Origin of the sequence: Pseudahrensia aquimaris (genome assembly GCF_042676045.1) — a bacterium.
Lineage (GTDB): Bacteria > Pseudomonadota > Alphaproteobacteria > Rhizobiales > Rhizobiaceae > Pseudahrensia > Pseudahrensia aquimaris.
This window is the reverse complement of record NZ_JBHTJV010000012.1, coordinates 1-57,671: the sequence shown is the minus strand read 5'-3', so window position 1 is coordinate 57,671 and position 57,671 is coordinate 1. Positions and strand designations below refer to the sequence as shown.

Sequence of the window (57,671 nt, the reverse complement as noted above, 5' to 3'; positions counted from 1 at the left end):
AGATGGCATGACCTATCTAGACCGTATTGAAACGGACTGGCTGTTTCGAATCGAACTGCCCATCGGTTCCCGTGTGCCGTTCTATTGCACTGCGAGTGGCAAGTGCTATCTCGCAAGCCTGAGCGGCAAAGACCGCGAGCGGACGCTCAAAACCATTCGTTTCGAACCGCGCACCATAAACACCCATATGAGCACGGCGAGCCTTGCTGCCGAATTGGAACAAATCGAGAAGCAGGGCTATGCCATCGACAACGAAGAACTGTTCGATGGGATGATCGCACTTGCGGTGCCAGTGACTGATGCGTCTGGCCGTTTTATTGCTGCTCTCGCATTTCATGGCCCCACACAACGGCTTGACCGCGATGGTTTGCTGCAACATCTCGATTTGCTGCGCGATGGAGCGAGACAGCTAGCCGAATTGTGAGTTAAGTTTTGAGCGAAACCCAAGCCGAGACCGTAGCAATGGCCCATCCCGATTTTCAGCCCATTTCCGGCTTCGACCTACCGCGCTTCGCAGGTGTCCCTACTTTTATGCGGCTGCCACATCTGACGCCGACCGATACTTTATACGACGCCGTTGATATTGGCTTCGTGGGCGTTCCTTGGGATGGTGGAACAACCAACCGCCCCGGCGCACGCCATGGCCCCCGTCAGTTGCGCGATCTGTCCACCATGATCCGAGCCGTTCATCCTGTCTCGCACATCAATCCGTATGAACTCGTCAATTGTGCCGATCTGGGAGACGTTGCGCCAAACCCGGCTGATCTGATGGCGACGTTAGACCGGGTCACCGCTCACTATTCCGATTTGCACGGTAGGGGTATCACGCCCTTTACCGCTGGTGGCGACCATCTGATTTCCCTGCCCATCCTGCGGGGTTTGGCTAAAGACGCTCCGTTGGGCATGGTTCACTTTGATGCGCACACAGACCTTTACAACGAATATTTTGGCGGCACACGCTACACCCACGGCACCCCATTCCGTCGCGCCATTGAAGAAGGCTTGTTAGACCCAAAACGCGTCGTTCAAATTGGCATACGCGGCACGATGTATGACGGCGAGGATATCGAGTTTGGCCGTTCCGTCGGCGTTACCATCATCACCATTGAAGAATTTAAAGCCCGCGGACCTGCTGATGTCATGGCGCAGGCGCGTGAGATTGTGGGCAGCGAGCCGACCTATTGCTCATTCGATATTGATTTCATTGATCCGGCCTTTGCTCCAGGAACCGGAACGCCGGAAATCGGTGGGCCGGATACCTTCACCGCGCAATATTGCGTGCGCGAAATGCGCGGGCTTAATCTCGTTGGCTGTGATCTGGTGGAAGTTTCACCGCCATTCGACCCATCGGGAAACACAGCATGGGTTGGCGTTTCGATGATGTTCGAGATGTTGTGCGTTTTGTCTGAAGCGGTTGCCAAGCGCAAAAAGTAGGGCAGCGCGACAATTTCGCCGCGATGTGGCCCCATTTTCCCTGTTTGGACGTGCAGTCCGCAATTTTCGGCATGTAATCATCATCAAACCCCTGCGTTAAGGCTTCATTTACCCAGTTTCTTGAGCCGCCCTTAACGGAATATTGGTTATCAAAAGATCACCGCGTTGTTTGCAATTGTCCCGAAAAAGGAATTTGCGTCAGCGCCCAATCGACACCATCGAGAAGGAGACGGGCAATGCGCCTGACACTTCAAACAGCCAACGCCACGCGCGCCGCTACAATCGCCACCCTAGTTGCGCTTGCCGCCGTCGCCGGCTGCACCAAGAAACAAACGTTGCCGAACAATTCGGCGCAGCTTGGCCTTAACAGCAGCAACAGTGCTGGCGCTGCTACGCCCGGCTCGACGCAAGACTTCACAGTCAATGTGGGTGATCGCGTCCTCTTTCAGACCGATTCAAGTGCGCTCACCGCAGAGGCTCGCCAAACGCTCGACAAACAAGCGACGTGGCTAAACCAATACGCCCAGTACCGCATAACCATCGAAGGCCACGCTGACGAACGCGGCACCCGCGAATACAACATCGCACTCGGTGCCCGCCGCGCGGCGGCAACACGCGACTATCTGGTTGCCCGCGGTGTGCCCCGCACACGGTTGCGCACCATTTCCTTCGGCAAAGAACGTCCGGTCGCCACATGCGATGACATTTCGTGCTGGTCGCAAAACCGCCGTGCCGTCACCGTTCTTGGCGGTGGCAGCGGCTCTTAAATCTGAATTCCAGTTTCCACTACAGCAAATGCGGCTGCATCTTCCTGCAAATATCAGGACGTGCAGCCGTTTCGCTTTGTAAGCCAACAAATTTTGGTCAGGCTTTTCCAGTGTGATATTGAAGATGCGGGAACCGAGCGGTTCCACAATCTCACAACGGCCCAATAACGCGGAGACCCGCCAGACATGAACCGAAACCTTTTCAATGCCGTGGCTCGCCTTGCCACCACCTTGCCCCTCGTCGCTCTGTTTTGCGCACCCTCTCAAGCCACAGACTTCAAGCGTCCCGCCATGCCTCTCGGTCAAGTTGCTGCACAGCCCCCCGTTATTTTGGCGCAAAGCGGCGATGCGGTCTTTCGGGTGAATGAGTTGGAAGAACAGGTCCGCGGCCTGAACGGCAAAGTCGAAGAACTGACATTCCAATTGCTGCAATTGCAGGAAGAACTCCGCCGTATGCAGCAAGATAACGAACTGCGCTTTCAAGAACTGGAAGAACGCCGAGGTGATGCCGGGAGCAGCACAGATAAAGACGTGGCTCAGTCGGGAGACGACAGCCTGGGAAAGTCTGAAACGTCCGCAGCGCAAAGCACGGACGTAAAGCCTGAAGAGCCTGCGAGCACTCAGCCGCAGGACACCAACCAGAATATAGCGATTGCGCCGCAGACTAGCGACGCGCCTCCCGTCAAACAAGACGAGGCTCCCAAAACGCTGGGTACGCTCACATTTGATGACAACGGCAACGTTATCGATGCCGGTCGACCTGAACACTCCAGCCCCGGCGAGAAATTGCCAGGCGTGTTCAGCGACGGCGTTGATGGCGGCGTTGAAGCGGCAGAATTTGGCCCCACGCCCAACGCGGTTTTTGAAGCGGGCACCATTGCTTTGAAAAACAAGCGTTACAAACGCGCCGAGCAGGCCATGCGTGCCTTCGTAAAAGCATGGCCCAAAGACCCCAAAGAGGGCGAGGCGCTTTACACACTGGCACAAGCGCTTTTCTGGCAGCGTCAATATCTGGAAGCAGCAAACACCCATCTCGACACCCACAACGCTTACCCCGATGCCTCAACGGCGCCAGAAAATCTGCTCGGCCTTGGGCTGGCCCTTGCGGGTTTGAACCAGCGCGAGGTTGCCTGCGTGACGTATAGCGAAGTTCTGAAGCAATACCCTGAAGCCGTGAACCGCCTTGCAGACCGCGTGCAAGCAGAGCAGGCTGCCGCCAAGTGCTCCTGAAGCCAAGCGGAAAAGTTCTGGTCGCCATTTCAGGCGGTAGCGACTCAACCGCGCTTTTGCACATGTTGCGTGAAACAATCGCCCCTGCTGACTTGTTTGCCGCCACCGTAGACCATGGCCTGCGCCCGACCGCGAAAGACGAGGCCAAACAGGTATCGCGCTGGTGCGCTGATCTTGGCGTCCCGCATGAAACTCTGACTTGGCGTCCCAAGGGAAACCGCAACGGGGAATCCGCCCGCTTGGCCCGCTACGCTCTTTTGGCCGATCACGCCCGCAAATGCGGAGTGAAGACAATCGCAGTCGGCCACACACTAGACGATCAGGCCGAAACAGTATTCATGCGCGCACTGCGCTCCCGGACTGAAAGCGGCACAATAGGCCTTTCCGGAATGTCTGAACATACGGCTTACGACGAGTTGACGATCTGGAGGCCTTTGATAGGCCAACGCCGTGCAGCCCTGCGGGCTTTTCTGCAGGCAGAAGGAATCGGCTGGCTCGACGATCCGACCAACCGTGAAATCATGCAAGAGCGCATCCGTATCCGGCACACTTTAGGGCATTCGCCGGACAATCTTGCCGAGAAGATCGCTCGAATGGCTGAACTGGGACAACGGGATCGGCTGTGGCTGAGTGAACGAGTTGCAGAAGTTTTGATCCGCTGCGCACAACTGAAGGAAGACGGCTCGCTTGAATTGACTGTTGAACCAGATATGCCCCGCCGCCTCCTGCGGGAAGCCTTCTCCCTGCTGATTATGTCAGCGGGTGGCAGCAACCACCGCCCGGCACTGTCAAAATTTGGCGATTGCGTCGATTGCGCGGTCTCTCAAGGGCGGATGGCCAAAACTGTGGCGCGGGTTCTCGTGACGGTTTCAGGGCGCAAAGCCCGATTTGAACGTGAGGCAAGGCACTTGGGAACGGGCAGTGTTTGGCCCAAAGTTCCCTTCCAACGTTTCCGGGGCGCGAGCGATGACCCAGTTTTTGCCGTTTTGAGCGAGCTAATTGGACAAACCCGTTCAACATAACGGGAGGAATTGACGCAGAAGGCCACTCGCGGCTTGGCACGGGCCCTTCTGGCTCCTATCTTACCGTGGACGGTGGTGTAGATTGTTACGCCGCTAAACTTTTGGGACAGTTCGCATGAACAATAATTTCAGAAACATCGCTCTTTGGGGACTGATCGCAGTTCTTTTGATCGCCCTTTTCCAGATGTTCCAGTCGCCCTCTGACCAACGCGCGACCACCGAAGTGGCCTATTCGCAGTTTGTCGAAGCGGTTGAGAAAGGCCGTGTTAAATCGGTCACCATCCAAGGAGAGCGCATCAGCGGCGAATATTCTGATTCCGCCACTGGCTTCCGCACTTTCGCGCCTTACGATCCTGAGCTGGTCAAGCGACTGCAAGATCAGAATGTAGAGATCACCGCAACGCCCCGCACCGATGGCCGTACGACCTTTACCGGCATGCTGTTGAATTGGTTGCCACTTTTGCTGATCGTTGGCGTGTGGATTTTCATCATGCGCCAGATGCAGTCTGGTCAAGGCAAAGCGATGGGCTTCGGTAAATCGAAGGCGAAGTTGCTGACCGAAGCGCATGGCCGTGTGACATTCGCAGACGTTGCCGGCGTTGACGAAGCCAAAGAAGACTTGGTGGAGATTGTCGACTTCCTGCGCGATCCGCAAAAGTTTCAGCGTCTTGGTGGTAAGATGCCTCACGGCGTCCTGCTCGTCGGCCCTCCCGGAACTGGCAAAACACTGACCGCCCGTGCCGTTGCTGGCGAAGCAGAAGTGCCGTTCTTCACAATTTCGGGTTCTGATTTTGTCGAGATGTTCGTCGGCGTTGGCGCAAGCCGCGTGCGCGATATGTTTGAGCAAGCCAAGAAAAATGCCCCGTGCATCATCTTCATTGACGAAATTGATGCTGTTGGCCGCCATCGCGGTGCCGGTCTTGGCGGTGGCAATGATGAGCGTGAGCAAACGCTCAACCAATTGCTTGTTGAGATGGATGGCTTTGAAACCAACGAAGGTATCATTTTGATTGCAGCCACCAACCGCCCCGACGTTCTTGACCCCGCGCTGTTGCGCCCCGGTCGTTTTGACCGTCAGGTTGTCGTGTCAAATCCGGATATCATTGGCCGTGAAGCAATCTTGAAGGTTCACGTTCGCAACGTGCCGCTCGCACCGAATGTTGATTTGAAGGTTGTTGCCCGTGGCACCCCCGGCTTCTCTGGCGCTGATTTGATGAACCTCGTTAACGAAGCAGCTTTGCTTGCAGCCCGCCGCGAAAAACGGTTGGTCACGGCGGCTGAATTCGAAGACGCCAAAGACAAGGTCATGATGGGTGCAGAGCGCCGCACGATGGTCATGTCTGAGGAAGAGAAGCGCAATACAGCCTACCATGAGGCCGGCCACGCGCTGGTCGCAATCACGGTGCCGTCTTCGCATCCCGTGCACAAAGCAACCATCATTCCACGGGGCCGAGCGCTTGGCATGGTGATGCAACTGCCAGAACGCGACCAGATTTCCATGTCGTTTGAAGAAATGACGTCGCGCCTCGCCGTTATGATGGCTGGTCGGGTTGCAGAAGAGCTGATCTTCGGCAAAAAGAACGTCACTTCTGGCGCACAGTCGGATATCGACCAAGCCACCCGCTTGGCCCGTGCAATGGTGACCCAGTGGGGTTTTTCCGACAAGCTCGGTAAGGTCTCTTACGGTGAAAACCAACAAGAGGTCTTCCTCGGTCACTCCGTTGCGCAATCCAAGAATGTGTCGGAAGAAACTGCCCAGATTATTGACGAGGAAGTGCGTCGTCTCGTTGATGATGGCTGGAAGGAAGCCAAGCGCATCCTGACCAAGCGCAAAAAAGACCTCGAAACATTGGCTCAGGGTCTTCTTGAATACGAGACACTGTCTGGCAGCGAAATTGATGATCTGCTTGATGGAAAACCACCATCGCGCGATCTGGGCGACGACACACCGCCTTCGCGTGGTAGCGCAGTGCCAAAGTCCGGCTCGTCCAAGCCCAAAAAAGGCGATGCCCCTGATGCCGGTGGAATGGAGCCCTTGCCAACGTAAGGCTTGGCCCGCTCCCGTATTTAACCAAGAACACGAAAACCCCGTCGATTTGGCGGGGTTTTTTGTTTATTAACAACGGGAACGCATAATGCTGCGAGCAGCAATTGAAACAATTCGTCACAATTCTTGAAGCGGACTGTAAACGATATCTGTTAGACGTTCTCCAACCGTTGGGCATTTGTTGTGCCGGGGAACAACGCTAAAAACACCGCGATGGTTAGTTTTGGGGGAGTCTCCCTTAGCTTATTGACTGGAAGCAGCCAGTTCTGCGTCTAAACTCTGTCGGCATGTTGGCGCGGATCGCCACAAAGGAAATGGGCAATAGTATGAGTGATCGGAAATATTTCGGGACCGATGGAATTCGGGGATACGCGAACAAGTCACCGATGACTGCTGAAGTCGCCATGAAGGTGGCGATGGCAGCTGGCCTCACCTTCAAGCGTGGCAGCCATCGCCACCGCGTCGTTATCGGTAAGGATACGAGGCTCTCCGGCTATATGATCGAAAACGCTCTTGTTGCCGGTTTCACAGCCGCAGGCATGGATGTTTTCCAGCTTGGCCCTGTGCCGACCCCGGCTGTTGCGATGCTCACCCGTTCGTTGCGGGCAGATATTGGCGTTATGATTTCCGCTTCTCACAACGCCTATCATGACAACGGAATCAAACTTTTTGGTCCAGATGGCTTCAAACTTTCCGACGAGATTGAACGCAAAATCGAAGCGCTCATTGATGCTGATATGACCGACAGTCTCGCGCACAGCGACAAAATCGGCCGCGCCAGCCGCGTTGATGGCGCGGATGAGCGTTACATTGAGTTCGCCAAACGCACCTTGCCGCGAGCAATGACCTTAGACGGCCTGCGCGTGGTTGTTGATTGCGCCAATGGTGCCGCTTACAAATGCGCGCCAGCTGCCCTTTGGGAACTTGGCGCTGAAGTCGTTACAATTGGCAATCAGCCCAATGGCGTGAACATCAATGCCGAATGCGGCTCTACCCATACGGCAAATCTTGCCCGCAAGGTGAACGAAGTTCGCGCCGATATTGGCATCGCGCTTGATGGCGACGCTGATCGGGTGATTATCGTCGACGAGAAGTCTAATGTGGTGGACGGCGATCAATTGATGGCCGTCGTCGCACAAAACTGGAAAGAGCGCGAACGTCTTTCAGGCCCGGGCATCGTGGCAACAATCATGTCCAATCTCGGTCTTGAGCGTTTCTTGCAAGACCAGAAACTGTCGCTCGCCCGCACGCCAGTGGGAGACCGCTATGTTGTTGAACGTATGCGCAAAGACGGTTGGAATGTTGGTGGTGAGCAGTCTGGCCACATCGTTTTGTCAGACTATGCTACGACGGGCGACGGTCTTGTCGCCGCACTGCAACTGCTGTGCGTGGTCAAGACCTGGGACAAACCGGTTAGCGATGTTTGCCGCCGTTTTGAGCCCGTGCCGCAGGTTTTGAAAAACGTGCGGTATTCCAGCGGTGACCCGCTCGAAACATCCACGGTTAAAGAGGCTATTGCTGATGCCCAATCGCAATTGGCAAACGCTGGCCGCCTTGTCATCCGCAAATCAGGCACGGAGCCGCTGATACGCGTCATGGCCGAGGGGGATGACAGCAAGTTGGTTGAGACTGTGGTCAACGATATCGTCGGAAGCCTGCGGAAAGCCGCCGCCTGATCGCTGTTTCAGATGCTCGAATTAACTCGTCGCTAACCCTGTTAGACGAATTGAGGCTGCCCATGCCCCTGCACGCCTACGGTTTCCTTGCGTCAATCTAATGTAAAGAAACTCTCTTTACTTTAACCGATAGGGATATGGGAAACACTTACAGGCAGGGAAAATGTTCAAGCCATCTGTTCGCCCGCGTGGGCTGAATGCGGTCAATGCAAAAGTGGTGAAAGAGCCAAAGCAGCGCGCTGAGCGTCGCGAGGTCATTCGCTCTGCCAAGATCAGTGTCGATGGTGACAACGATATAATGGATTGCACGATCCGTGATATTTCAACGGGCGGTGCCCGTATTTCCGTCGCCCGCCCGGCGGACCTTCCGAATTCGTTCATGCTGATTTGCCGCGCAGACGATATGGTTGCGCGTTGTCAGGTTGCATGGCGCCGTGGCCACGAAATGGGTCTTCGTTTCGTGCGCAAAGGTATGTTGTATCAGGAAGCGGATTTTCGCCGTGATCAAGCCCATACCAACCGGATGGAAGCTGCCAACCGCGAGCGGGCTTCTCAGACCCAGAACGCTTTCGTAGCAAGCGCCGAAGCTGAAGCAATGGCCGCAAACTACCGCATCATGCAGTTAGATCCGACATTGAGCTACAATGCTGAGCAGTTGAAGCATCGCTTCCGCACACTCGCAATGCGCGCCCATCCCGATCAAGGCGGCAGCGTTGCTGACTTCCAGCGTTTGACGAAGGCCTATAACGCCATTGTCGCCGGTATCATCCACTAAATTTTAGTGTCGAACGCTAGCTGCCCTGCCGCCGCGCCATAAAGGCAAGGCGCTCGAACAGGTGCACATCTTGCTCGTTTTTCAGCAGTGCTCCGTGTAGCTTTGGCAGGGCGTTGGTCGCTTTTTCGCGCAGCGTTTCCGGCTCGACATCGTCCGCAACCAGCAGCCGTATCCAATCCAGCGCTTCCGACGTTGAAGGTTTTTTCTTCAAGCCGGGTGTTTCGCGCACTTCATAAAACTGCGTCAACGCCTCGCGCACCAACCGTTGTTTGATGCCGGGATAGTGGACGTCGACAATTTTTTCCAGAACATCGGCTTCCGGGAACGAGATATAATGGAAAAAACAGCGGCGCAGAAAAGCGTCCGGTAATTCTTTCTCGTTGTTTGAGGTAATGATCACGATAGGGCGGTTTTTCGCCTTCACCGTCTCGTCCAACTCGTAGCAATAGAACTCCATTTTATCGAGTTCTTGCAGCAGGTCGTTTGGAAATTCGATGTCTGCTTTGTCAATCTCGTCGATCAGCAGCACAACCTTTTCATCGGTTTCAAACGCTTCCCACAGCTTGCCCTTCTTGATGTAGTTGCGAATGTCTTCAACTTTTTTGTCACCAAGCTGAGAATCACGCAGACGCGAAACTGCATCGTATTCATAAAGCCCTTGTTGGGCCTTCGTGGTGGATTTCACGTTCCATTCCAGCATTCGCAAACCGAGTGAAGAGGCGATTTGTAAGGCAAGCTCGGTCTTTCCAGTGCCGGGCTCGCCTTTCACCAAAAGCGGACGCTCAAGCGTAATGGCTGCGTTGACAGCGGTGGTTAGGTCTTCGCCTGCAACATAGTCTTTGGTGCCGGAAAATTTCATGGAGTTGATCTCAAGGATTATCGGTGTTTGCAGTGTTTATGGCGCAGCGATATGCACCATGCAACGTGTCAAAGCTGCCCGCTAAACGGAGACTGTCTCAAAGCGCTGGGCTATCCGCTCCACGAGCTTTGCTGCGACGTCTTCTTTGCTCATTTTCGGCCAAGCCTCGTCATCATGAGCCGAGATCAGCCGCACTGTATTGGCATCGCCGCCAAATACATTGTTCTCCTCCGATACATCATTGGCAACAATCCAGTCCGCACCCTTTTTCGCCAATTTGGCGCGTGCGTGATCAACCACATTTTCCGTCTCAGCCGCAAAGCCGACAACGAGAGCAGGGCGTTTTTTGCCGTTGCCCACACCGGCTAGAATGTCTGGGTTCTCTATCATTGAAAGCGCGGGCGGTTTTCCGCTTTTGTCTTTCTTGATTTTCTCGCTCGCTTGGCTGTCGACCCGCCAGTCCGCAACCGCCGCCACGAAAACCGCAATGTCCGCGGGCAGGGCGCGATCAACGGCCTGCTGCATATCAACTGCGCAGATGACGTTGACCACGGTTACATCGTGTGGATCGGGAATGGATACCGGGCCAGAAACCAACAGAACTTCGGCTCCCGCTTGTGCCAGCGCCGCCGCGATTGCGTGGCCCTGTTTGCCGGAAGAATGGTTGGAAATATAGCGCACGGGGTCGATATCTTCCCGCGTTGGGCCAGAAGTGACGATAGCCCGTTTGCCCGCCAGTGGCTTGGGCGTGTTGTCGAGCAAGTCTTCTGCTGCGCGAAGAATTTCCATCGGTTCTGCCATGCGACCCGCGCCAGCTTCGCCACTTTCGGCCATCTCGCCCTCATTCGGACCGACGAAGTGCTTACCATCGAGCGAAAGTGTTTCAACATTGCGTTGCGTGGCTGGGTTGTCCCACATGGCGGGGTTCATCGCAGGCGCGACCAAGACAGGCGCGGTGGTGGCAAGCAGAACAGCTGTTGCCAGATCGTTCGCCAAGCCGTTCGCCATCTTCGCCATCAAATCGGCAGTTGCAGGGGCAACGATGATGAGATCAGCTTCGCGCGCCAGCCGGATATGGCCGATATCTTGCTCCGCCTCACGGTCCCAAATATCGGTGAAAACCGTGCCACCGGAAATTGCACCAACGCTCATCGGCGTTACGAATTGTTGGGCCGCTTCGCTCATCACCACCCGCACATCCGCCCCGCGCTCGCGAAGGCGACGGATCAGGTCGAGACACTTGTAGGCAGCAATTCCGCCGCCGATGACGAGAAGGATGGATCGCTGGGAGAGTGTCTGCTTCATGGTGACAGCTTTACACGAACTGTTTCCAAACCAAAGCAGCTAGACTTGCTGCAATCACCCAAAGTGCCACACGGCCGGAGCGTGAGTGGCGGGCTTCAGCTTTGCCGATGGCTTCGATTGTGGGCTTGTCCAGCCGCACACCATTGGCGGCCATGGCGTCAATTTCCTGCGAAAGTGCTTCCGCACGCTTGGCAAAGATCGGTGCTTGGCGCGCCAGTTGCTCAACGGCCTTGAACCCGTCTCGAGCCTCGTCCAGCCGCCCAAGAGGGCCGATCAGACGCGTAACATAGGGCACAACTACGGGACCAGCAGAAGTCCACATATTGAAATTCGGGTCTAGCTTTCGAGCAACGCCTTCGACGACAACCATCGTTTTTTGAAGCAAGATCAATTGCGGCTGCGTGCGCATTTCGAACAATTCAGTGATTTCGAACAACAGCGCCAACAGCGCCGAGATGGAAATATCTTCTGCGGTACGACCATAGATCGGCTCACCAACGGCACGCAGCGCTTGGGCGAAAGAATCCACATCCTTGCCGCGTGGCACGTAACCAGCCTCGAAATGAACTTCTGCCACGCGGCGATAGTCGCGTTGAATAAAACCGTAGAGGATTTCCCCGAGGAACCGTCGCTCCGGTTTGCTCAATCGTCCCGCAATGCCCATATCCACAGCCACAATGTCACCGTCGGGCGCGAGGAACAGATTGCCGGGATGCATGTCGGCATGGAAAAATCCGTCGCGCATGGCATGGCGCAAAAAGCTCTGGTTGAGATTGTTGGCGACAGTTGCAAGGTCGTGGCCCGACGCCCGCAAAGCCTCCATATTATTCATCTTGATACCGTCGACCCATTCCATCGTCAGGCAATCGCGCCCCGTGCGCTCCCAGTCGATTTCCGGCACTCGAAATCCGGGGTCGTTTTTCACGTTGTCAGCCATTTCCGAAAAAGCCGCAGCTTCGACCCGCAATTCCATTTCCAGCTTGGCGGATTCAGCCAAAATATCGACGCTCTGCACAAGCATCAGCCGCCGTGCGGCAGGGAACCAACGGGTTATGAAATGGGCGGCGGTGTAGAATGTTTCCAAATCCCAGTTGAAGCGCTCGCGCACACCAGGTCGGATAATCTTGATCGCCACATCGCGTTCAATGCCGTCTTTATCCCGCACCCTTGCTTTGTGGACTTGAGCAATGGAGGCGGCAGCAACAGGCGTGCCGAAATCGACAAACAGAGTATCCACATCGCGATTCAATGTGGCCTCAACCGTGCGACGGGCGTACTTGATGTCGAACGGCTCCATCCGGTCTTGCAACATTTCCAAATCGCGTGAAATGCTCTCGCCCACAATGTCAGGACGGGTGGCGAGAAACTGTCCAAGCTTCACCCAGCTTGGCCCCAGCCTGTTGAGTGCATTGGCGAGAATCTTGGTTTGGGGCGCGTCCACTGCCCGTCTTCTGCGCACAACCTTTGCGATGGATTTGGCCAAGCGCACAGGTGGCGGTGCGCCTTCTTCCGGCAGGGCCGTCACCACGCCTTCGCGCATCAGCACCCATGCTGCGCGCGCCAGCGAAAACCATGATCGAATACCGGCCATATGAAACGCTTAAACTTTCCAGCCTGTGTGGAGAGCGGCAATTCCGCCCGTCATGTTGCGATAGTCTACGCGTGAAAAACCCGCCTCGCTAATGAAAGACGCAAACCGCTTTTGATTGGGGAATTTGCGGATCGATTCTACCAGATACTGATAGCTCTCCGCATCGCCGGTGACCATTTTGCCGATGGGTGGAATAGCCCTAAACGACCACTCTTCGTAAAAGCGCTCTAGAAACGGCACATCCACTTCCGAAAATTCAAGGCACAGAAACTGCCCGCCCGGTTTCAAAACGCGATAGGCCTCAGACAATGCATGGTCCATACGCGGTACGTTGCGGATGCCGAAAGCGATTGTATAGGCGTCGAACGAATTGTCCTCAAATGGCAATTCTTCCGCATTGGCTTCAACAAAATCGCAATTGTCGATCAGCCCGTTCTTGTGTGCCCGTTCTTCGCCCTCGGCCAACATGGAACTGTTAATGTCGGAGACAGTGACGTGCGCATTGCGGTGGGAAGCCTCGATGATGCGGAACGCGATGTCGCCGGTGCCGCCTGCCATATCCAGCGATTTCCAGCCGGGGCGTTTTGGTGGATTGACCTTCGACACCATGGCCGTTTTCCAAATTCGGTGAACGCCCATCGACATCAGATCGTTCATTATGTCGTAGCGACGCGCGACTGAATGGAAAACGTCGTTCACCTTCTCTTGCTTCTCGCCTTCGCCCACACGGGTGAAGCCGTAGGCTGTGCTCATATCTTCCGGCGCTGTGGCGCGGTTTGTATCGCTGGGAGAGGTCATATCGGCAAACTCGAACTGCATTATTGCCGATCATATAGGCCGGAAAGCTTCGAAGTTCCATGCGGCATGTGGGAGATTGGTGAACGCGATGGGAGCCAGACAAGAAAAAGGGGAGATCATTTCTGATCTCCCCAGTTTGGGCCGCGCGATAGGGGCTTACGGGCGACCGATTTTGTAGGCATTATCCAATAACGGCACCATCATCGCGACGGATTGCGACCACTGCAGAACGCGGAACGGTATCGCCACCGTTCGGCCAATGGGAATTACCGCGTTCGCCCGGATGCTGCACGCCGACAAACAGTGTTTTGCGGTCCGGCGACCATGCCATGCCAGTGATTTCGGCCTCATTCGGACCCACAAGGAAGCGGCGGATTTCGCCCGTCGCCGGGTCGCCCACCAACATCTGGTTGTTTCCCATTCCAGCAAAATCATCCTTGTTGGAGTAATTGCCGTCGGTCTGGATCCACAACAGTCCTTTTTGGTCAAACATCAGTCCATCGGGCGAGTTGAACATATTGCCAGCATTCAGGTTTTCCGAGCCTGCATTGGCATCGCTGTGAACCGTTGGATTGCCCGCCATCACGAAAAGATCCCATGAGAACTCTTCGACTGTGTGATCGCCGTCGGCCGGGCGCCAGCGAACGATCTGACCGTATTTGTTGGCTTCGCGCGGGTTTGGTCCGCCAACTGGTGTAGGATCACCACCGGCATTGGGTTTGATACCGCGGTTCTTGTTGTTGGTGAGTGCGCAATACACTTCCGCTTTCAACGGATTGACGGCGACCCATTCCGGGCGATCCATCGTCGTCGCTCCGACTTTTGAGGCGGCCTGACGGGTGTGGATGCAGATTTCAGCCTTGTCCATGCCGGTCGTTTCCGGCGTTAGCGCCATCCAACGCCCGCTTCCGGTATCGTCGAATTTCGCAGCATAGAGCGTGCCGTTCGTCAGCAGGTCGTCGGTATCGCCGCCTTCCGCATATACGCCGTCAGAGACGTATTTATAAAGAAACTCTCCGCGTTCATCGTCGCCCATATAGACCACGATGCGCCCGTCGGCGTTGACAACAACTTCCGCGTTCTCGTGCTTGAAGCGACCGAGCGCGGTGCGTTTTTTTGGCGTCGAATTTGGGTCGCGCGGATCAAGCTCCACCACATAGCCTGCGCGGTTGGGTTCGTTCGGGTGTTTGGAAACGTCAAACCGCTCATCTACCCTTGCCCAACCATATCCCCAGTCTTTGGCCGAAACGCCGTAGCGCTTCAGCTCGTCGGAGACTTTGTGGTCCTCATTGGCTGCGGAGAAATAGCCGTTGAAATTTTCCTCACAGGCCAGATAGGTGCCCCAAGGCGTTTCACCGTTGCCGCAATTGTTCCATGTTCCCAGCGTTTTTGTACCAGTGGGGTCGGCAGCGGTTTTCATAAGATCATGTCCCGCCGCGGGGCCGGTAATTTCCATCGGCGTATCGGGCGTGACTCGGCGGTTCACTGGCGAGTCTTTCACGATCTGCCATTTGCCGTCGATGTCCTTCACCTCAGCAACTGTCAAGCCGTGAGCGTTCTTGCCCTTGATGACGTCATCATCGGTAAGCGCCTTGCCATCGGGATTGTTGCCCCAGATGATCTTTCGGTTGGTGTATTCGTTGTTCAACACCATGATCTTGCGGTCGCCATCGGCGAAGATGCTCATGCCGTCATTGTTGTCGCCCACCGCAAGCGCTTGGCTTTCACCGGTGCCTCGCGTGGTTTCGTCAAAATCGGGCGCTTCAGAAAACAGCGCATCGCCCCAGCGCGAAACGACTTGCGCATTGTACCCCTTTGGCACGGTGATATCGTCCATAGTGTTGGCGGCAACGCCTTCAAAGCCAAAGCGCCGGGTGGCGGCTTGCGCGGAAAGGGGTGTTAGGGCCGTTGTGGCACCAGCAACAGCGACCACCGACCCCATCGCCAAGACGCCTGACAAGAACCCACGGCGCGAGATGGCACGTTCGACAACGGCATCAAAATCGTTGTCTTCAGACTTTGGATTGATGATTTCGTCATACTCGTCAAAACTTATTTCATCGTCGATAGGGTGGACGTGATTTTGATCCATCATGGTGTGCACTCCTCTTTCATTAGCATCGCCAACGGATGCCCTAAGACACCATTGGACCCCGGTAGTTGCAATTTGATGACACCAATATGAAAGCAATGTGACAGCCGGAAATGGCAACGTCGACTGGCGCGATCACCCGCACTAATTTCATTGAGTTTGCTCTTGTGTTGCGATAGCAGCAAGGAATGACTGAGCCTTTCATCATTGCCATAGACGGCCCCGCTGCGTCCGGAAAAGGAACGCTGTCCCATCGCATCGCGCAAGTTCTGGGCTTGCGCCATCTTGATACCGGTTTGACCTACCGAGCTGTTGCCCATGCTCTATTAAGCGCGGGTGAGCCGCTTGACGACGAGGCGACTGCCGTTGCCGCCGCCAAGCGTATCGACTTGGGAGCGCTGGAGAAATCCGTGCTGGCTCAACACAAGATTGGTGAGGCGGCGTCCAAAGTGGCAGTTATGTCGCTGGTTCGCTCAACTCTGGTGGAGCAGCAGCGCCTTTTCGCCAACGCGTTGCCAGGGGCGGTGTTGGACGGGCGAGATATCGGAACGGTCGTTTGTCCTGATGCTCAGGTGAAGCTCTATGTCATCGCTTCGCCGCAGGTGCGGGCCCGTCGCCGCTGGGCTGAAGTTCAGGAGCGCGGAAACTTGAGCGGCACGGATGCGAGTTTCGAGACTATTCTGGCCGATATCGAAGCGCGGGATGCGAGAGACATGGGACGCGCCGACAGTCCGCTCAAACCCGCTCAGGACGCGACCACTATCGACACCAGTGATATGAGCATCGACGCTGCCTTCGAGGCTGCCATGCAGATCATCGAACAGCACCGCAAGCCCAACGCTTAAGGACCGCTGGATGTATCTGGGTATCGACATAGGTACATCGGCGGTCAAAGCGCTCGTTGTGGATAAAGACCAAACCGTGCTTGCGACCAGTGATGCCCCGCTGAAGGTATCACAACCGCAAGCGGGGTGGAGCGAACAGAGCCCGGAAGACTGGTGGGCGACTACTCAAATCTGCTGCTCCAAACTGGCGCAACTTTTGGGTGCGCGCTGGGGTGACATTCAAGCCATTGGCCTTTCAGGGCAAATGCACGGCGCGGTATTGCTCAATGCACATCACAAAGTCTTGCGCCCCGCGATATTGTGGAACGATGGCCGCAGCGCTCCGCAATGCGACGAGATGAATGCCGCCTTGGGTGATATCGAAACGACTGCAGGCATCACCGCCATGCCCGGCTTCACGGCACCCAAAGTATTGTGGTGCGCCCAAAACGAGCCGGAAATCCATCACGCCATCGCTCATATATTGCTGCCAAAAGACTATGTGGGTCTATGTCTGACCGGGGAAATGGCAACAGACATGGCAGACGCTGCCGGCACCCTCTGGCTGAACCAGAAGCTGCGTCAGTGGGATGATAGTTTGTGCGCAGCAAGCGCAACCGACCCTGTTTGGCTTCCCAAGCTGCACGAGGGTACGCAAATCACGGGTGGCTTGTCCGCCAGCGCTGCTGAAAGCCTTGCTCTTAAAGCGGGCATCCCGGTCGCCGCAGGCGGAGGGGACGCTGCTGCCGGTGCGCTCGGCATTGGAGCGGTCAACGAAGGTGATGCCTTTGTTTCGCTCGGCACATCCGGCCAGCTTTTCGTTGCCAACGAGAGATACAAGCCCGCGCCTCAAACGGCTGTGCATTGCTACGCCCATTGCGTGCCAGATCGGTGGTTCCAAATGGCTGCCATGCTCAACGGCGCAAGCCCAATGTCATGGCTTGCAGACTTTTTGAGCCAAGATATAGCCTCGCTGCTGACGAAAGCAGAAGCGGCCAGCGATGCGCCGCTTTTCCTGCCCTACCTCACGGGTGAACGCACGCCGCACAATGATGCAAACATCAGAGGCAGCTTCTATGGGCTTACCCCGAGCACAGACGGCGGAAGCGCTATGCGCAGTGTGGTAGACGCGATTGCCTACACATTCTGCGATGCGCGTGAATGCTTGGAACAGGCAGGGAGCCCGATTTCTACCGTTGCCGCCATCGGTGGCGGTTCTCGCAGCAATTTCGTGTTGCAAACCATGTCGGACGCGATGGATGTGACAATCCAGCGTTACGTTGGTTCTGAAACCGGCCCGGCCCTCGGCGCAGCGCGTCTGGCTATGGTTGCAACGGGCAATCACACCCTTGCCGAAGTGGCGCTAAAACCAGCTTTTGACCGCGCTTTTACACCCCGCGCCAACCAAGCAGCAAACCACGCGCAGCGGCTTGAGCAATGGCGCGCCATGTATCGCGCTTTACAGCCACTTTCTCTTGCCAAATTTGGCAAAACCCCATAAGAAACCGCCACGTTGGTCATCGCAGTTTGCGTTGTCGGCCAGCCAGAGCAAGAAGTTGCACCAAAGGGCGTCTATCCGCGCCTTCCCAACCGCTCAAAATAACCGCCTGATCGACGCTTACTGCGCCATCACTTCAAGGGCTGTCCGCGACCCGGACAACCCGGCATCGATTGAGGCTTTTTCAAACACAAACCCCGGCGCCCGGTCACCCGCATTTTAAAACACAATCCGCGCGTGGCCAATTTGGAGCATAAATGTCTGATATGAACCCCACGATGGAGGACTTCGAAGCCCTCCTAGACGAATCCCTCGCAGCTGTTTCCATCCAGGAAGGCACCGTTGTTGAAGGAATTGTGACTGCCATTGAAAAAGACATGGCCGTCATTGATGCAGGCCTCAAAGTTGAAGGCCGCGTCGCACTGAAAGAATTTGGCGCTGCCGCAAAAGACGGTGGCCTGAAGGTTGGCGATACGGTCGAGGTCTACCTCGAACGCGTCGAAAACATGATGGGCGAAGCCGTGCTTTCGCGCGACAAAGCCCGCCGCGAAGAGAGCTGGATCAAGCTCGAGAAGAAATTCGAAGCGGAAGAAAAAGTCGAAGGCGTTATCTTCAACCAGGTCAAAGGCGGTTTCACCGTCGATCTGGATGGCGCAACAGCCTTCCTGCCGCGTTCGCAGGTAGACATCCGTCCCATCCGCGACGTCACTCCACTGATGAACACACCGCAGCCTTTCCAGATTTTGAAAATGGATCGCCGCCGCGGCAACATCGTCGTTTCTCGTCGTACAGTCTTGGAAGAGAGCCGCGCGGAACAGCGCAGCGAGATCGTCCAGAACCTCGAAGAGGGTCAGATCGTCGAAGGCGTGGTCAAGAACATCACCGATTACGGTGCGTTCGTGGACCTCGGCGGCATCGACGGCTTGCTGCACGTGACCGATATGGCATGGCGCCGTGTGAACCATCCGACAGAAATTCTGTCGATTGGCGAAACGGTCAAAGTTCAGATCATCCGCGTGAACCAGGATACGCACCGTATCTCCCTCGGCATGAAGCAGCTTGAGAGCGATCCGTGGGATGCAATCGGCGCGAAATATCCGACCGATTCAAAAGTCACGGGCCGCATCACGAACATCACCGATTACGGTGCATTCGTGGAGCTGGAGCCGGGCATTGAAGGTCTGATCCACGTTTCCGAAATGTCATGGACGAAAAAGAACGTTCATCCGGGCAAAATCGTCTCCACTTCTCAGGAAGTCGAAGTCGTTATTCTGGAAGTCGATCCTGCCAAGCGCCGTATCTCGCTCGGCCTGAAACAGAACCTCTCCAACCCGTGGGATACGTTCGCTGACCAGTATCCGCAGGGAACGGTTGTTGAAGGCGAAGTGAAGAACAAGACCGAATTCGGTCTGTTCATCGGCCTCGACGGCGATGTTGATGGCATGGTTCACCTCTCCGATCTGGATTGGAACATGTCTGGCGAAGAAGCCATCGAGAACTTCAACAAAGGCGACATGGTCAAGGCCGTGGTGCTGGACGTTGACGTTGACAAAGAGCGCATCTCGCTCGGCATCAAGCAGCTTGACGGCACTGATCCAATGGACGGCGGCGACAGCGGCGAAATCCGCAAGAACTCGATCGTTACAGCCGAAGTGCTGAAAGTGATCGACGGTGGCTTGGAAGTGAAGATTGTCGATACCGACATTGAAGCCTTCATCCGCCGCGGCGATCTTTCCCGCGACCGCGACGAGCAGCGCCCGGAGCGTTTCTCGGTCGGCCAGAAGCTGGACGCCCGTGTCATCGTGTTCGACAAGAAAAACCGCAAGGTAAATCTGTCGATCAAGGCGTTGGAAATTGCCGAAGAAAAAGAAGCCGTCAAGCAGTTCGGTTCATCCGACTCCGGCGCTTCGCTCGGCGACATCCTCGGCGCAGCCCTGAAAAAGAACGAAGAAGACGCAAGCTAAGCCTCGCGCTTTCTTCTACGTTTAACAAACCCGGAAAAGCCCGCAGCGAAAGTTGCGGGCTTTTTCATTTACCGCAGGTGCCCACTTTGCTCCTGCTACCTCTTCCCTTTATGCCCAAGGCACCGTAAGCCTGCCCGCAGCGCCGGAGCGGGTCACATTCATGACACCACGCTCCCCATCAATTGTTGATCGCGCGACCGACCCGAAAGAATTCGACATGACAGACAGTGTGGCCCCCGATCCCGTGGACATTGAATCCACGGATACCGGCCCAACAGACATTTCCGCGCTGGGCATCGCTCCGCCGCTGGCAAAAGCCATAACCGAGCGCGGTTATTCCCAATTGACCCCCGTCCAGTCCGCCATTCTGGATCCCGCCTTGCGCGATGCCGACTTGTTGGTGTCTGCGCAGACCGGCTCCGGCAAAACGGTTGCCTTCGGTATGGCCATTGCGCCCACGCTGCTTGACGGCAAAGATCGCCTCGACAAGCCCACACAACCCTTGGCGTTGGTCGTCGCACCCACCCGCGAACTAGCCCTTCAGGTGAAGCGCGAACTGGACTGGCTTTACGCCAAAACTGGCGCGGTGATTGTCTCCACAATCGGCGGCATGGACATTCGCGCCGAACGCCGTGATCTACAGCGCGGTGCGCATATCGTGGTGGGAACACCGGGCCGCCTGCGCGACCACATTTCGCGCCATGCGTTTGACCCCAAGTCGCTGCGTGCTGTGGTTCTGGACGAAGCGGACGAGATGCTCGATCTGGGTTTTCGTGATGATTTGGAATTCATTCTGGAACAAACGCCGGAGGAGCGACGCACGCTGTTGTTTTCGGCCACCGTTCCTGCGCCAATTATCAAGCTGGCAAAAAATTATCAGCGTGACGCAGTTCGCGTTAGCACGCAGCAGGAGCGCGATCAGCACGGCGATATTGAATATCGTGTTTTGGTCAACGCGCCGCGCGAACGCGAGAACGCCATCATCAACGTGCTGCGCTATTATGATGCTGAAAACGCGCTGGTGTTTTGCAACACCCGCGCCACGGTCAACCACATGGTCGCCCGCTTCAACAACCGTGGCTTTGCAGTTGTCGCCCTGTCCGGCGAATTGAGCCAGGACGAGCGTACCCGGGCGTTGCAGTCTTTGCGCGATGGCCGCGCCAGCGTGTGCATTGCAACAGACGTTGCTGCCCGCGGCATTGACCTGCCAAAGCTGGAATTGGTGATCCACGCCGACTTGCCGTCAAATCCTGAAACACTGCTACATCGTTCTGGTCGCACGGGCAGGGCAGGGCGCAAGGGCGTCAGTGTCTTGATGGCTGAAAACAAGACCCGCGCAAAGGCCGAACGCTTGCTGCGCTTCGCCAAACTGGAAGCTACATGGGCCAACCCGCCTTCTGCAGACGAAGTGAACCTTCGCGACGAAGAGCGTTTGATGGCCGATACGATTTTCACCGATCCTGCCGGGGAACGCGAGCTTGAATTCACCGAGCGGTTGCTGGAACGGTTCACGCCACAGCAGATTGCCACCGCCTTTCTTCGCCAGCGCCGTGCTGAACAATCTGCGCCGGAAGACATTGAGATCGTTTCGGTCAACACGCCGACCAAGCGCAAGTTTGAAGATGGCCCAGCCAAGGGCCAGTCCAAGCAACGGCAAGACTTTGAAAACAGTGTTTGGATGACCCTTTCAGTGGGCCGAAAGCAAAACGCGGAGCCACGCTGGCTCATTCCGCTTTTGTGCAACGCTGGCAATATCTCCAAGCGCGATATCGGATTCATCAAAATCCAGCAGGGCGAAACCCACATCGAACTCGACGCGGAAAAGATGGATGACTTCGTACAATCTATTGGCCCAAAAATGACGTTGGAAAAAAACGTTCGGGTGACCATTCAGGAGAACAAGCCTGAATTTGAAGCCTATGCACCCAATCCGAAATTCAAAAAACCTTACAAGGGTAACTCTGACAACGGCGACGAACGGCCCCGCCCGAAAAAGGCTTATGGTTCCGATAAGCCGAAAAAGCCGTTTAAGGCAAAGGAGCGCAGCACAGAGACGGCCCCGCCTTTCCCTGATGAGCGCAAACCAAAGTCTGAACATCGCAAAGGGCCGCCAGTTGGCAAGCCAGTTGCAGGCAAACCGGCAGGTGGCAAACCCGGCAAGAAGCTGAATAAAAAGGCCAAGGCCCGCTTGGCATTGGCAGCGCAATCCAGCCCGGCAGCAAAACCTACCGCTTCCCCAAGACCCAAAAAGAAGCCGAAAAAAGCGGATTGAAATGATCGGTGGCTTGCTGCTTGAATAGTCAGTCACTCCGCTTAACCGAGACGCTTTGCATGGAAATTCGCCCGCTCTTCAAGTTTCAGGTTAGCGTGGGAGAACCGCACGTGACCCCCGACGGGCCTTATGGAATCCGGCGGTTCATACCCATTCTTGGTGGTTCCTTTGAGGGAGAGCGGCTGAATGGCGCCGTGTTGCCCGGTGGCGCGGATTGCCAACTCATCCGCCCCGATGGCGTGGCCGAACTGGAAGTGCGCTGCACGTTCCAGACTGACGATGGCGTGATCTTTTTGATGAAGGGTTTGGGCATGCGCCACGGCCCAGCTGAGGTTTTGGAGCGCATCGCTAAGGGTGAACCGACCGATCCGAGCGAATACTATTTTCGCGAAACCATGATCTTCGAAGCTCCGGCGGGCAAATACGAGTGGCTCAACAAACTACAAGCCATCGGTACCGGCGAGCGGCTGCAAAGCGAAGTGAAAATCGATTGCTGGGAAATTCTGTAGAACGGCTCTGATCCTAGAAGCGCTCAGGCCGCATCACCGTCACATCGCTTATCGTGATGACTCCCACATGTTCGCCCAACAGGCTGGACATTTGCTCCAGCGCTTTTTCCGCTGTTTCAGCATCGCAAATCGACACGATCATCACCATGTCGCGGCTGCCCGAAATATCCTGATCGCGCTGCCATTTATTGCCGTTGCCGTATCCCGCCAGAGCAGGAATGACCGTGTAGCCTGAGACGTTTACACTCTCGAAAATACGTCCAGCCCGTTTGTAGGCCATCTTCTCGATGATAAGTTCAATGCGTTTGCGGGTATGCATGGATCAGGCTCCTAGCCGGTCACGAGAGTCGCCAGAGCGATGTAAAATGGAATGCCGATAGTGACGTTGAACGGAAACGTGATTCCGAGCGACAGTGTGAGATAGACCGACGGTTTCGCCTTCGGCAATGCCAAGCGCATGGCGGCTGGCACGGCAATGTAAGATGCCGATGCCGCCAGCGTAATCAGGATCGCCGCATCGCCGGTGCTCATGCCGATGGCCCAGGCAACGGTTGCCGTGATGAGCGCGGAGACAATCGGCATGTAGAGGCCAAAGGCGATGGTGCCGATATCCAATTGCCGCCAGCCTTCACGCAGCCCGCGCCCCGCGGCAAGGCCCATATCCAGCAGGAAGAGGCACAGCACCCCTTGGAACGGTGTTACGAAGAACGGTGCCACTTTCACCATGCCCTCCGTGCCAACAATCCAGCCGATCAATAACGCACCCACCAGCACAACCACCGAAGCGTTCAACAAAACTTCGCGCACCAATTCGCCCCGTTCAGACCCCGCAACTGGCCCCTTGGTTGCGCCGTATCGTGCGGCAAGGAACAGCGCGGTAATAATCGCTGGCGTTTCCATCAGCGCTGCAACTGCCACCAAATGGCCGGACGCCTGAAAGCCTGCCAGCTCTACCGCTTCACCGGCGGCAACAAATGTAACGATGGAAATTGAGCCGTAGTGCGCAGCAGCAGCTGCAACATTGGTGATGTCCAGCTTGCTCGACGCGCGCAACAGAAAGAACGCGACCATGGGTATGAAGAACGAAAGCCCGATACCGGCAGCAAACACCAGCGCGATTTCACCCGTCATCGGGTTCTTCGCCATTTCGACCCCGCCCTTCAGACCAATCGCCATCATCAAATAGATTGCCAAGCCTTTGGCAAAAGCTTCGGGGACGTTCATTTGCGAGCGGAACAGCGCCGCCACGAGACCCAAAATAAAGAACAGGATAATCGGCGACAGGATTGTTGAAAGAGCAGCTTCCATGCGTGCAGTAGTTCCTGTTCCTCAGTAGTGCGTTTATCTGTGCTAGCGCCGCATAAATTGCAAGACGCCGCATTTGCCGCCCTTGGCGCATCCCATACGGTTTGCTACGCCTTTACCCATGTTTACGAACCTTTTTTACAGCCTCAAAGAGGCCAAGGTGCCCGTCACCCTTCGCGAATATCTCACGCTTCTGGAAGCGATGGAGAAGGGCGTTGCCATGTGGGACGTCGAGGAATTCTATTTCCTCGCACGCACAGCCCTAGTCAAAGACGAGCGCAACATCGACAAATTCGACCGCGTCTTTGCTGAAGTCTTCAAAGGACTGGAAGCGGTTGCAGGTGTTGATGCCGTGGACGAGCAGCAGATCCCCGAAGAATGGTTGCGCCGCATGGCTGAAAAGCACCTCTCGGAAGAGGAAAAGAAACAGATCGAAGCGCTGGGCGGCTGGGAAAAGCTAATGGAAACCCTGCGCGAGCGCTTGAAAGAGCAGGAAAAGCGCCACCAGGGCGGTTCAAAATGGATTGGCACAGCCGGCACATCGCCTTTCGGCGCATATGGTTACAACCCAGAGGGCGTCCGCATCGGCCAAAAGGAAGGCCGCAACCGTTCAGCAGTGAAAGTGTGGGATAAGCGCCAGTTTAAGGATTTTGATGACAGCGTTGAGCTTGGCACACGCAACATTAAAATCGCGCTCAAGCGCCTGCGCCGCTGGGCGCGCGAGGGCGAGGCGGAAGAATTTGATCTCAATGGCACCATCCGTGCGACCGCCGAGCATGGTTATCTTGATGTTAAAACGCGCCCCGAACGACGCAACGCGGTTAAACTGCTTCTGTTCCTAGACGTTGGTGGTTCGATGGACGGCTATATCCGGCAGGTGGAAGAACTGTTCTCCGCTGCCCGCGCCGAATTCAAACACATGGAATTCTACTATTTCCACAATTGCCCCTATGAGGGCTTATGGAAGGACAATTCGCGGCGCTACGGCGAGCAGATCGACACGTGGGATGTGCTTCGCACATATGGCTCCACCTACAAGGTCATTTTCGTGGGTGACGCCGCCATGAGCCCGTACGAAATTGTCTATCCTGGCGGTTCGGTGGAACACTGGAACCCGGAATCCGGCGAAGTCTGGCTGCGCCGGATCACCGATCAATTCCCATCAAGCGTCTGGCTAAACCCCGTCGCCGAAAAGGGCTGGCGCTATACCCAGTCCACCGCGATGATCCGCGAATTAATGGCCGATCGAATGTATCCGCTAACCCTTTCGGGTATTGGGGATGCGATGAAGGAATTGACGCGCTAAAACCTATTCTTCAGCACAAGGCCAGTCGGCGGGTTTGGTTAGGCCTGCTGGCAAAACGGTTTTGTCATCGCCACAGGCAAGATCGATTTGTGATTGTTCAAGGCCGACCGCCTTTGACAGATCGACGCCTTTGAAATCCGTCAGATACAGCCAGCTTTTCTGAAAATCGGTGCCATCAATCAAAGCGCCGGTGAACACGGCCCGGGAAAGGTTGGTGAACCCCAACATCGCTGAGGTAAGGTTCGTATCGTTGAATTTGGAGCGGCTAAACTCCGCCTTGCTCATGTTTGCTTCGGTGAAATTTGAGCCGGTGAAGTTTGACCGGAAAAGCAGCGCTTTTGTCAGATTGGCCTTGGTAAAATTGGCCTGTACGAATTGCGCCCGTCCTCCCTCAGCCTGGGTCATATTGGCTTCGGTGAAATCTGCCTGTGTGGCTAGAACCAGTGTCATGCGGGCGCGCTCAAACCGGGCACCGAGAAACTTTGCCTGGCTCAAATTTGTGCTTGTTATATCGGTCTTTGAAAGGTTGGCGCCGCTCATATCGTTTTCGGTAAGAACCAATCCGCTCTTGCGACAACCGGACCAATCCACATTTGGAATGGGAAAATCTGAACACCCTGCTTCTGCTGGCGTCGGCGTGAGCGCATGTGCGCCGCCCATTGCTGCTGCCGCCACTACCATAAGGCCAAATTTCTTCATTGTTTCCACCCTTTTGAATGTCTCATTGCACAGCCGCCTGCGCTTTAGGCGTTAAGGTATCACCCACGAGTTGATCAATAGTTAGGCCGTCGAGCGCAAATATATCGAGTTCTTGTTCACGTCCACGAATTGCAACGTGCCGACCAGCTTTCTTCGAGGGTTTGATACCTGCAAGCTCTGCCGTTTGCGCAGAAATGCAGGCAAGCGTGCCGTGCACTTTCGTTTCCGCTTCCAGACGGCTGGAGGTATTGACCGTGTCACCAATAGCGGTGAGTCCGCGCGATGCGCCGTAGCCCATATCGCCCAGCACGACCGGGCCGGTATGGACGCCGATGCCAATGCGAAGCGGTGATGGCAGGTCGCGCTCCAGCCGCTCGTTGAGTTGCTCCAGTCGACGGCTCATATCAGCTGCGGCTTGCAGCGCTTGAAGAGATGCTTTCTCAGGCGTTGTTTCGATCCCGAAAATTGCCATAAGGCCATCGCCCAAGAATTTGTCGATACGCCCTCCATGAGCTTCGACCGCCTGGCCCATTTCTCGCGAAAACTGATTGATGAGATAGACAACATCAAAGGGCAGACGTGCTTCTGCCGTTCGGGTGAAGTTACGGATGTCGGCAAAAAGAATGGCGACGGTGCGCTCCTGTCCTGTAGCCCAAGGCGTGCCCGATCGAGCGTTCAGGGCAGAGGCTTCCCCTGGCAACAGGCGCATGATCTGAATGTCGTATGTTGGGCGCAACTGACACGCTAAGCGCACGTTTTCCGGCGCATTGACCCTCTCCAAGACCCGACGTTCCGCCTCACTGGGCGGCTCTAACGCGCCATCAGCGCTAACAATCTGCACGCGGCAGGTGGAACAGCGCCCCTTGCCACCACAAACACCCGCATGGGGGACGTTGGCAAACCGCGAAATATCGAGCAGCGTTGTCCCAATCCGCTGTCGCACCACCGGCCCGTCCATATAGTCTACGGCAATCATGTTGGCCCTTCGGGCGGAGTAATTTCGCAAAGCCCGCACCGCGAAAACGCCACCAAGCAGTGCAAGCAGCGTGTAAAGCGCAATATCGGTATCACGTCCAATCAACTCCCAAACGCTATCATCGCTGAGGTTTAGCTGGGCGTAATATTGCTCGAGCCATTCGCCTGAGAGTGATAAGGGTGCAATCTCCCGACCCGCGCTTAGGAAACCTCCAAGAGCGGCAGTCGGCAGCAGTGTGGCGCAGATCAGCAGCGTCATGCGCATATTGGATGTGTAGAAGCGCTTTAGTTGCAACCACATATGCATGCCGATACAGCCATGCACCCATGCCAGCACGAGCCCGGCGCTGTTTAAGATACCGTTGAGCGGCGTGTAGACGAAAGTTGCCAGGATCACATAAGCGTAGCTGTCGTTGATGCCGTATATCTCGTGGGCATAGCGTGTGCCCATGATGTGCGTGACCATGAGTGGAGGAATGAGCAGTCCGAAGACAAGCTGCGTCCATTCCCGCGCGGGCATTTTCAAGCTGCGCCGCTGATAAACTTGCCACAACGATGCTCCCATGTGGGCAACGAGCGCCGCATAAAGCAAATAGCCAAACGGGGTGGCGCGCACGGTCCATGCCAGCCAACCGCCAGCGACACTCATCATTTCTAGCGAGAAAAGACCGATGGAATGATTGATGAAATGCCAGACGAGATAGATGAAGAGAACCAGTCCGGAATAGAGTCGCATCGCATGCAAATTAATTCGCGAAAGCAGGCTGTTTCGGCTTTGTGCCACAACGGGTGGGTTGCGTTCGTTCATGCGATGACCACCAAACTGACGGCCTCATCAATGCCGGAAATGGCTTGGTTTTTCAGTACTGCATGACCGGGATCGCGGTAACCCTGTGCAATTGCGGCTTCCAAAGTCGGCACATCGCAAAGGGCGTTCGTATCGACCGCCTTGTTGTGCTTTTCATATTTGGCAGAACGGTTGACGGTCGCGCCGATCACAGTGAATTCCAGCCGGTCGCCGGAGCCAACTGCACCGTGGACAACGGGCCCGGTGGCAATAGCAAGATTGATTTTCACGTCTTTTGACGGACCTTTCCAAGCGTCCTTGCCAAGGAAAATATCGCGGGCGCATTGCATGGCATCAAGTGCCGCACGATCTTCGCGCTCTTCAAGCCCGAACACAGCCATAATGCCGTCGCCCATGAATTTATCGACCACGCCACCGTGATTGTGGACGATGGGAACCAATCGCTCTTGATAGTCTGACAAAAGCGCCATCGCCTCCTGCGGCTCCATTGTGGCGACACGGTTGCTGAAGCCGCGAATATCTATGTTCATGATCGAAAGGTTGAGCCGCTTGCCTTCGCCGGCCTTGATCTCCTTGTCCGCGTCACGGATCTGATGAGCGATATCGCCTGGCATGAAACGGGCAAGAGAACTCGCCGCCTGGGCTTCCGCAATCGCGGTTACGAAGAAAGAATTGGCCCGATAAACGCCCAGTGCAAGGATTGTTGTGAACATCCCCAGCGACAACATTTTGTCGACCTCTGCCCCAATCAGCACCGTGTTGCTGGTCAGATAGGTCACGTAATCGCGGGTAATCATGCTGTCATAGGGGTCAATCTGGGTGACGATGAGCACGAGGATAATCCAGCTCAAGATACTTGCCACACCCGCCGCTAGCACATGGCGAAAATCAAACCGAAGTGCGCGAATGGCGATGAGCACGAAATAGAGCATGAAGGAAGGGGACTTCAGCGAGAAAGACGCTGGCTGCTCGTATTGGATATGGAAACTGAAGATCAGATAGGTCAGCAGTGCCATGTCTACGATGATGGAAACGAACAACACCCATTGGGGCAGTTGCCGCCGCGCTGCGAAGCCCAAGGCGACCAGAGTAAAGACAAAATAGCAGCCCAGCACGAGCGGGACTTGAGACGCCAACTGCGTATCGCCCTTGGGTGAGAGCAGAAATACAATGCTCATTGCGACGACAACAAACAGTTGGATGATACGGACGAGAACTTCGCTCAGTTCTTCATTCTGTCGAACAATCGCAAGCACGCGTTCGGGTAGCCTGTGCCCGTTACCCTTGCTGGAGATAGACGTTAGCGCCTGTGAGATGCCATCTCGGGTTGTGTTCACATCATCGGTCCGCTTTGCTGGTAAAAGAGAGGTAGGCAATTGTGGGACATGTCTGCCACTGGCACGCTAGCGGAATGCGCGATCACGCACCTCTCACAAACGTATCACCAGCCCCTCCCGGGCCATCTTGGTTCTTTTAAACTTACGCTTCGCCTGTTCAGCGATCTTGTCCAGCGCCTTGTCGGTGCGGCTGGGGCGGTGATGGAAGGGCACATAGCGCTTCACACCCGCTTCCTTACAAATGCGAATTCCGTGCTGCCACGTTGAATGGCCGAAATTTGCGAACTTCGGGAATTCTGCGTCGGTGTAAGTCGCGTCATAAATCATCAGATCTGCATCGCGCACAAAATCCACGATGGTCTGATCGACAACTCCGGCAATATGACAAACGTCAGATATCAAACACGCTGTGCGACCCTGAAACTTAACCTTATAGCCCACGCATCCATCGTGATGGTTGAGCGCCAGCGTATCCACAGTCACGCCGCGCACGGGCTTCAACCGATCTTCCGGTTCGAAATCGTGATATTTGATTTTCGCCGAAAACACCTCCGGCCCAACCGGAAAATACGGCGGTCGCATATAGTCAGCTATCATCCGCTGGGTTTTGTTCTTGCCCTGCAAGTGCCCCGACCAGATGTCGATCTTGGCCTTGGGGTAAAAGAACGGAGAGAAGAACGGCATTCCGGAAATGTGGTCGTAGTGGCAATGTGTGAAAAACAGATGCATCCGCTTGGCATCTTCTTTCATCAACTGATTGCCGAGCAGACGAAGGCCGGAGCCAGCATCAAAAATCAAGATATTGTCTCCACAGCGCATCTCGATACAGGCAGTGTTTCCGCCGTACTTTTTGTGCGCGTTGGAAGACGACGACATAGAGCCGCGCGAACCCCAGAACTTGACGGAAAACGTATCGGGCAAAACTTAACTCCTGCTCGGTTGTGCCGCGAGGGTGGTTTCGGTGGGGCTAGCTTTCAACGTCAAAGGATTATCCTGCCTTCAATCGTTGAATTTCCTCGTTCGCTTCCGAAAGGTCTTTCGTCGTTTTGGCAAGGCGCTGCACCAGCTCTTTCAAAACAGACATGGCAAGCGCTGGCGTGTCGTTGATAAGTTCGTTGAGGTGTTCTTTGCGAATGCGCAAAGCCTCCATCGGCGAATTTGCCTTAACTGTAGCCGTCCGTTGGATGTCGCACAAAATAGCCATATCACCGACGAATTCGTTGGGGCCGAGCACGGCCACCTTGCTGACCGTATCGCCTGTGGTGACGAGAATGTCGGCCTCACCAGAAATCACGACATAGGCTGCATCCGCTTCATCGCCTTGCTCAAACAATACTTCGCCTTCTGAATACGACACGCGGTCGGACGCGAAAGCCAGCAGCTTCAATTTGTTTGCGGCTAAATTAGCAAACATTGGAATTGAACGTAAAAGATCAACTTCGTCTTGCAATTTGCTCATCGCGTATACCCCTTCACATTATTTTTCACCGTTTCAGCCACTTCGCGCCATGCGGCACATTTGATCATTAAAATTGATTGTGTGGCAAAAACCAGCATTCATGTCACCAGCCGCGTGAACCGCGTTCCTTCAACCGCAAGTTCTTCCGGCGTGCCATCTTCGACCAGTGTCTGACGGTCATACACCAAAACCCTATCAAACTGTTTGGCCAGTGACGGTGTGGCGAGCGCCCAATAGATGCCGAATGGACGCTGATTTGTCTTGCCGCGGGCCCGCTCCAGAACGTTTTTGATCAGCCGTTCCTGAACCCGTGTGTCCAAACCGTTCAGACCACGGTTCACAATCAGCATGTCAGCGCCCTTTAGCAGCGCACGCGCAAGCACAATACGTTGGCGCTGGTTCTCTGTGAGCCTTTTACCGCCCGCTCCGATGTCGAATTCCAGCCCGGCGCGGAACATATCGTCTTCCAGACCATTTTCTTCCAACAAAGTGCGGATTTCTTGCTGGATGCGCTCCATTGCGACGGACGAGCCATAGACCACACGACCGTAGAGGATGTTGTCCTGAACCGAGTTGAGTTGGTTATAGGCGTCAATGTTGTAAATGCTCAAACGCTCGCGCATGTCGTCTGGCAAATCCTGATGAAATGCCTTGCGCGCCTTGAGGAAGCGCTCCTGTAACGCTTCATCCAGCAGTCGCAGGCGGTTTCGGGGTTCGATGTAACCAAAGGGAAGCTGCATCAGCATTTTGCGGTCAAGTTCTGAGACGCCCTCGAACCCCTTTTCCCGCGCTCGTGCAAGAATTGGCGGATAGGCTTCCAACTGCTCGGGCGTCATAAAGTTTAGCTGTTCGAAGAACGGGTTGTCGGGTGACAAGTCTGCGAAGAGTTCGATCGCCGTTTCCGCCAGTTCCACGCCCATCTTATAAAGTTCGCGGTCCAAGCCTTGCGAGTGCAGCACTTCCATGAGGTGAGCGTTGTCGGCGATGTTGGCCATCGACACATCGTCATCTTCAATCAACGTGCCGAACAGCAAGTTCTCTGCAATGGTTGCTTGAGGATTGAACCGTTCCCAATCGAATAATTCGATATACTGCGCAAGATCAGCGTCCTCGACGCGAGCGCGGAACTTCTTGCGCATCTGAATCAATTGCCCGCACAACGCTTCGTCCTTCTTTGGGTCGAGCAATTGCCGCATCGCCAGTTCGTAGACGGTCTGATCAAGCTCCACGACCGTAAGCACATCGCGCACTTTTGGATAAACCTCATCGGGACCGGAAATACCCATCGCGTCGTAATCCACCCAGTCGGCGTAGAAATCGAGTAGCGTATTGCCCGATGCTTTTGCCTCAACCTCTTCGCGCGGGTGCAGCCTAAACTCTTCCGTATCCGGCCGCGTGCGCAAAGGCGCGTGCTTGGTCACATAGAGCATCGTTTCCAGCAAGGTGGATTGAGGCAGATAGGTATCGCTGCCCACATAAGCGAAGCGGCGGCCGCGCACGCGCTCTGGCAGGTCTTCAACGCGCTTGCCGCCAATCGTCATCCGGCCCGATGTCGGCTCATAAAGTCCAGCAAGCGTGTTCGCCACAGCGCCTGCGCCGGAACCAAGCGGACCGATCGCGGCGGTGATGCTGGTGACGGGCAGGGTGAAGTCGGCGTCCTCAATCAACACCGATCCGGTTTCGTCAATCACGCTCAAATTGGAGACCAGAATATCGCCGGTGATCGGCGGGACGGGCTCGTCAGAATTTTCCTGCATGCGGGCATCGGCGACGCCTTTGACGTTAAACTGCTCAACAATCTGTGCGTATTTGATGTTGATATCGACCCGCTTCTGATCCCACATGATCAGCCCGTTGATGGGCGAGGGAAGATCTTTGTAAGCGTTGATGACACCGATCAACTGGCCCACGTTCAGCGTGCCGCGAATGGCGAAATAGCCACCCACCACGTAGAACAGAAATGGCGTGAGTTGGGCGAGGAAGTTGTTGATGAATTTGATGAAAAACTTCCGCTGATAAAGCTCGTAACGAATAAAGAAAATCTTGCCCAGTCGGTGCGAAAGTTCTGCTCTCTCGTAGTTGGAAGTGTCGTTGACCCGCACCGCAGTGATCGACTCCACAATCTCGCCAATCCGCCCTGAAAGCAGCCGAGCCGTGAGTTGTCGCATGCGGCCCAGTTCCAGCACGCGACGACGAAGGTAAGGGATGAGGGTCACCTGAATGGCGATAATGCCGACAGCGATCATTCCCAGCCAGAACGAATTGGTGAGAATAAAGATAAATGCCACAAGCGCTTGCCCGCCCAAAAAAGCTGGCTGCACAAACGCATCACCGATGAATTCGCCAAACGGCTCCACCTCGTCTTTCACCATAGAGGCGACTTCAGAGCCTTTGACGCGCCGGAATTGATTGATGGGAAAGCGCAAAACGCGGTCTACCAAATCATAACGCATGCGCCGGAGCATGCGTTCGCCCAAGCGGCCCTTGTAGGTGTTGATGTAGAATTTGAAGAGGCCGTTGATACACACCAGCGCTAGAAATGCCGTGCTGAGCGCGATGAGATAGGGCCAGCGCTCTAGAGTGAATCCATCGAAAATTTTCCACGTAGTGCCACCGAGAAAGTCTGGGAGGCCCAAAGACAGTTCAAGAAATTGCTTGGTCGCGTTGGGTTGCTCGAAGCCGATGCCTTGAATTGGCTCGTTGATAATCCGAACGGGCAAATTCAAGACCATGAAATAGGTTGGCATGGACGCCAAGATGACGAACAGAATCCAAATTTGTTCCGGTCGCGTTTGCTTCCAGACATAGCGAAGCAGGTTCTTGTCCAGCGGTTTGTTCGCTGCTTCGTATGGATCGACCTTGGACACTCGTTGAACCCGTCGCCTGACCGTGGGCTGAAAATGATAGAGCAGCGATATGTACCGGAAAGTGACGAAAGTCACACTACGCGCACCGCCCCAACGAAAGTTCGCCCGATTTACGGTTGAAGACGTGTCACTTATTGCGTTTCATGGCAAATACAGATTTCAGGTTTTTATCTCGATTCCTCTCAGAAAGGCTATCAAAGCCAATGTCCGATATCGTCATCGTATCCGCCGCTCGCACGCCTGTTGGCTCTTTCAATGGCTCGCTTGCCGCCGTGCCCGCCCATGAATTGGGCCGCACCGCTATTGAAGCTGCGCTTGCGCGCGCTGGCGTCGAGCCAGGCAGCGTGGACGAGGTTATCTTGGGCCAAGTGCTGACGGCGGGGCAGGGGCAAAACCCCGCGCGCCAAGCTGCAATGGCAGCCGGCATCGCAAAAGAGGCATCTGCTTGGGGCATAAACCAAGTCTGCGGCTCCGGCCTGCGGGCGGTTGCCATTGGTATGCAGCAAATCGAAGGGGGCGACGCGGACATTGTCGTTGCTGGTGGTCAGGAAAGCATGTCGCTTTCGCCCCATTGCCAACATCTGCGCGACGGAAAACGCATGGGCGATTTCTCGATGATCGACACGATGATCAAAGACGGCCTGTGGGACGCTTTCAACGGCTACCACATGGGCGTTACTGCCGAGAACGTCGCAAAGAAGTTCCAGATTACCCGCGAAGTCCAAGACGCATTCGCTACAGCTTCCCAAAACAAAGCCGAAGCTGCGCAAAAGTCCGGCAAATTCGAGCAGGAAATCGCACCGGTTACCATAAAGACCCGTAAGGGTGAGACGGTGGTGAGCGAAGATGAATATATCCGCCACGGCGTCACCCAAGACGGCATTGCCGGTATGCGTCCTGCCTTCGACAAAGAAGGCACGGTCACGGCTGCGAACGCTTCCGGCATCAACGATGGCGCAGCCGCATTGGTGCTTATGAGCGAAGCGCAGGCGGCAAAGCGCGGATTGACCCCGTTGGCGCGCATTGCATCACGGAGCACCGCCGGAGTTGATCCATCCATTATGGGCACTGGCCCCATTCCTGCATCCCGCAAAGCGCTGGATAAAGCAGGTTGGAAAGCTGCTGATCTTGACCTGATCGAAGCCAATGAGGCGTTTGCGGCGCAGGCTTGCGCGGTCAATCAGGAAATGGGCTGGGACACAGACCGCGTAAACGTCAACGGTGGCGCCATAGCCATCGGCCACCCGATTGGCGCTTCCGGCGCCCGCATTTTGGTGACACTGCTGCACGAAATGCAGCGGCGGGACGTGAAGAAAGGGTTGGCCACACTGTGCATTGGTGGTGGCATGGGTGTTGCGCTTTGCGTCGAACGTTAACCGCGCGTTAACCATGAACCCGCACTGCTAAGCAAGGACCCAATCAAGCAGGTAATAGACGCCGCATCATGATGAAACTGATCCGCCTTTTGCCAGTCCTCGCTGCTGCTGCCTGCACAACGAGTGCAACGCTTGAATCGGTAGCCAACGAGTACGCAATCCGAAATGCGGGCGTCTACGGTGTTTCAGCCTTCGGCGATGCCGATCCGGTCAAAATTCGCGGTAAGCAACCCGGTGACTTTGCGATCCACGGGACTGATGTCTCGCGTCACAACAAGGCCGTCGACTGGAAAAAGGCAAAGCGCAACGGCATTGAGTTCGTTTTCATCAAGGCAACTGAAGGCGGCGACGATCGCGATCCGTCATTCCGAAAGTATTGGGCAGGGGCCGCCCGTGCCGGTGTTGAACGCAGCGCTTACCACTTTTATTATTTCTGCGCCTCGCCCGAAAAGCAGGCCCGCAACTATATGGCAGCCGTTCCCAAGCGTGAAAGCTCACTGCCGCCCGTTCTCGATGTGGAATGGAACCCCAAATCGCCCACCTGCACCAAACGCCCGCCACGTTCGGAAACGGTTGATGTGCTGGGTCGCTGGCTTCGCATGATTGAAGCTCACTACGGGCAAAAGCCGATCATCTACACAACTGTAGACTTCTATGAGCACACATTTTCCGGAGGTGCGTTGCCCGGCTACCAATACTGGCTGCGCTCGGTGACCGCAGAGCCGAAATATAAATACAACCGCGGATGGGTGTTTTGGCAATATTCGGGAACAGGTCTCGTACCCGGCATGGAAGGCATCGTTGACCTTAACGCCTTCAAGGGAAGCCGCGCGGAATGGACCCGCTGGGTCGCCGCCAACAAGCGCTAGGCGTTAGAAGCGTTTGCGATAACCGAATGTTATGTAGTTAGAGCCACAGCCCTCGCAGCCGAACGCACCGCTTGCGCTGGAGCGGTGGTGCAAACGCAGCACCAACTCGTCATCGGGATTTGAAGGCGCCGAAAACGTTATTTCGGGCGAAAAATAGTGCAGCACATGTTTGGTGTTGCCGACCTTGGTCTCGTTGTTTTCGTACGCAGTCTTTTCCGTTGAATAGTTCAAGCCGACAGAGGCCGCTACGGTGGTGCGGACAATGTGGTTCCACGGAAATTCATCATAGCGCCCGTAAGCTGCAGCCCAGATTTGACCGGATTCGTCTGGCGATTCCCCAAATTGGTAGCCAGCACCCGCTTCCAACTCGATGGTAAAACCGGAAGCCCAACCGTCAAATTCGTAGACTCGTTTGTTCAGAGCCACACCAACAAAAGTGGTGCCGGTTCCATCAATACTCCCCGATGGAATGACGATATCGGCCAACTCAGCATCAACCATAGGGCCGCCGAACAGCATGATGGACCACGCTTTTTCGCTCCGCGCGCCGAGAAACTCGCCGCTTACTTCTTCGGCAGAAGCATACATCGGAACAGCGCTCATCAAAGCTGCGCCCAGTGCAAAACCGGTCATTGCGTGGCGCAAAAAGCCTGATTGCGTGTCGATTGCCACAGTAGAGAATCCCCGTTCAGCGTCCGCCTTCAGGTCGAAACCGATTCAACCTTCGCGCGTGTCATGTCATAAAGTTAATCTCAGGCGCAAGCCATCATCCCAATGATGCGGCAATTGGTTAACAGCAACAATTGGCCGCAAAACACCAATAACACGATGTTACCTGCTACTTTGATCTTGCAAATCTTGATTATTGGCTCTAGTCATCCTGCGCTTTCGTAAGAATGCTTAGATCACGGCCTTTGCTGGACGACATCCCGGCCCAGGCGTCTTTTCCTCCATAGCTGAAAAGGAGTTTCCGATGTCGATTACTGCTGAGCGTAAAGCTGAATTGATCAAAGAATATGCTATCAAAGAAGGCGATTCAGGTTCCCCGGAAGTCCAAGTTGCCATTTTGACGGAACGGATCAAAAATCTCACTGACCACTTCAAGGATCATGGCAAGGACAACCATTCCCGCCGTGGACTGCTGAAAATGGTCGCAACGCGCCGTTCGCTGCTTGATTACACAAAANATTCGGTGCAGAATTTTAGAGGCCGCCTGACGAACAGTCAGGCGGCCTTTTTTGTTTCATCAATAGTTTTGTCTGTGTTGGGCAGTGCCGTTAAACATGACTCTGGGTTTTCAAAAAAACGAATGATTAACCATTAAATCTGCCTTGACCAACTGCGCACGATGATGTGGGTTGACGTTGCGGCAAGAACTTGGGCAGGCGCTTTCAACTGCGAAATACAACTCTGCTCAATAGAAACTTAGACATGGCGGGCTGCAATGCTTTCAGGCTGGCGCACGCTGATCATCACTCAGGGGCAAATTTCTATGCGCGACAATGTTAATGGTACGGACCGAAGCGAATTCATATTTACTGGCAATGGCCGGGACACAATCAACGCAGGCGGCGGCAACGACCTCGTCTTTGGCGGCAGCGGTCGAGATACTATCGATGGTGGAGCGGGCAACGATCTTATCTCCGGCGGTAACGGCGCAGACGAAATAGATGGCGGCTCTGGTGACGATCTTATCTTTGGCGGCCGTGGAGCTGACAATATCAAGGGTGGCGAAGGAGATGATCTGATCTTCGGTGGTCGCGGTGCGGACACCATCGAAGGTGGCGCTGGTAATGATGTGGTGTTCGGTGGCCGAGGCCGCGACACACTCATTTTCACAGCTTCTGAGGATGCCGGCGAAGACATCATGATCGGTGGCCGAGGCCGCGATACGCTGGTGTTGCGCCTAACGCAAATTCAGCAGAACGATGCTGCAATTCAGGCGGATCTCGCAGCCTATGCCGATTTCGTGTCGGCCCGCAGCGGCGGTCTGTTCACGTTCGCATCGCTTGGCTTGACAGTTGATCGCATTGAGAACCTCGTTATCGAAACTGTTGGCGGGCCGATTGAGCCGGTGAACAACGCTCCTGTCGTATCTGGCGCTGTTGATCTGGGCGAATTGCAATTCGGTCAAAGTAACTTCTTTAATGAGGGAACTCTGCTGGGCAACACTACCGACGTCGATGGTGACCAACTGACCATTACGGCAATCGAAGCCTCCAGCGGCACGATTTCAGCCGACGACGACGGTTTCGTTTATGCGCCTGCTGATGAATTCTCTGGTCCGGTAACACTCACATACACCGTGTCCGACGGCACGGATTCAGTAACGGCGACGGCAACGTTGACCATCCTTCCTCAGGAAGTTGTCAACAGCGCGCCAATGGTGATTGAGGAACTCAGCGATCTTGCGCCAGAGGTCGATGAAGACGGATTCGTGGCTGGTCGGATTGCCGCCAACGACGATGATGATGACGCACTGACATATTCCATCTCGTCGCAGCCAGAAAATGGCGAAGTGAGCATCGACTCAACAGCTGGCACATTCACCTACACGCCGGCGCCGAACTTCAACGGCACAGACAGCTTCACTGTTTTGGTCGATGATGGCCAAGGCGGCGAAGTAGAGCAGATTGTGGACGTAAACGTACAAGCGGTGAACGACGCGCCAGTTGTCGTTGCAGAAGACAGCACCCTTGCTCTTTCAACGAATGAGGATTTCGCAGCCACTGGCTCGATCATCGCAACGGACGTTGATGGTGATCCGCTAACCTTCACCATTGCAGCGGACGCAACCAACGGCACGGCCGTAATCGACAGCCTCACAGGTGAGTACACCTACACGCCGACTGCAGATGCCAATGGCACGGACAGCTTCACGGTCTCAATTTCTGACGGTGAAGGCGGAGTGACTGAACAGATCGTGACGGTAGAAGTAGCGGCCGTGAACGACGCACCTGAGGTCAGCGGTCCGCTCACCTTGGATAACGGTGTGGAAGATGTGGTCTATTCGGTGACAGACGCGCAGCTTCTTGCGAACGCCGCTGACGTTGATAGTGAGACGCTGACGATTCAAAATCTGGTCGCGGTTGGCGCTACCGTCTTCGGAACCGATGATGGCTACGACCTAACGCCAGATGCGGATTTCGATGGCGAAATCGTCTTGACCTACGAGGTCACCGACGGTGAATTTGCAGTCACAACATCGGCAACCATCAACCTGACACCAATAAACGATGCACCTGTTGGTAACGACGTATCGTCTCCCATAGGCCTGGCGGAGGGCGAACTGGCTGACTTTGTTTTGGCCGGCGAAGTGCCGGAATTCGGACCGCTGGCAAGCGATGTGGATAATTTCCTGTCATCGACAGCTTTCAGCCTAACGGGCGTAACTCTGTCGTCGCAATTCGACGAAATACCGGCGACCGCATCGCTCGAAGAAGCGGGCATCACCTATTCCTCCAATACCGGCGCCTTGTCCGTTGACGGCAGGTCGGAGATTTACAACCAACTTCCGCTTGGTGGCGAGCTGCTGATCAATGTCGGTTTCAACGTCACAGACGGTGAATTTTCGGATGACGCAAGCTTCAACTTCACACTGACAGGCCAAAACGATGCGCCTGAAATCGACGAGGAAGCTTCTGATCTGTTTCTCGAAGTAGGCGATGGTGAAGTGGGGCCGCCACCAAACACGCGGTTCGCTCTTGAAGGCAGCAGAGACGGTGACGATTTTGATCCGTTCCCGGGCGGTCCCGTGAGTGGGCGCATCGTTGCTACCGATGCTGACCTTGGCGATACGCTGAGCTATGAAGTGGATTTCGAGAACGGCAACGGCCCCAGGTTTGGCCAAGTTGGTTTCTCTGAGACGAACCCGAATGTGTTCACATACTTCCCACCCGTCGAAGTAGATCCTCGAGATGACGACTTCTTGAACGATTTTAATGTCGGTCGCTTTGGCGACGAAGTGGTCTTGGTGGAAGGTAGGTTCGATTACTTCACTATCATTGTGACAGACAGCAATGGCGCCACTGACTCCATCGAAGTCACAGTCGAACTTCCCGGCGGCGGCGGCGGCGGTGACGGTCCTGGTGGTCTCAATGTGCTGGGCACATCGGCGAACGACGAACTGATCGGAACATCGGCTGACGAGTTCTTCCAGGGTTTTGCAGGTGATGATGTTATGACCGGCAACGGCGGGTCCGACTTCTTCTTCTTCAATATCTTCTCGGAGGACGGAGTCGGCCAGAATACGATCACCGACTTTGTCTCTGGTGATGATTTGATCCTCGTTGAACCTAACGATATCAGCGAATCCCAGATTTTTGAGTCGGGAGTTCAGAACGCTGACGGTACGTGGACCTATCAGATTGGCGGACCAAGCCAGACTGTTACTGTTGGAACACAGCTTGAATCGACCGATATCGCCCTTAGTTTCGCTCCGTTCCCAATTGACGATCCCATGCCGTTCTAGGCTCCTAAACACGTGCGAAATCGAAACACCCCGTCGGGCAAAGGCCTGGCGGGGTGTTTTCGTTTCGGGCCTTGCGCAATTGTCCCGATGCAGCTTGTTGGACAAGCGGCTTCGTGTTAAGGCCACTACGGTTCAGGCAACGGCTTGAACCTGAAATGGTTAGATTGGTCTCACGAAGACAGGGGCAGGATTGTCAGCGGCACACACAGCGTGCCTCTCATTGTCTTGCCCTGAAGACCGGATGGAAAGAGATTGCGCGCGAAATGCGCTAGGTTTGAAGATGTGGCGGACAACTCCGCCGGCAAGACAAGACTGAACGCTGCCTCTATGCTTCATTGCACGCAGGTTTTCCCTTTCTACAATTTGTATCCGGCCTTCCCACGCTCACGCGTTGGTGTCTAGCAAGCTCATTCTTTCCGACAAAACGAATGAACGGTTTTCGTTGCCCCGCGATAGGCGCGTGGCGGCCGTTCGATCAAAGAAAGAGACTTATATGTCCATGTTCGACAAACACGTTGTTGAAATCGAGTGGGGCGGCCGCCCCCTCACGCTGGAAGCGGGCCAGGTTGCCCGTCAGGCTGATGGCTCCGTCATCGTCACTTACGGCGAAACCACCGTTATGTGTAACGTGGTTTCCCAGAAATCACCGAAGCCGGGGCTGGATTTCTTCCCGCTTACCGTCAACTACATCGAAAAAGCCTATGCTGCGGGCAAGATCCCTGGCGGCTTCTTTAAGCGTGAAGCGCGTCCAAGCGAGAACGAAACCCTCGTTTGCCGCCTGATTGACCGCCCAATCCGCCCGCTTTTTGCAGAAGGCTACAAAAACGACACGCAGGTCACCTGTACCGTTCTTTCCCATGACATGGAAAACAACCCCGATATCGTTGCCATGATCGCAACGTCGGCTGCTCTGACCATTTCCGGCGTGCCTTTCCAAGGTCCGATCGGCGGCGCGCGTGTCGGCTATATCGACGGCGAATACGTGTTGAACCCCAACATTGATGAAATGCCCGAAAGTGATCTCGATCTCGTCGTCGCAGGCACCAATGACGCCGTTTTGATGGTGGAATCTGAAGCTGACCAACTCTCCGAAGAGATCATGCTCGGCGCTGTTATGTTCGGCCACAAAGAGTTCCAGCCTGTAATCGACGCTGTCATCAAACTGGCTGAAAAATGTGCAAAGGAGCCTCGCGAGCACATCGTGCCGGACAATTCCGATCTTGCCAAAAAGGTCACCAAGCTGATCGGTAAGGACATCGAGAAAGCCTACAAAATCTCCGACAAACAGGAGCGTTATGTGGCTATCGACGAAGCCAAGGCGAAAGCCAAGGCTGAGTTCCTGACGGAAGATTCGACCGAAGAAGAAGCCAACACGCTTGGTGAAGTCATCAAGTCGGTTCAGGCATCGGTCGTTCGCGGTTCGATTATCAAAACCAAGAAACGCATTGATGGCCGTGACCTTTCAACGGTCCGTGCAATTGAATCGGAAGTCGGCATCCTGCCTCGCACCCACGGTTCTGCTCTGTTCACCCGCGGTGAAACACAGGCAATCGTGGTTGCAACGCTTGGCACGTCTGACGATGAACAGTTCATCGACGCGCTTACCGGCACCTACAAGGAAAACTTCCTGCTGCACTACAATTTCCCGCCCTATTCGGTCGGCGAAACGGGCCGCATCGGCTTTACCTCACGCCGCGAAATTGGCCACGGTAAACTCGCATGGCGTGCCATTCGCGCAGTGCTGCCAAGCAAGGAAGACTTCCCCTACACGCTGCGTGCTGTCTCCGAGATCACCGAATCCAACGGCTCGTCTTCGATGGCCACGGTTTGCGGCACATCGCTTGCCTTCATGGACGCTGGCGTCCCGCTGAAAGCGCCTGTTGCCGGCATCGCCATGGGTTTGATCAAGGAAGGCGATGACTTCGCCGTTCTTTCTGACATCCTCGGTGACGAAGATCACCTTGGCGACATGGACTTCAAAGTTGCCGGCACATCCGATGGCATCACGTCTTTGCAGATGGACATCAAGATTACCGGCATCACCGAAGAGATCATGAAGATTGCCCTCGACCAAGCCAAAGACGGCCGCATCCACATTCTGGGTGAAATGGCCAACGCGCTTACTGAAGGCCGTGCGGAACTGGGCGAATTCGCTCCCCGCATCGAAAGCTTCAAGATTCCGACTGATAAAATCCGTGAAGTGATCGGTTCAGGCGGCAAGGTGATCCGCGAAATCGTTGAAAAGACAGGCGCGAAAGTGAACATCGAAGACGATGGCACGGTCAAAGTCGCTTCTTCTGACGGCAAGCAAATTGATGCTGCCGTTCAGTGGATCCGCTCCATCACGGACGATCCGGAAGTCGGCGCTATCTACCAAGGCACGGTCGTGAAAACGGTCGACTTTGGCGCATTCGTGAATTTCTTTGGCGCAAAAGATGGCCTCGTCCACATCTCGCAGCTTGCTGACGAGCGCGTGGGCAAAACCACCGATGTGGTCAACGAAGGCGACAAGGTCTGGGTCAAACTGCTCGGCTTCGACGATCGTGGCAAGGTTCGCCTGTCGATGAAAGTAGTCGATCAGGAAACCGGCGAAGAATACGCTGACGACGAAGATTGATCTTCGCCAACCGAACAAAATTGATGGGGCGTCGCAGGAAACTGCGGCGCCCTTTTTCGTCTTGTTCGCTCAAAAATGTAAGAGTGGGCTGTAGAAAGGTTAACCCTCATTAACCTTTGCACTCGACGTATCGAGGCGCCTTGTGCAAAATATTGGTTGGGGCAGGTGACTTACTCTGGGATCGAGCAATGCGGTTGGACATTTGCCTGCGCTGGTTATGCTTGTCTGCTGCCGTTCTGTTTCTGGCCGCGTGCGTGGGCCGTCCGGCCGAAAACTCGTCCATTCGCAACATCAACCCGATGGAAGCCGTTGCACTGGATGATCCGGCGGTAATGCCAGTTGCAGCTCAAACGCGGGCAAACTTCGCTCCAGACAATTCCTTCGACATTCTGGCTCTCTCTGGCGGCGGCGCTTACGGCGCTTACGGTGCAGGCGTGCTTTCCGGCTGGACACAACGCGGAACGCGCCCGCAGTTCGACGTTGTGACGGGTGTTTCGACCGGCGCTCTAATGTCGGTTCTCGCTTTTCTCGGCCCTCGATACGACGAACTCCTGCGAGAATTGTATACGGAGACGAAAGCTGGCGATATTTTCATAGATAAAGGTCTGAAGGGTCTCTTTACGGACTCGCTCTATGACAACTCTCCCCTTCAGCGACAAATCGAACGTGTTGTTACCCCGCAATTGATCGCTGATATAGCGCGCGAACACGCTAAGGGTCGCAGGCTCTATGTGGCGACGACCAACCTCGACGCGGGCCAGTTGATCGTTTGGGATATGGGCGAAATCGCTTCTGGCGGTCGCACGAACCCGGAGTTGCATTTCCGTAAAGTGCTGCGTGCCTCTGCCGCCGTGCCGGGCTTTTTTCCTCCCGTTTACATCAAGCCGCAACGGGGCGTTCAATTGCGCCAAGCCCATGTGGATGGTGGCGTGAAAGCGCCGGTTCTTTTGGCTGACTTTTTGTTCCGCGTGCCGCAGAAAAATAAAAATCTCTACGTTATCGTCAACGATTCTCTTTCCGCCGATGATCCGGTAGAGCCAATCGATGGCAACCTCGCGAGCATTGCTCGTAAATCGATTTCGACGCTAACGCGGCAATTGCTCATTCAAACGGTCTATCGTGGCTACGCGCGGGCCAGCAACTCTGGCACAAAGTTTCACTTGGCATCGGTGCCTGATTCACTGGGGCAGGGAAACACATCGTTGGAATTCAACCGCGAGCAGATGCGCAAACTCTATGAAGCCGGTCGCCAGCAGGCGCTCGCGCCTAGCCCTTGGCTAAGCCGCCCACCAAACATTCGTACTTATGATGTCAGTCGCCGCTAGCGCGCAGCCAAAGCCTCGTCGATCATCTTAATGGTGGCTGCTTTGCCATAAAGCGCCGCAAACGAGCCGAAGCGCGGACCTTGGTCTTGGCCGAGCAAGACTTGATAGAGCGCTTGAAACCATTCGCGCAGGTTTTCAAACCCGTGCTCTTTGCCCACTGAAAACGTCTCTGTCTGCAACGCTTCCGCATCCGCATCATCGGGCATGGCCGCCAACCGTTTCGCGAGGTCTGCCATTGCCGCCCGCTCTTGATCTGTGGGTGCGCGGAAGCTCTTGGCTGGTTTTACGAAGTCTTGGAAATACTGGATGGCATAGCCAACCAATTCATCCAGCTTCGGATTATTCTCCGGCGTTGCATCCGCGTCGTATTGCGAAATGAACCCCCACAAGGTCTCTTTGTCAGAGGCATTTGATGCGCTCACCAGATTGAGCAACATGGAATAGGACACCGGCATGTCTATCTTTGGCGGATTGCCCGCATGAATGTGCCAAACCGGATTGTTCAGCCGCGCCTTTGTATCCTGGCTTTCGTAAGCGGCGAGGTGCTGAAAATACTCGTCAACCTGTTTCGGAATCACATCGAAAAACAGCCGCTTGGCCGTTTTTGGCTTGGCAAACATGAACAGCGACAGGCTTTCCGGCGAGGCGTAGGTCAGCCATTGCTCCATCGAGATACCATTGCCTTTCGACTTTGAAATCTTCTCGCCTTTGTCATCGAGAAAAAGCTCGTAGATGAAATGCTCTGGCGCGCGCGCGCCCATGATACGGCATATCTTGTCATAGAGGTTCGAATTGTTCTGGTGGTCCTTGCCATACATTTCGAAATCCACGCCAAGCGCAGCCCAGCGCATCGAAAAGTCGGGCTTCCATTGCATTTTCACGTTGCCGCCTGTCAATGGAATGGTGAATTCGCGGCCCTCTTCGTCGTCAAACGTGACCGTGCCGGCATCTGCATCAACGGCTTTCATCGGTACATAAAGCACGCGCCCAGTCTCTGGGTGGATCGGCAAAAAGATCGAATAACTCGCCTGCCGCTCTTCGCCCAGCGTAGGCAGCATAGCGCCCATTAACTCGTCGTATCTCTCGGCGGCTGTCTTCAAAATCGCGTCGAACTTACCGGACTTGTAATAGTCCGTTGCACTGGCGAATTCGTATGTGAAACCGAACTGATCGAGAAACGCTTGAAGCCGCGAATTGTTGTGGTGCGCGAAGCTGTCATATTCGTTGGAGAAAGGGTCGGGCACGACACTCAGCGGCTTGCCCAGATGATCTTTCAACATGTCCTGATTGGGCACGTTGTCAGGAATTTTGCGCATCCCGTCCAGATCGTCGGAAAAGCAGATCAGACGCACTTTCACTTTGTCTTCGGTTAGCAGTCGAAATGCATTCAGCACCATCGTAGTACGGGCCACTTCGCCAAAAGTACCGATATGCGGAAGCCCGGAGGGGCCATAGCCCGTCTCGAAAATCACTTCAGCCGGATAGCCATCGCGTGCATAACGCTTGACGATCTTACGCGCTTCCTCAAACGGCCAAGCCTTCGACGCATGTGCGTTCTCAACAAGTTCGGGCGTAATTGTGAGCGGCGTAAAGGCGGAATTGGTCATGAACGTGGCCTGAAAAAGGGAGAAAAGTACGCAGTTGAACGGCGCGAACGGACACTATGGTCGGCGCTGTGTAAGGTCAACTGATGGCGGCAGCACACAATGCCGCGAGGCGCTGTACAGTCTTATTGAAAGCGTCGCCCTTCCGGCCTATGTCTTTAGCATAACGATGAACGGAATTTCGCTACATGCATTCACTGTCCGCCCAAGACACACTCGTATACGTGATGGTTTCCATCTCCGCTGTTGATACCAACATGGGCGAGGTGGAATTGAAGCGCATTGGCAACATCGTGAAAACACTTCCGGTGTTCGAAGGATACAGCGGTGATCAACTGGTCAACGCATCCAAGGCCTGTGCAGATATCCTCGAAAACGACGAGGGTCTGGAGACGGTTTTGGGTATGGCTGCTCAACTGCCCGCAAACCTGCAAGAAACCGCCTACGCGCTTGCAGCCGAGATCGCAGCATCTGATCTTAAAGTTGCGGCCGAAGAAGTTCGCTTTCTGCAATTGCTGCGTGGCAGATTGAGCGTCGATAAACTCACCTGTGCCGCGCTCGAACGGGCGGCTCAAGCCCGCCATCAGACTTAATAAGATGACCGAATTTCTTGCCACCCATGAACCCACCATCCGGCTGGCCGTTTTCATCGGCCTGTTCGGCATTCTCGCGCTTAGCGAATATCTTCGCCCACGCCGCAAGCTGACCGCACCTAAGGGCAGCCGTTGGTTCACCAACGCGGCCATCGTGGTCATCGACAGCGTGGTCGTGCGCCTTATCTTCCCTGCGGCTGCCGTTGGCGTGGCGCTTTGGGCGCAATCGAATGGCTATGGCCTGTTTAACATGGTTGATGCACCGCTCTGGGTCGCGGGTCTGGTGTCGATTGTCGTGCTGGATTTCGCTGTCTGGCTTTCGCACCTTCTGTCGCACAAAGTGCCGATGTTCTGGCGCTTCCACCGGATGCACCATTCGGACACGGATATCGACGTCTCCACCGCTATCCGCTTCCATCCCGTCGAGATCGTGGCCTCGATGGTCTACAAGGTCGCCTGGGTCGTTGCACTTGGCGCCCCGGCATGGTCGGTGATCCTGTTCGAGATCATCTTGAACGGCGTCGCCATGTTCAACCATGCGAACCTCAAATTGCCTGTATGGCTGGATCGCATCGTGCGTTTGGTTGTCGTTACGCCAGACATGCACCGAGTCCACCATTCTACGGTGCCGCGCGAAACGGACTCAAACTACGGCTTCAATTTCCCCTTCTGGGACCGCATGTTCGGCACCTATATCGCCCAGCCGAGCGCAGGACACGACGGCATGCATATCGGTTTGGAGGAATGGCAAGACGAGCGCCCGCAAAAGCTAGGATGGGCACTCTCTGTCCCTCTACTGCCACTTAATAAAGACTGATTGGAAAATACCGAAGGTAAAGCTCTGCGAAGATGCCTCGATCGTTGATTTCGCGCAGTGCGTAATTCATCGCCTCGGTCAGTTCCACATCCTCCAGCCGCGTGGCAACTGTCAGCCCCGAGCCGAAAAACTGCTCTGAGAGATAGGCTTGTCCGGTAAACTGGCAGCAAGCCGTTCCTTTTGGCGTTTGCAGCCAATAGGCGAGTTTCAGCGCGTCTCCAAAGACCGCCCGAATTTCATCCTTTTCCAGTGACGCAAGCGCATCATCGTGGTTGGCAAACATGCGCACCCTCATGCTGGCAAACGTCGCCTGCGCAAAGGCGGCATGCGCCGTGTCGGCAACAACGCCTATCTCTTGCTCTGCCAAAGACGTGATCAGCGGCTCCGATGGCGCATTTGCGGTTTTGGTCACGAAGCGAGCGGGCAGACGGAAATAAGGGCGTGAGAAGTTCAGTCTTGCCGCGCTTTGGGGCGTCACGGCGATGCCAGCCAAAATCGCGTCACCATTGTTGGCTTTGAGCGCGCTTTCCAATTCGTCAAACGGCAGCGCCTGGATTTGGCACACGCGGGTCAATTCTAGCTTTTCGCAAATGGCACGGGCCAGTTCGACATGAAAACCAGCCAACCGTTTGTCTTTGTCGATGTAAGAGAACGGCGGGAAATCGGTGATCGTGAGAAATCGAAGCCGTGGAAGATTGCGAATATTGGGCCGGATAATCCGCTCTTGGGCATCCCAAAAATTCGGAATGACCGGTTCATCCGCCGCCTGAACGGGCGCAAGGGCAGACCACAGGGCTACAAGCGCCCCAACCAAGGCCCAAAGCCCGTTTTTCATTCTCTTTCCGAGTGTCATGATTTGCCGCATCATCTGATTGCCTGACCTCGTTTAACCTCTCCAAACGGCCACGCAAAGTCTTGCCAAGCAGGCATTTTGCGTCTAGGACACACGCGCTTACGGAGCGTTCGGGCAGGGCATGCCTTGATCGCTCGAAATGCGACAGGCAGTCGGACTTCATCGGCCGCCTTGTTTTTTCAAAACGAACCACGGTGCGCAGTGGGCTTCACAGCCCGAAAATGCGTGTGCCACAGGAGATGCAAAATGCCCAAGATGAAGACAAAGTCGAGCGTGAAAAAACGCTTCAAAGTGACGGCGACCGGCAAGCTTAAAGTCGGCCAAGCCGGCAAACAGCACGGCATGATCAAGCGGTCAAACAAGTTTCTGCGCAACGCGCGTGGCAACATGGTTCTCTCCGAGCCAGATGCCCGTATCGTCAAGCAGTTCATGCCCTACCGCAAAAAATAATCCGCACTTTGAAGGAGTGAAACCATGGCTCGTGTCAAACGCGGTGTAACCGCTCACGCCAAACACAAAAAAGTTCTGAAAAAAGCGAAGGGCTATTATGGCGCCCGCCGCACTCAGATTAAAGTCGCACGCCAGTCCGTCGAAAAGGCACAGCAATATGCCTATCGCGACCGCCGCGCCAACAAACGCAATTTCCGCACGCTCTGGACACAGCGTATTAACGCTGCCGCCCGCGAGCACGGCCTGACATACAGCCGTCTTATCGATGGCCTGACGAAAGCCGGTATCGAAGTTGACCGCAAAGTCCTCTCCGATCTCGCGATCCATGAGCCGGCCGCGTTCGAAGCGCTGGTGGGCAAAGCGAAGGCTGCTCTTGAATATCTCAAGAACACCACGCCGAAGGCTTTTGAAGCCGCAGTCAAAAGCTGACCGCGACTTCCATCGAACTGTAGATTTGGAACCCGTGGCAGCGTAAAGCTGACGCGGGTTTCTTGTGTTTAACGGGCCACAACGGGCAAACATCCATGACCGATATTTCCGAACTTGAAGACACGATCACCGCGCAAATTGAGGCCGCCGCAGACGAGGCGGCTCTTGAGGCTGTGCGCGTTGGTGCTATCGGCAAAAAAGGTTCGATTTCTGAGCAGATGAAGACGCTTGGCAAGATGAGCGACGACGAGCGCAAAGTGGCTGGCCCCGCGTTGAACGGTTTGAAGAACCGCATCACCGACGCCATCGCTGCCCGTCGTGAAATCCTTAAACGTGCCGGTATCGAAGCGCGTTTGGCGAGCGAGAAGGTCGATGTAACGCTGCCCGTGCGTCCTGACCCGCTGCAAAAGGGCCGGATTCACCCGATCAGTCAGGTGATGGACGAGATCACCGCCATCTTCGCCGACATGGGTTTCACCGTGGCTGAAGGTCCGGACATCGAGACGGATTATTACAACTTCACTGCGCTCAATTTCCCCGAAGGTCATCCGGCCCGCGAAATGCACGATACGTTCTTCTTCAATCCGGACGAGAATGGCGAGCGCAAGGTTCTGCGCACGCATACATCACCGGTGCAGATCCGCACCATGGAAAACCAGAAACCGCCGATCCGTATCGTCATTCCCGGCAAGACTTACCGGCAGGATTCCGACGCGACCCACTCGGCCATGTTCCACCAGCTTGAAGGTTTGGTGATCGACGAGAAGGCCAACATCGCGAATTTGAAATGGACGCTGCTTGAATTCTGCAAAGCATTCTTCGAGGTCGACGATCTCGATATGCGTTTCCGCCCTTCTTTCTTCCCGTTCACCGAGCCAAGCCTTGAAGTCGATATTCAATGCGATCGCTCCGGCTCCGAGGTGAAATTTGGCGAAGGCGAAGACTGGATGGAAATCCTCGGCTCCGGCATGGTCCACCCCAATGTTCTGCGCAATGCAGGCTTGGACCCTGACGTCTACCAAGGCTTTGCATGGGGCATCGGCATCGACCGCATCGCCATGCTTAAATATGGCATGCCCGATCTGCGCCCGTTCTTCGAGGCTGATCAACGATGGATCGACCACTACGGCTTCCGTCCGCTCGATATTCCGACCCTGTTTGGAGGTTTGAGCGCGTGACACGTTTCACCGATGCCGCACTGCTGAAGGGTGACTACGCGCATATGGCGCAGGAGTTTCGTGCGGGCAATCGCGCAGCGCCTGCCCAAAAGGACTGGCAGAAAGCAGCTTGTGACACCGGCGCGGAAGAGGCGGCCCAAGAGGTAGCAAAACATATTTTTGCGTTACAACAGCAGATTGATGCCGAGAAAGACCGCATCGACGTGCTCGCGTTCAGCGCCATTGGCCAATTCCGCGTTCTCGGTCTCGTACCCGGCGAAAGTGAGATGATCCGCATCGATGGCGTGCAGCCAGACGGTTCGCCGGTCGCTGTGCTGACCCACTACGAACAGCTATCGCTCACCTTCGTCGCCGTTCCGCACGAGGCGGAGGATGACGATGACGGCCTGAAAATCGGTTTCGTGATTTTTGACGAATTGAAAGAACGAAAGAAAAAGCGTGCCAAAAAGAAGCTCAGCCTTTCCACATCGCGCAAGATGAAGATGAAAACGGCCCCAAAGAAAAAGACCGGACAAGCAAAATGAAATTCACCCTCTCATGGCTCAAGGATCACCTTGAAACAAACGCCACGCTTGACGAGATTGTTGAAACGCTGACGATGATCGGCCTTGAAGTGGAAGACGTGGATGACCGCGCCTCCTTCAAGTCCTTCACCATAGCCAAAGTGTTGAGCGCCGAACGCCATCCCGACGCTGACAAGCTGCAAGTGCTTTCTGTCGATACAGGCAGTGGCGACCCGATACAGGTCGTCTGCGGCGCGCCCAATGCGCGGGCAGGGCTGGTGGGTGCGTTCGCCGGGTCCGGCACTTATGTTCCCGGCATCGACCTGACCTTGGGCGTGGGCAACATTCGAGGTGTGGAATCGTTCGGCATGATGTGTTCCGAGCGCGAGTTAGAGCTTTCCGAAGACCACGACGGCATCATCGACCTACCGGAAGACGCGCCCATCGGCATGCCATTTGCCGATTATGCTGGTCTTTCCGACCCTGTGATTGAGATCGGTATTACGCCAAATCGCCCCGACGCTTTGGGCGTCTCCGGCATTGCTAAAGACCTCGCAGCCGCTGGTCTTGGAACGGTGAAAACACCCAGCATTTCTGCAATCAAAGGCCAGGGCGATTGCCCCGTTAGCGTTGATCTTTCTGCAGACGGTGCCGCGGAGTTCTGTCCCGCTTTCGGCCTGCGCCTTGTGCGCAATGTAAAGAACGGCCCGTCGCCGAAATGGATGCAACAACGGCTCAAAGCTATCGGTCTGCGCCCGATTTCGGCGCTGGTGGATGTAACCAACTACGTGACGTTTGACCGTGGCCGCCCGCTGCACGTTTTTGATGCGGACAAGGTGCAGGGCAATCTGGCCGTGCGCTGCGCCGCGCCGGACGAGGAGTTCATTGCCCTCGACGGTAAGACCTACGCCCTAAAGCCCGACCATTTCGTCATCGCGGACGATAAGGGTGCTGAATCGCTGGCTGGCATTATGGGCGGTGAAGAATCCGGTTGTTCTGATCAGACAACAAACGTGCTGGTCGAATCCGCTCTCTGGGATCCGCTAACAATTGCCCGCACGGGCCGTGACCTCGGCATCCTCACTGATGCGCGATACCGGTTCGAACGTGGCGTGGATCCCGCCTTCATGAAAAGCGGACTGGACTATGGCACGCAGCTTATTCTTGACATGTGCGGCGGCGAGCCAAGCAAAGAAGTGATCGCCGGCGAGGTTCCAAAGCCTGATCTGGTTATTGATTTCCCCGTCTCTGAAATCAAGCGCCTCACGTCTATCGAAGTCGATACGCCGGAAATCATCGATATCCTGACGCGGCTGGAATTCACAGTCGAAGGCCCGATTTCCAAAGACGGAGGTGATGTGCTGAAGGTCGCGGTTCCCGGCAACAGGCCGGACGCCCACGGCAAGGCTGACCTTGTTGAAGAAGTGATGCGCATTCACGGCGTCAACAATATTGAGCCGCAACCACTGCCTGCTATGGCCAGTGTCGGTCAACGCATTTTGACGACGGGTCAGATGCGCACCCGTCAGACACGGCGAGCGCTCGCCGCGCGGGGAATGAGCGAGGCTGTCTGCTATTCCTTCATTCCCAAAGCTCACGCGGAAGCTTTCGGCGGTGGCGCTCCATTGCTGGCGCTTTCGAACCCGATTGCATCGGATATGTCCGACATGCGCCCAAGCCTGCTACCGAGCCTGCTATCGGCGGCGGGTAGGAATGTTGCGCGTGGTTTCAACGATCTGGCGATCTTTGAAGTGTCTCACATTTATGCGGGCGACAAACCAGAAGAACAGCACCGGGTCGCCAGCGGCATTCGCCGTGGCACGTCTCATCTGGAGGCAACCGGCCGCGCTTGGCAGGGGGCTGCAAAGCCCGTCGACGTGTTCGACGCCAAGGAAGACGCACTTGCCGTTCTGGCCGCTTGCGGAATGGACCCGACCAAGGTGCAAATCGAGGCCGGAGGCCCCGAATGGTTCCACCCCGGCCGCAGTGGCACCATTAAACTCGGCCCCAAGGTCGTGATCGGCACGTTTGGCGAGTTTCATCCCATGACATTGGAACTGCTCGACGTATCCGGCCCATTGTGCGGTTTTGAAATCATGCTCGACGCCATTCCGGCACCGCGCAAAAAGGCGAAGGCCAGCAAAGGTGCGCTGCATCTGTCTCCGCTTCAGCCCGTGCGGCGCGACTTCGCGTTTGTCGTAGAAAGCGCAGTTGAAGCGGCATCGCTGCTGCGCGCTGCCAAGGGTGCGGACAAGAAACTCATCACTGATGTGACGGTATTCGACGTCTTCGAAGGCCCTTCTCTTGGCGAAGGGCGCAAGTCCATCGCCATTGAAGTGACCCTCCAGCCGAGCGACAAGAGCCTGACCGATGAGCAAATAGACGCGATTTCGACCAAAGTTGTCGAAAACGTCACCAAAACAACGGGTGCAGAACTGCGCGGTTGATGTTCTAACCATTGTGCTACCAGCGCTGAAAAGGGCGTCGTTTGCACAATCGCATTGATGGCTTTATTTTTGACGCATCAAAGTGATTTGGATGGTTCTATGATGCTCAAGCCGCTCACCACTGCACTTGCCGCGCTCTTCTTGGTGCAGGCACCAGACGCTTTTGCCGCCAAGGCTGCCAAGCGCCTTTTTGGCAAAGAGGTGTCCACCGCTGCCGCGCTAAAACCCGCTGTCTATGGGACTTACAACCGTGGCTGTTTGGCCGGCGGCGAAAAGCTTGCTGATGACGGCCCGACTTGGCAGGCCATGCGACCCAACCGTAATCGCCACTGGGCGCATCCCGAGCTGATTTCGCTGGTCAAACAGCTTTCTCGTGACGGCAAAAAAGTTGGCTGGAATGGTCTGCTTGTAGGCGATCTCACCCAGCCGCGCGGTGGCCCGATGTGGACCGGCCACGCTTCGCACCAAGCGGGGCTTGATGCCGATATATGGCTCACACCTATGCCCAATCGGCGTCTTTCGCGCAAAGAGCGCAATGAGACTTTCCAGCCAATTTCCATGCGCGCAAGAGGGGCAAACGGAAAGCTGACGCATCAGAAATTGAACCCAAAGGCATTTACGGATGCCCATGCTGGAATAATCCGCACTGCCGCGCAGTATCGAAATGTCGAGCGCATCTTCGTTCATCCTACGATCAAGCGGGAAATGTGCCGCCGCTATCCATCACAGCCCAAATGGCTTGCCAAAGTGCGCGCGCAATACGGCCACCATTACCACATGCACATTCGGATTGGCTGTCCAGCCGGATCAACCGGATGCAAGTCGCAGCGTCCTGTGCCGTCCATGGGTTGCGATCAAGCAACGATGGACTATTGGTTCAAGGTCGCTTACGGCCCGCCCCGCAAGCCAAAGCCGGGCGAAAAGCCCGTTGTTCGCAAGCCCAAACCGCCTATCACGTTGGCTCAACTGCCACAGCAATGCCGAACGGTCCTGACCGCGCCTGGCATTGACGGTTCGCCGTCCAAGGTAGCTTTTGCGAGCAGCGGCGCAGGCGCTTCGCCAGCGGCAAAAGCTGCAGCGTCATTGGGCGATTTGAATAGAATAGCGACGCCGACACCGCGACCTGCAAACTGAGCTAGTCCAAGCCAGCAGCTTCGCGCTGCGCTTTGGTGAGCTTAGCTGCCATGATTTCGTGTGCCGCGCTGATATAGTCTCGCAGTTCGTCTTCGCTCAAAGCTCCAGCCTTTGCGACCTGTACATATTTGTGCCTGCCCATATAGGGGGCGGGGATTACGCCATCTTCTTCGGTCAAGATCCTAAAACCCATGTCCGAGCATTTGAATACGATTTTATGACCATCAGCCGCGACTTCATCTCCCCAGTTGGAAGATAGAGCGAACACTTTGTTGGCATCCGCATTGCCAACCTTCCAAACATGCGCGTCGCCCCACTGCACCACCATGAAAGTGGCTGGAAGCGATGCGCAGAAAGCGTCAAACGCGGCGCGGTCCATTTCTGACTATCAGGTTGCGGGTTGCGGCAACGGGCAGGAGACGCCAACACCCTTCATGTTGCAATAGCCGCCCGGATTTTTCGCCAAATACTGCTGGTGATATTCCTCTGCAAAATAAAATTCCGGCGCATCCACAATCTCTGTGGTGATGTCGCTCGAAACCCGCCCCTTCAGCGCTGACGCATAAGCATCCCGCGAAGCTTCAGCCAGCGCCTTCTGCTCATCGTTGAACGTGTAGATACCAGAACGGTATTGTGTTCCAACATCATTGCCCTGCCGCATACCCTGCGTCGGATCATGATTTTCCCAGAACTTCTTCAACAACTCACCAAGCGAAATCACTGCCGGGTCAAAAACGATCAGCACGACCTCGTTGTGTGCGGTCAGCCCTGTGCAAACCTCTTGATATGTCGGGTTGGGTGTGTGGCCAGCCGCATAGCCCACTGCGGTGACCCATACGCCATCCGTTTCCCAAAACAGCCGCTCGATACCCCAAAAGCAGCCCATGCCAACGACAATCTTTTCCATATTGTCAGGATATGGGCCTTGAATTGGCCGTCCGTTGACAAAATGGTTCACGGGTTCCGCAATCGGCTCGTCACGTCCGGGCAGAGCGGTATCTTTTGATGGTGTGTTCAGTTTGGCGTGAAGTCTGTCGAGAAGAAACATGGCTTAGCCTTTCAAGCGTGAAGTCTACCGGCTTGCAAACCGGCCAAATGGATTTTCGCGGCGCCTACCTGCCCAAAGCAACAGCATAGATATTAGCCACAAGACCAACCATCCGGGTAGAGCGATGGCAGAGGCGATAACTGGATCCCAAAGCATGGGGTGTATCAAATTCGTTACGGCCTGCCGCGCCGCTTCTAATGAACCAGCGGCAAAGCTACTCCAGATCCCGGAGAACGAGGTAATCAGAACTTTCGACGCAGCAATACTTCGCGTTAGATCCAACACGGCTGCGACCAGCGATAGCGCCAAGACAAGGAAACCCGCTCCTCGCAGCAAAAACGAAAACATCGTCCCACAATCCAGTTTGATATCTGCCTGTTCAACATGGGCCAGCCAAACTCCAACTTCAAGCGTGCGCGTTGCCGCGCACGGAAATGAGCGCAGTCACGCGAAAAACCAACCCGATAGTAGTTGCCAAAAAGCGGTTGAAAGCACCGTGCCGATATGTGTATATCCCAGCGCTGAGGCCGTTAGCTTCACAAAGCGGACAGGTGGCCGAGTGGTCGAAGGCGCACGCCTGGAAAGTGTGTAGGCGGGAGACCGTCTCCAGGGTTCGAATCCCTGTCTGTCCGCCATTTATCTCTTTATATCAGATGCTTACAGACTGCCCTAGGACGCACGCACGTCAAGGACTGTAACTTTCTGAAGTTGTTGATTTTCTTCTAAATGAGAAGGAACACAACCATGAGAGACAAAAGCAGAGCAGAAGATTCTGTAACCAGTGTTGTAACCAGCAATGTAACCACCGATCGGACGGATTTACGAAATCGCGTTTCGATCAACCAGCCCCCTGGCACTGAAGCCATTCGTCACGTTACTGGATCGCCCTATGGATGGGTTTATCAGCGCAGACTGCCGCGCAATTTGCCTTTTTCATCATCACAAATCATCTTTAAGAAACGGCTCGGTGCAAGAAGCAAATCCGAGGTTCGTCGCATAGCGATCAATCTTGATATGCTCCTAAACGGGCTTTTCGATGTCGTGGAACGTTGGAAGGTGAATGCTATGACAGAAGAAGAGGCACTGGAAATTGGTCAGATTGCAGATGAGTTTATCCTACAGCGCATGCAAGCTGGTTTTGAGCAAGGTGTTCAGCAGATTGCGCAAGATGGCTATCAGCGGCCAGGAGACGAAGCTCGTGCTATTGTCGAGGCAATTGCAAATCTCGAAAGCGACATCTCTGCGTTAGATCAATGCGAAGCATTTGCTCGTCTGGATGATGCTAAAATGCTTCGCACTTCGTTGGAAGATCGCAAACTCGACATTATTCGCACCAACGAAATTAATCGCATTACCAGCACGTTACACGTGAATTTTGATCACGCTGAAACGTTGAACGCCAAGGTCGACGAATTATTTGGTAATCCAGCGATGGCCGAACTTGTCTTCAACGGTTTGGTCGCGCTCAATGATCTTGAAAACGCAACTCCCGAAGTGCTTGAGCTCGTCAAGAAACGGAAAGCCAAAAACCAATCAGAATCGTTCAACAAATCCTGCCCATCTTCCGAGGCCAATCTAAGCCCGGCTGACTTAGATGCGCCTGTATCCTCGCAGACATCCGTTCAATCTGTTGATGTCCGCACGGTGCCACAAGAAACTCGCCAAGAAGTGCTGTTTTTAGGTTTGGAGGACCGAACGACAGTTGAGCGACCTAACTCTAGCGCTCCTTTATTTTCAGAAGTGAGCAAATCATATATTGAAGGAAGAGAGGTCAAGAAGGGTCTACCAATGGGAGCCTCTCTCCCCTTGAAGGAGCGGGAAGAAATCCCTGACTTGCGGGGCAAAAAATTTCCTCCAGCCAAAATAAGGGACTTGAAATCAACACGTATGCGGCATCGCGTATTCATGGATCTCATCGGCGACCATCCAATCGATACCTATAATCGTGATGATTTTCGTACCTTTATCGATCATCTGCGGTTTATGTCCCCGAATTTCAACGACTGTAAAAATGCTGACGAGAAAAGTACACGTGACCTGCTCATGGAGAATTGGGATCCGGAAACTTGTTCACCCAAGAAGCCTACACTGAACCCGGAAACCGGCAAGCTGCACAAAGTGCACCTTTCTCGCTCGACAGCTAAAAATAGCTATGTTGGCGGCATTAGACCTGTTTTCAGAGAAAATGAATGGGAGGGGCGTAGTTGCGACCCGATAGCTGGGGTGCCGTTGGAGTATCCACCCTGCTTCAAAGCGCCTGAACCTGCCGAACCAATTAGCGATCAGAAGATGTACCAGATTGTAAAATCAGGACTGGAAAGCGGGCAACTTTCCAGTTGGTTGATGCCTGTTCTCGGTTTTCTGACAAGCCGTCGCCTTGGAGCTGTTGTGCCTTTGAAGGGGTCCGATATTTCAGAAAAATACGCTGCATATGGTGTGAATAGCCCCGAGTTTCTTAGACACCCTCGGCGTTCATTTTCTGCTGTCGTTCGAAGTCGACGGGTGACAGCATCCCGTTTCTCGCATGTTTCCTTTTCG

The 57,671-nt window shown here is 55.1% G+C and carries 46 protein-coding genes, 1 tRNA gene and 1 pseudogene (1 of these 48 running past the window's edge); 30 read left to right on the top strand and 18 right to left on the bottom strand.

Going from position 1 to position 57,671, the window contains the following annotated elements; genetic code table 11:
• The 8 genes from ACFQ14_RS13165 to ACFQ14_RS13130 form a co-directional block, all read left to right on the top strand.
• Positions 1 to 424, top strand: partial view of an IclR family transcriptional regulator gene (locus tag ACFQ14_RS13165; protein WP_377213217.1) — the 3' portion only. The gene continues 329 nt to the left of window position 1, outside the view; the window shows 424 of its 753 coding nt (coding positions 330-753); its start codon lies beyond the left edge, outside the window; the stop codon is at positions 422 to 424.
• 38 nt (positions 425 to 462) lie between these two features.
• Complete coding sequence (locus ACFQ14_RS13160) at positions 463 to 1,434, top strand: agmatinase (RefSeq protein ID WP_377213289.1); 972 nt, start codon at positions 463 to 465, stop codon at positions 1,432 to 1,434.
• 236 nt (positions 1,435 to 1,670) lie between these two features.
• Positions 1,671 to 2,201, top strand: coding sequence for a peptidoglycan-associated lipoprotein Pal (pal, locus tag ACFQ14_RS13155; protein WP_377213216.1), 531 nt, complete (start codon positions 1,671 to 1,673; stop codon positions 2,199 to 2,201).
• 186 nt (positions 2,202 to 2,387) lie between these two features.
• A complete protein-coding gene (gene ybgF / locus ACFQ14_RS13150) occupies positions 2,388 to 3,431 on the top strand; it encodes a tol-pal system protein YbgF (RefSeq protein ID WP_377213215.1) in 1,044 nt (347 codons plus the stop codon).
• A complete protein-coding gene (gene tilS / locus ACFQ14_RS13145) occupies positions 3,422 to 4,453 on the top strand; it encodes a tRNA lysidine(34) synthetase TilS (protein ID WP_377213214.1) in 1,032 nt (343 codons plus the stop codon). The genes ybgF and tilS overlap by 10 nt, the downstream gene beginning before the upstream one ends.
• 115 nt (positions 4,454 to 4,568) lie before the next feature.
• Entirely contained in the window at positions 4,569 to 6,500 is a 1,932-nt protein-coding gene (ftsH, locus tag ACFQ14_RS13140; RefSeq protein ID WP_377213213.1) for an ATP-dependent zinc metalloprotease FtsH, read from the top strand.
• Between the two features lie 326 nt (positions 6,501 to 6,826).
• Positions 6,827 to 8,176 (top strand): phosphoglucosamine mutase, encoded by a 1,350-nt coding sequence (gene glmM / locus ACFQ14_RS13135; RefSeq protein ID WP_377213212.1) that lies wholly within the window; start codon positions 6,827 to 6,829, stop codon positions 8,174 to 8,176.
• 163 nt (positions 8,177 to 8,339) lie between these two features.
• Positions 8,340 to 8,951, top strand: coding sequence for a PilZ domain-containing protein (locus tag ACFQ14_RS13130; protein ID WP_377213211.1), 612 nt, complete (start codon positions 8,340 to 8,342; stop codon positions 8,949 to 8,951).
• 16 nt (positions 8,952 to 8,967) lie between these two features.
• Here ACFQ14_RS13130 and ACFQ14_RS13125 read toward each other — a convergent pair whose 3' ends face one another.
• The 5 genes from ACFQ14_RS13125 to ACFQ14_RS13105 all read right to left on the bottom strand — a co-directional run bounded on the left by ACFQ14_RS13125 (position 8,968) and on the right by ACFQ14_RS13105 (position 15,599).
• Positions 8,968 to 9,810, bottom strand: coding sequence for an AAA family ATPase (locus tag ACFQ14_RS13125; protein WP_377213210.1), 843 nt, complete (start codon positions 9,808 to 9,810; stop codon positions 8,968 to 8,970).
• Positions 9,811 to 9,891: 81 nt separating this feature from the next.
• Positions 9,892 to 11,115, bottom strand: a complete 1,224-nt coding sequence (coaBC, locus tag ACFQ14_RS13120; RefSeq protein ID WP_377213209.1) for a bifunctional phosphopantothenoylcysteine decarboxylase/phosphopantothenate--cysteine ligase CoaBC — start codon at positions 11,113 to 11,115, stop codon at positions 9,892 to 9,894.
• Between the two features lie 10 nt (positions 11,116 to 11,125).
• Positions 11,126 to 12,706 (bottom strand): 2-polyprenylphenol 6-hydroxylase, encoded by a 1,581-nt coding sequence (gene ubiB, locus ACFQ14_RS13115; protein ID WP_377213208.1) that lies wholly within the window; start codon positions 12,704 to 12,706, stop codon positions 11,126 to 11,128.
• A 9-nt stretch (positions 12,707 to 12,715) separates the two neighbouring features.
• Complete coding sequence (gene ubiE / locus ACFQ14_RS13110) at positions 12,716 to 13,504, bottom strand: bifunctional demethylmenaquinone methyltransferase/2-methoxy-6-polyprenyl-1,4-benzoquinol methylase UbiE (RefSeq protein ID WP_377213288.1); 789 nt, start codon at positions 13,502 to 13,504, stop codon at positions 12,716 to 12,718.
• A gap of 181 nt (positions 13,505 to 13,685) precedes the next feature.
• Positions 13,686 to 15,599, bottom strand: coding sequence for a PhoX family protein (locus ACFQ14_RS13105; protein ID WP_377213207.1), 1,914 nt, complete (start codon positions 15,597 to 15,599; stop codon positions 13,686 to 13,688).
• 185 nt (positions 15,600 to 15,784) lie between these two features.
• Between ACFQ14_RS13105 and cmk the strand changes: the two genes are divergently transcribed.
• The 5 genes from cmk (at position 15,785) to ACFQ14_RS13080 (ending at position 22,663) form a co-directional block, all read left to right on the top strand.
• Positions 15,785 to 16,441, top strand: coding sequence for a (d)CMP kinase (gene cmk / locus ACFQ14_RS13100; RefSeq protein WP_377213206.1), 657 nt, complete (start codon positions 15,785 to 15,787; stop codon positions 16,439 to 16,441).
• A 10-nt stretch (positions 16,442 to 16,451) separates the two neighbouring features.
• The gene (gene xylB, locus ACFQ14_RS13095; RefSeq protein WP_377213205.1) at positions 16,452 to 17,921 is read left to right on the top strand and encodes a xylulokinase; all 1,470 of its coding nucleotides are present in this window, start codon (positions 16,452 to 16,454) and stop codon (positions 17,919 to 17,921) included.
• Positions 17,922 to 18,175: 254 nt separating this feature from the next.
• On the top strand, positions 18,176 to 19,882 hold the full coding sequence (gene rpsA / locus ACFQ14_RS13090) for a 30S ribosomal protein S1 (RefSeq protein ID WP_377213204.1): 1,707 nt from the start codon (positions 18,176 to 18,178) through the stop codon (positions 19,880 to 19,882).
• A 160-nt stretch (positions 19,883 to 20,042) separates the two neighbouring features.
• Positions 20,043 to 22,154, top strand: coding sequence for a DEAD/DEAH box helicase (locus ACFQ14_RS13085; RefSeq protein WP_377213203.1), 2,112 nt, complete (start codon positions 20,043 to 20,045; stop codon positions 22,152 to 22,154).
• A 59-nt stretch (positions 22,155 to 22,213) separates the two neighbouring features.
• Positions 22,214 to 22,663, top strand: a complete 450-nt coding sequence (locus ACFQ14_RS13080) for a DUF3237 domain-containing protein (protein WP_377213202.1) — start codon at positions 22,214 to 22,216, stop codon at positions 22,661 to 22,663.
• 13 nt (positions 22,664 to 22,676) lie between these two features.
• On the opposite strand, the gene ACFQ14_RS13075 is transcribed toward ACFQ14_RS13080, so the two are convergent.
• Positions 22,677 to 22,982 (bottom strand): DUF190 domain-containing protein, encoded by a 306-nt coding sequence (locus ACFQ14_RS13075; protein ID WP_377213201.1) that lies wholly within the window; start codon positions 22,980 to 22,982, stop codon positions 22,677 to 22,679.
• 11 nt (positions 22,983 to 22,993) lie between these two features.
• Positions 22,994 to 23,971 (bottom strand): sodium-dependent bicarbonate transport family permease, encoded by a 978-nt coding sequence (locus tag ACFQ14_RS13070; protein ID WP_377213200.1) that lies wholly within the window; start codon positions 23,969 to 23,971, stop codon positions 22,994 to 22,996.
• A gap of 118 nt (positions 23,972 to 24,089) precedes the next feature.
• Between ACFQ14_RS13070 and ACFQ14_RS13065 the strand changes: the two genes are divergently transcribed.
• Complete coding sequence (locus tag ACFQ14_RS13065) at positions 24,090 to 25,274, top strand: vWA domain-containing protein (protein ID WP_377213199.1); 1,185 nt, start codon at positions 24,090 to 24,092, stop codon at positions 25,272 to 25,274.
• Positions 25,275 to 25,277: 3 nt separating this feature from the next.
• Here ACFQ14_RS13065 and ACFQ14_RS13060 read toward each other — a convergent pair whose 3' ends face one another.
• The 6 genes from ACFQ14_RS13060 to ACFQ14_RS13035 all read right to left on the bottom strand — a co-directional run bounded on the left by ACFQ14_RS13060 (position 25,278) and on the right by ACFQ14_RS13035 (position 33,419).
• Positions 25,278 to 25,973 carry a pentapeptide repeat-containing protein gene (locus ACFQ14_RS13060; protein WP_377213198.1) on the bottom strand — a complete coding sequence of 232 codons (696 nt, stop codon included), beginning with the start codon at positions 25,971 to 25,973 and terminating at the stop codon, positions 25,278 to 25,280.
• A gap of 22 nt (positions 25,974 to 25,995) precedes the next feature.
• A complete protein-coding gene (locus tag ACFQ14_RS13055; protein ID WP_377213197.1) occupies positions 25,996 to 27,756 on the bottom strand; it encodes an adenylate/guanylate cyclase domain-containing protein in 1,761 nt (586 codons plus the stop codon).
• Entirely contained in the window at positions 27,753 to 29,093 is a 1,341-nt protein-coding gene (locus ACFQ14_RS13050; RefSeq protein ID WP_377213196.1) for an adenylate/guanylate cyclase domain-containing protein, read from the bottom strand. Before ACFQ14_RS13050 ends, ACFQ14_RS13055 begins: the two co-directional genes overlap by 4 nt.
• 93 nt (positions 29,094 to 29,186) lie before the next feature.
• Positions 29,187 to 30,014 carry an MBL fold metallo-hydrolase gene (locus ACFQ14_RS13045; protein ID WP_377213195.1) on the bottom strand — a complete coding sequence of 276 codons (828 nt, stop codon included), beginning with the start codon at positions 30,012 to 30,014 and terminating at the stop codon, positions 29,187 to 29,189.
• Positions 30,015 to 30,081: 67 nt separating this feature from the next.
• The gene (locus ACFQ14_RS13040) at positions 30,082 to 30,552 is read right to left on the bottom strand and encodes a cyclic nucleotide-binding domain-containing protein (protein WP_377213194.1); all 471 of its coding nucleotides are present in this window, start codon (positions 30,550 to 30,552) and stop codon (positions 30,082 to 30,084) included.
• A gap of 98 nt (positions 30,553 to 30,650) precedes the next feature.
• Entirely contained in the window at positions 30,651 to 33,419 is a 2,769-nt protein-coding gene (locus tag ACFQ14_RS13035) for an ABC transporter transmembrane domain-containing protein (protein WP_377213193.1), read from the bottom strand.
• A gap of 203 nt (positions 33,420 to 33,622) precedes the next feature.
• Between ACFQ14_RS13035 and ACFQ14_RS13030 the strand changes: the two genes are divergently transcribed.
• Both ACFQ14_RS13030 and ACFQ14_RS13025 read left to right on the top strand, forming a co-directional pair.
• Positions 33,623 to 34,795, top strand: a complete 1,173-nt coding sequence (locus tag ACFQ14_RS13030; RefSeq protein WP_377213192.1) for an acetyl-CoA C-acetyltransferase — start codon at positions 33,623 to 33,625, stop codon at positions 34,793 to 34,795.
• 68 nt (positions 34,796 to 34,863) lie between these two features.
• Complete coding sequence (locus ACFQ14_RS13025; protein WP_377213191.1) at positions 34,864 to 35,664, top strand: glycoside hydrolase family 25 protein; 801 nt, start codon at positions 34,864 to 34,866, stop codon at positions 35,662 to 35,664.
• A gap of 3 nt (positions 35,665 to 35,667) precedes the next feature.
• Here the strand turns inward: ACFQ14_RS13025 and ACFQ14_RS13020 are convergent, their stop codons facing one another.
• Positions 35,668 to 36,336, bottom strand: coding sequence for a hypothetical protein (locus ACFQ14_RS13020; RefSeq protein ID WP_377213190.1), 669 nt, complete (start codon positions 36,334 to 36,336; stop codon positions 35,668 to 35,670).
• Between the two features lie 301 nt (positions 36,337 to 36,637).
• Here ACFQ14_RS13020 and rpsO point away from each other — a divergent pair.
• The 4 genes and pseudogenes from rpsO to ACFQ14_RS13000 all read left to right on the top strand — a co-directional run.
• Positions 36,638 to 36,850, top strand: a pseudogene (gene rpsO / locus ACFQ14_RS13015) (30S ribosomal protein S15); the annotation flags it as partial.
• Between the two features lie 306 nt (positions 36,851 to 37,156).
• Positions 37,157 to 40,135: a tandem-95 repeat protein gene (locus ACFQ14_RS13010; RefSeq protein ID WP_377213189.1), complete on the top strand. Its 2,979-nt coding sequence runs from the start codon at positions 37,157 to 37,159 to the stop codon at positions 40,133 to 40,135.
• Positions 40,136 to 40,634: 499 nt separating this feature from the next.
• Positions 40,635 to 42,752: a polyribonucleotide nucleotidyltransferase gene (pnp, locus tag ACFQ14_RS13005; RefSeq protein ID WP_377213287.1), complete on the top strand. Its 2,118-nt coding sequence runs from the start codon at positions 40,635 to 40,637 to the stop codon at positions 42,750 to 42,752.
• 188 nt (positions 42,753 to 42,940) lie between these two features.
• Positions 42,941 to 44,077 (top strand): patatin-like phospholipase family protein, encoded by a 1,137-nt coding sequence (locus tag ACFQ14_RS13000; protein ID WP_377213188.1) that lies wholly within the window; start codon positions 42,941 to 42,943, stop codon positions 44,075 to 44,077.
• Here the strand turns inward: ACFQ14_RS13000 and ACFQ14_RS12995 are convergent.
• Positions 44,074 to 45,684, bottom strand: coding sequence for a lysine--tRNA ligase (locus ACFQ14_RS12995; protein ID WP_377213187.1), 1,611 nt, complete (start codon positions 45,682 to 45,684; stop codon positions 44,074 to 44,076). The genes ACFQ14_RS13000 and ACFQ14_RS12995 overlap by 4 nt on opposite strands.
• Positions 45,685 to 45,869: 185 nt before the next feature.
• On the opposite strand from ACFQ14_RS12995, the gene ACFQ14_RS12990 reads away from it, so the two are divergent.
• Both ACFQ14_RS12990 and ACFQ14_RS12985 read left to right on the top strand, forming a co-directional pair.
• Positions 45,870 to 46,274, top strand: coding sequence for a tellurite resistance TerB family protein (locus ACFQ14_RS12990; protein WP_377213186.1), 405 nt, complete (start codon positions 45,870 to 45,872; stop codon positions 46,272 to 46,274).
• Between the two features lie 4 nt (positions 46,275 to 46,278).
• Positions 46,279 to 47,091 (top strand): sterol desaturase family protein, encoded by an 813-nt coding sequence (locus ACFQ14_RS12985; protein ID WP_377213185.1) that lies wholly within the window; start codon positions 46,279 to 46,281, stop codon positions 47,089 to 47,091.
• Here the strand turns inward: ACFQ14_RS12985 and ACFQ14_RS12980 are convergent.
• Complete coding sequence (locus ACFQ14_RS12980) at positions 47,078 to 47,926, bottom strand: transporter substrate-binding domain-containing protein (RefSeq protein ID WP_377213184.1); 849 nt, start codon at positions 47,924 to 47,926, stop codon at positions 47,078 to 47,080. The two genes, ACFQ14_RS12985 and ACFQ14_RS12980, sit on opposite strands and share 14 nt — an antisense overlap.
• Positions 47,927 to 48,190: 264 nt before the next feature.
• Between ACFQ14_RS12980 and rpmI the strand changes: the two genes are divergently transcribed.
• The 6 genes from rpmI to mepA all read left to right on the top strand — a co-directional run bounded on the left by rpmI (position 48,191) and on the right by mepA (position 54,085).
• A complete protein-coding gene (gene rpmI, locus ACFQ14_RS12975; RefSeq protein ID WP_377213183.1) occupies positions 48,191 to 48,394 on the top strand; it encodes a 50S ribosomal protein L35 in 204 nt (67 codons plus the stop codon).
• Between the two features lie 24 nt (positions 48,395 to 48,418).
• Positions 48,419 to 48,823, top strand: a complete 405-nt coding sequence (gene rplT / locus ACFQ14_RS12970; protein WP_377213182.1) for a 50S ribosomal protein L20 — start codon at positions 48,419 to 48,421, stop codon at positions 48,821 to 48,823.
• 95 nt (positions 48,824 to 48,918) lie between these two features.
• Positions 48,919 to 50,001: a phenylalanine--tRNA ligase subunit alpha gene (gene pheS / locus ACFQ14_RS12965; RefSeq protein WP_377213181.1), complete on the top strand. Its 1,083-nt coding sequence runs from the start codon at positions 48,919 to 48,921 to the stop codon at positions 49,999 to 50,001.
• Positions 49,998 to 50,525 (top strand): hypothetical protein, encoded by a 528-nt coding sequence (locus tag ACFQ14_RS12960; RefSeq protein WP_377213180.1) that lies wholly within the window; start codon positions 49,998 to 50,000, stop codon positions 50,523 to 50,525. The genes pheS and ACFQ14_RS12960 overlap by 4 nt, the downstream gene beginning before the upstream one ends.
• On the top strand, positions 50,522 to 52,951 hold the full coding sequence (pheT, locus tag ACFQ14_RS12955) for a phenylalanine--tRNA ligase subunit beta (RefSeq protein WP_377213179.1): 2,430 nt from the start codon (positions 50,522 to 50,524) through the stop codon (positions 52,949 to 52,951). Before ACFQ14_RS12960 ends, pheT begins: the two co-directional genes overlap by 4 nt.
• Before the next feature lie 99 nt (positions 52,952 to 53,050).
• A complete protein-coding gene (gene mepA, locus ACFQ14_RS12950; RefSeq protein WP_377213178.1) occupies positions 53,051 to 54,085 on the top strand; it encodes a penicillin-insensitive murein endopeptidase in 1,035 nt (344 codons plus the stop codon).
• A 1-nt stretch (position 54,086) separates the two neighbouring features.
• Here the strand turns inward: mepA and ACFQ14_RS12945 are convergent, their stop codons facing one another.
• A complete protein-coding gene (locus tag ACFQ14_RS12945; protein WP_377213177.1) occupies positions 54,087 to 54,464 on the bottom strand; it encodes an MmcQ/YjbR family DNA-binding protein in 378 nt (125 codons plus the stop codon).
• A gap of 9 nt (positions 54,465 to 54,473) precedes the next feature.
• Positions 54,474 to 55,133, bottom strand: a complete 660-nt coding sequence (gene msrA, locus ACFQ14_RS12940; RefSeq protein ID WP_377213176.1) for a peptide-methionine (S)-S-oxide reductase MsrA — start codon at positions 55,131 to 55,133, stop codon at positions 54,474 to 54,476.
• A 545-nt stretch (positions 55,134 to 55,678) separates the two neighbouring features.
• Between msrA and ACFQ14_RS12935 the strand changes: the two genes are divergently transcribed.
• Both ACFQ14_RS12935 and ACFQ14_RS12930 read left to right on the top strand, forming a co-directional pair.
• Positions 55,679 to 55,768, top strand: a tRNA-Ser gene (locus ACFQ14_RS12935).
• A gap of 109 nt (positions 55,769 to 55,877) precedes the next feature.
• Positions 55,878 to 57,671, top strand: a 1,794-nt coding sequence (locus ACFQ14_RS12930; RefSeq protein WP_377213175.1) for a hypothetical protein, incomplete at its 3' end; no start/stop codon positions are given.

What these genes read in the sequence shown, in the direction of transcription:
- ACFQ14_RS13160 (WP_377213289.1), top strand. Translation starts at nt 463, where the DNA reads ATGGCCCATCCCGATTTTCAGCCCATTTCCGGCTTCGACCTACCGCGC.
- pal (WP_377213216.1), top strand. Translation starts at nt 1,671, where the DNA reads ATGCGCCTGACACTTCAAACAGCCAACGCCACGCGCGCCGCTACAATC.
- ybgF (WP_377213215.1), top strand. Translation starts at nt 2,388, where the DNA reads ATGAACCGAAACCTTTTCAATGCCGTGGCTCGCCTTGCCACCACCTTG.
- ftsH (WP_377213213.1), top strand. Translation starts at nt 4,569, where the DNA reads ATGAACAATAATTTCAGAAACATCGCTCTTTGGGGACTGATCGCAGTT.
- glmM (WP_377213212.1), top strand. Translation starts at nt 6,827, where the DNA reads ATGAGTGATCGGAAATATTTCGGGACCGATGGAATTCGGGGATACGCG.
- ACFQ14_RS13130 (WP_377213211.1), top strand. Translation starts at nt 8,340, where the DNA reads ATGTTCAAGCCATCTGTTCGCCCGCGTGGGCTGAATGCGGTCAATGCA.
- ACFQ14_RS13125 (WP_377213210.1), bottom strand. Translation starts at nt 9,810, where the DNA reads ATGAAATTTTCCGGCACCAAAGACTATGTTGCAGGCGAAGACCTAACC.
- coaBC (WP_377213209.1), bottom strand. Translation starts at nt 11,115, where the DNA reads ATGAAGCAGACACTCTCCCAGCGATCCATCCTTCTCGTCATCGGCGGC.
- ubiB (WP_377213208.1), bottom strand. Translation starts at nt 12,706, where the DNA reads ATGGCCGGTATTCGATCATGGTTTTCGCTGGCGCGCGCAGCATGGGTG.
- ubiE (WP_377213288.1), bottom strand. Translation starts at nt 13,504, where the DNA reads ATGACCTCTCCCAGCGATACAAACCGCGCCACAGCGCCGGAAGATATG.
- ACFQ14_RS13105 (WP_377213207.1), bottom strand. Translation starts at nt 15,599, where the DNA reads ATGATGGATCAAAATCACGTCCACCCTATCGACGATGAAATAAGTTTT.
- cmk (WP_377213206.1), top strand. Translation starts at nt 15,785, where the DNA reads ATGACTGAGCCTTTCATCATTGCCATAGACGGCCCCGCTGCGTCCGGA.
- xylB (WP_377213205.1), top strand. Translation starts at nt 16,452, where the DNA reads ATGTATCTGGGTATCGACATAGGTACATCGGCGGTCAAAGCGCTCGTT.
- rpsA (WP_377213204.1), top strand. Translation starts at nt 18,176, where the DNA reads ATGTCTGATATGAACCCCACGATGGAGGACTTCGAAGCCCTCCTAGAC.
- ACFQ14_RS13085 (WP_377213203.1), top strand. Translation starts at nt 20,043, where the DNA reads ATGACACCACGCTCCCCATCAATTGTTGATCGCGCGACCGACCCGAAA.
- ACFQ14_RS13080 (WP_377213202.1), top strand. Translation starts at nt 22,214, where the DNA reads ATGGAAATTCGCCCGCTCTTCAAGTTTCAGGTTAGCGTGGGAGAACCG.
- ACFQ14_RS13075 (WP_377213201.1), bottom strand. Translation starts at nt 22,982, where the DNA reads ATGCATACCCGCAAACGCATTGAACTTATCATCGAGAAGATGGCCTAC.
- ACFQ14_RS13070 (WP_377213200.1), bottom strand. Translation starts at nt 23,971, where the DNA reads ATGGAAGCTGCTCTTTCAACAATCCTGTCGCCGATTATCCTGTTCTTT.
- ACFQ14_RS13065 (WP_377213199.1), top strand. Translation starts at nt 24,090, where the DNA reads ATGTTTACGAACCTTTTTTACAGCCTCAAAGAGGCCAAGGTGCCCGTC.
- ACFQ14_RS13060 (WP_377213198.1), bottom strand. Translation starts at nt 25,973, where the DNA reads ATGAAGAAATTTGGCCTTATGGTAGTGGCGGCAGCAGCAATGGGCGGC.
- ACFQ14_RS13055 (WP_377213197.1), bottom strand. Translation starts at nt 27,756, where the DNA reads ATGAACGAACGCAACCCACCCGTTGTGGCACAAAGCCGAAACAGCCTG.
- ACFQ14_RS13040 (WP_377213194.1), bottom strand. Translation starts at nt 30,552, where the DNA reads ATGAGCAAATTGCAAGACGAAGTTGATCTTTTACGTTCAATTCCAATG.
- ACFQ14_RS13030 (WP_377213192.1), top strand. Translation starts at nt 33,623, where the DNA reads ATGTCCGATATCGTCATCGTATCCGCCGCTCGCACGCCTGTTGGCTCT.
- ACFQ14_RS13025 (WP_377213191.1), top strand. Translation starts at nt 34,864, where the DNA reads ATGATGAAACTGATCCGCCTTTTGCCAGTCCTCGCTGCTGCTGCCTGC.
- ACFQ14_RS13010 (WP_377213189.1), top strand. Translation starts at nt 37,157, where the DNA reads ATGCGCGACAATGTTAATGGTACGGACCGAAGCGAATTCATATTTACT.
- pnp (WP_377213287.1), top strand. Translation starts at nt 40,635, where the DNA reads ATGTTCGACAAACACGTTGTTGAAATCGAGTGGGGCGGCCGCCCCCTC.
- ACFQ14_RS13000 (WP_377213188.1), top strand. Translation starts at nt 42,941, where the DNA reads ATGCGGTTGGACATTTGCCTGCGCTGGTTATGCTTGTCTGCTGCCGTT.
- ACFQ14_RS12995 (WP_377213187.1), bottom strand. Translation starts at nt 45,684, where the DNA reads ATGACCAATTCCGCCTTTACGCCGCTCACAATTACGCCCGAACTTGTT.
- ACFQ14_RS12990 (WP_377213186.1), top strand. Translation starts at nt 45,870, where the DNA reads ATGCATTCACTGTCCGCCCAAGACACACTCGTATACGTGATGGTTTCC.
- ACFQ14_RS12985 (WP_377213185.1), top strand. Translation starts at nt 46,279, where the DNA reads ATGACCGAATTTCTTGCCACCCATGAACCCACCATCCGGCTGGCCGTT.
- ACFQ14_RS12980 (WP_377213184.1), bottom strand. Translation starts at nt 47,926, where the DNA reads ATGAAAAACGGGCTTTGGGCCTTGGTTGGGGCGCTTGTAGCCCTGTGG.
- rpmI (WP_377213183.1), top strand. Translation starts at nt 48,191, where the DNA reads ATGCCCAAGATGAAGACAAAGTCGAGCGTGAAAAAACGCTTCAAAGTG.
- rplT (WP_377213182.1), top strand. Translation starts at nt 48,419, where the DNA reads ATGGCTCGTGTCAAACGCGGTGTAACCGCTCACGCCAAACACAAAAAA.
- pheS (WP_377213181.1), top strand. Translation starts at nt 48,919, where the DNA reads ATGACCGATATTTCCGAACTTGAAGACACGATCACCGCGCAAATTGAG.
- pheT (WP_377213179.1), top strand. Translation starts at nt 50,522, where the DNA reads ATGAAATTCACCCTCTCATGGCTCAAGGATCACCTTGAAACAAACGCC.
- mepA (WP_377213178.1), top strand. Translation starts at nt 53,051, where the DNA reads ATGATGCTCAAGCCGCTCACCACTGCACTTGCCGCGCTCTTCTTGGTG.
- ACFQ14_RS12945 (WP_377213177.1), bottom strand. Translation starts at nt 54,464, where the DNA reads ATGGACCGCGCCGCGTTTGACGCTTTCTGCGCATCGCTTCCAGCCACT.
- msrA (WP_377213176.1), bottom strand. Translation starts at nt 55,133, where the DNA reads ATGTTTCTTCTCGACAGACTTCACGCCAAACTGAACACACCATCAAAA.